The organism is Nocardia brevicatena NBRC 12119 (assembly GCF_000308495.1).
Lineage (GTDB): Bacteria > Actinomycetota > Actinomycetes > Mycobacteriales > Mycobacteriaceae > Nocardia > Nocardia brevicatena.
On the sequence record NZ_BAFU01000036.1, the window covers coordinates 1 to 45,104 of the forward strand.

Consider the following 45,104-nt stretch of genomic DNA (forward strand, 5'->3'; position numbering starts at 1 on the left):
TATCGGCCTCGGTGTCTCGGTGACGGCGGCGCAGATGCTCACGGTCGGCGCGGGCCTCGGCGCGCACGGCGGCGATGTCCTCGCGCAGCCGCGCCGGCTCACCGCCACGCGGGTGGGGAGGCCTATGCGCGGTTCTGAAGGACTTTGCCCAGTCGCAACGCGACGTCCTGACGCCTGTCCGGGTCGCTGATGTTTGCCTTGATACCGCAGAAATCGCCGCTGTGGCATGGGAACCACAGCTCGCCGTGGAGGTTTGCGTAAGTGGCCTCGGTGCCGAACCCGCTCACCGTTCCCCCGACCTCGGCTACGATTTCGTACTGTGCGGCGGGCAGTACCGTTGCGTGGATCGCCTCCACGAGGCCGTCCTTTTCGCCCGCGGTCGAGGACCAGACGCATCCGCCGAGCAGGTAGTCGTGCTGGCCGCCGTCATGCGGGCCGATCTCCTGGGCGACCTCGCTGTCGGTGAGGCGAGCACCAAGTGATCGAGCCGTGGACAAACCGAGGCGGGTGCCCTGACCGAACCACCGCCAAGATATGGCGGGCACCCTGCACATCACCGGGCTCCCCTGGCCGTCACCACCGCGGCGGGACCCGGTTGAAGACCTCGTGCGCACCGGCCATCTCTTGCCCTATATGGGTCGAAGGCCCGAAATCGTCGTACGGCGCGGCATCACGCTCGCGTACGGTCGAAGGTCAGGCGAGCGATGCGGCCGTCGACCTCGTAGGTCAGCGTGTGGTAGCGCGGGACCGCCTCGGCGGGTGCGGCGGCATGACGGTATGGCGAGTCTTGCCCGGTAGTGGCGTCACGACGCCACGGTGCTGCTCGATCCATGCGCAGGACGTTACACAAAATCCGCTCGAAGTCGTTGACCTCGGCATATCCGATCAGCGCCGGTCGACTGTTCGGAATCGGACCGGCCACCATCAGGTGACGTTTTCGTGCCGCCTCACAGAAGGGGTCCGGGCGCCGAAGGCCCCGCGATCGTTGTTCACTGTCGCGGCCTGGATGGTGATGTCCTCACCGTTCCGGTCGATCGCGGGGTTCGGTGCTGTTCCTGGGATGGTGTTCAGCGCAGCCGGATGGTCGCGATTGCCCGGCCGAAGACGCGTTTGCCCGCCGATTCGGCGGAGACGGCGACGGTCGCGGTGCGCCGAACCGGGTCGAGGGACCTGACCGTTGCGGCGATGTGGACCTCCGCCGGCGCGGTCGAGGGCACGAAGACCGGACTGGTGAATCGCACACTGTATTCCCGCAGTGCGCCGGGATCGCCCGCCCAGCGGGTCAAGGCCTCGGTACTGGCCCCCATCGTCAACATCCCGTGGGCGACCACGTCATCCAGTCCGGCCAACGCGGCGATATGGTCGCTCCAGTGCAGCGGGTTCGGATCGCCCGAGACTCCGGCATAGTTCACCAGGTCACCGCGAGCCACCCGGAGGCGCTGAGCGGGTAGCCGGTCGCCGACGGCCACACTGTCGAATGAGCGATCCGGGCGTGGGATGTATTCGGCCGTCGCGGCGGCCGAATAATCGGCCAGGGTACCCTCGGCCGGTTGTAGCTCGCTGCCCATCGAGGGAATCTCGCCGCTACCGGTCATTATGGCCTGCGCTGCCCGCCCGAGGTCGTCGTGCCTCGAGCTGTCGGACGCTGTCACCGCTGTGGTCCATCCTGTCTGTACGGGTGTGTTCGTCTGGTCGACGATCACGCTCGCGAAGATCAGCCGGTCCTGCCCGTGGCTGCGCCGGTAGCTCTCCAAGCCGATCAGGCAGGACAACCGGTCGCCGACGCGGACCGGACGGTGCGCCAGAATCCGCTGCTCGGTGTGCAGCATCTGCGCCGGTTTCTCATCATCGATGATCTCCTCGAGCAGGCGCCGCTGTGCGCGAGCACCGAGCACAGCGGTGAAGGTGAACGGTGCGACCAGCGCGGGGTGACCGAGTTCGGAGGCGGCTTTTTCCCGATAGTGTGCTGGATGGGTGGCCTGGACCGCACGTGCGAATTCGCGGACCTTCTCCCGTTCCACTTCGTAGCTGCCCGAAAGCCGATACATGTGTCCGGTCAGTGCTGCCGCGCCGGCGCTACCGGGGTCGCTGCTCACAGATATGCTTTGCATGGGCCCTTCCTCTACTTCTTGGCGAGGCTGAACTGCATGACGTCGAGGTAACCCTCGCGGAACAAGCGGACGCAGCCGCTGAGATATTTCAGGTAGGTGTCATAGGTTTGGCGTGAGGTCAGCGCGATCGCTTCGTCGCGATGTTCTGCCAGCGCATGTGCCCAATGCTCCAGAGTGGGGGCGTAATTCGGTCCGAGTTGATGGACGCGCTCGACCTCGAATCTCGCCGTGCGCGCGTGGTCGAGCACCCATTCCCGCTCCGGTAACTGGCCACCGGGAAAGATTTCGCAGGCGAGGAATCTGTAGAACTCGAGTATCTCGCGGTTGTACGGCAGCCCTTTGGCTCGGACCTCGTGCCGGTGGTAGTACACGATCGTATGCAACAGCATCCGTCCATCGGTGGGCAACAGGTCGTAACACTTGTCGAAAAACGCCTCATAACGCTCGCGCCGGAAGTGTTCGAACGCGCCGATGCTGACGATGCGGTCGACCGGCTCGTCGAAACCTTCCCAGCCCTGCAGTAGCACCCGGCCGCGCCGGGGACCCGAATGCGCCTCGAGCAGGCCGTTCACGTGGTTGTACTGGTTGCGGCTCAAGGTCAGCCCGATCACGTTCACGTCGTAACACTGCATGGCGCGCATGATCGTCGACCCCCAACCGCATCCTATGTCGAGCAATGTCATGCCGGGGCGCAGTTCGCATTTCCCCAGGGCCAGATCAATTTTGGCCAGCTGAGCTTCCTCGAGAGTCATCCCATCGCGTTCGAAGTACGCGCAACTATATGTCCGGGTCGGATCCAGAAAGAGCGCGAAGAAATCGTCGGATAGGTCGTAATGCGACTGAACATCCGAATAAAAAGGCGTCAAATCCTTCACGCTTGTTCCCTTCTTCGGGACAACATCGTCTTCGCCGGCCGGTCATCTGGTGAAAGGTGCGTGGAACAAGAGCATCGAAACGACCTCCCGCACGGAACCCGGGAGTCACCGTGAGTGTATACCCGCCGTTCGCAGGTTCTCCACGCCCCCGGGCGGTGTCATACCGATATCGCAGGCCATATCAGCGAGTGGTTCGTAACAGAGCCCGCCGGAAGCGCCGAAGCCCAGGTCCGGCCGGCGCGGTATCGACGCGTCGATCGGCCTGGTGTCCGCCGCGGGCCTCGAACCGCGCCAACAACTCCGCGTAGCGCGCGGCTTCGGCTCCATCGGACCGTCGGCGCCCAGTTCTGTCTCCGCATTGCGCGATCGGGCCTCCAGCTCCCGCATGTCGGCCAACGCCGGATCGATCGCATCGGCGACGGTCGCGGTGCCCGGCGGTTCGAATGTTTGTGCCGGATAGCCGATCCCGCCGGGGGTCGAGACGCTTACCTCACCGTTATCGGGCCGTTCTCGCGCAGCGAGCAGCTTCGGCAGGGTGGATTGGCCGACCCGTTGCCACCGGCGACGCCGACCGTTCCGCCCGGCCGGATCGAAAGCGATGCCCGGTCCGGAACGATGCGGTCGCCGTAGCGTTTGCCGGTTTCGGAGAGAGCGAGTTGAGCAGCGGTGAGCATGAACGTCCTCCTGTCTTCGGTATACGGCTGTGATCACGAGAACCCCCCGCCGGTGGTTCGGCGTCCGTTGGAAGACGTGGTGGAAGAGGAACGCGGAGGCAGGTTCGACAGATGAGCGGCGCTCGACGCGTCCGAGTGTGATTACAGGAAGAACAACAAAACACCCATGAAGTGCATTAAATTATCGGCGCAGCATTTCGACTGTCAACCCGTGTTTCCCCGTGCCCCGCACGGCAGTACGGCGTGACCGGTGGAGCAGTGCCGCGGGCTGCGTCCGGACATCGCCGCCATATGCGACACCCGTACCGAGGTGCGGCTGCTTTTCGATCGCTGACCGGAAAAGGGAGTTGCGCATGATGAGCAAGAAGATCCAGATCACTGTCGGAGTTGATGTCGATTCCTGTGCCGGATGGCTCGGTTCCTACGGCGGCCAGGATTCGCCCAACGACATGCAACGCGGGGTTTTCGCCGGCGAGGTCGGTGTCCCCCGTATGCTCCGGCTGCTCGAGCGCCGCGGAATCACGAGTACTTGGTTCTGGCCCGGGCATTCCATCGAGACCTTTCCTGCGCAGGCGCAGATGTGCGTCGACGCGGGACACGAGATCGGCGCCCACGGGTACAGCCACGAGAACCCACGTTCACTCACCCCGAGCAGGAACGCGATGTCATGTCGAAGAGTGTGGAACTCATCGACAGATTCTGTGGCCTACGCCCGCGCGGCTACGTCGCCCCGTGGTGGGAGATGAGCGAGCACACCGCTTCGATCCTCGCCGAATACGGGTTCTCCTACGACCATTCCCAGAACTACAACGACTTCGTCCCCTTCTACGCCCGGGTCGGCGATAAGTGGACGCCCATAGACACCGCCAGGCCGGCCGCGCACTGGATGAAGCCATTCGAACACGGAAAAGAAATCGATCTGGTCGAATTCTGTGGCAACTGGTACGTCGACGACCTGCCTCCCATGATGTTCATCAAGAGACACCCCAACTCGCACGGATTCGTCAACCCCCGTGATATCGAGCAGATGTGGAACGACCAGTTCGACTGGGTCTTCCGAGAGTTGGACTACGCTGTTATCCCGATGACCCTGCATCCGGATGTATCCGGACGGCCACAGGTACTTCTCATGCTCGAGCGCCTGCTGGACCGCTGGGCATCGTTCGACGGTGTCGAGTTCGTCCCAATGGCCGAGGCTGCCGAGGAATTCAGGAAACGCTACCCGTTCGACCGGCCGGACCGACCGGAATGTATCGGCCGTTGACGCATTGGAACCGGACCTGCACTCCCGACACCGGGGCCCGCGGTATTCGTCGACCACAGCGTGATCGACACCTCGGGTTCAAAACCCTCACCTCCGGGCAACCGGTGGCGTTCACTGTCGCAGACACCGGACGCGGGCCCGAGGCCACCCGGGTCGTCCCCTACACCCGCACCACCCGCCCATCCCGGAGGGCCGCTCCCGCGTTGGTAACCGGGTGCGCCGGCCTCGATGCCGCTACCACGCACCGTGACCCCGTCCGGCTCCCGGTAGCGGTATGGCAGCGTGCCGTGCCACTGCCGTGCGCGTCGCGCACGTGGAACTCGATCGCGATGCCACACCCTCACCGCTGATCCGCGCCAGGGTTCGACCACGCCACAACCCCACTCACCCGCCCACCGGCCCTGCCCACCGGCGCGGCGCACAACCACCGCAGACCTCCTCCCGCAGCAACTGGCCGAAAGGACCACTATGACAGCAACAACTCATGCCATCGGTCGTCCGAGCCGTACTCCCCACGCCGCGGCTCCGTATCGGACACGCACGGCCGCAACCGATTTCGACGACGCGCTGGTGGTGCACCGGCCCGAATCCAGCCCCTGCAATCCTGGTGGGACACCATCATGAACCCGCCCACCGATCTGCCGGCCGAGTCCCGTCCTACGTCCGCTGGTCAGCGCCGCGAGACGCCCGGCCATCCCAGTGGAAACTCGACGCGGCCGACATGAATATCGGCGACCAGGTCGGCGTAGCCTTCGCGGACCTGGCCGAGGTGGAACCACGCTGTACGACGTAGCCGCACGTCATCGGAGTGGCGCACGGTCCACCACGCGTCGACGAACCGCTCGGCGATATGGTCGATCACCTGCCCGAGCGAGTGGGTGTGGTTGCGCACCTCGGGGTGGCGTGGCAGATGTCGTACTCGCCATGCGTCGATGTGTTCGACCACCTTCGTGATCTGTCGGCGCAGATTCACTTCGTCGAAGCCGGGGCCGTCGCGGCGTGGACCCAGCTCAACGGCCAGCAGTGCGGCCCGCAGGACACCCAGTTCGCGGGCAAGACCGACCAATTCCGGCCCCCCTTCGGGGTCGAGGTGGCCGGATATCGCTGCCAGCAGCTGTTCGGGGGAAAGCAGCCCCGCGGGACCGCTTTCCCGAGGGCCGTGCGGTGACCCGAGGGTCGCTTGCCCCGAGCCCGGGTAATCCGCGCCGACATGTTCCGGTGCGTGCTTGGCAGGGTCCGCGGCGGCGCCTTGCCGCTGCGGGGCAACGCCCTGGTGGTCGGGGGATTCCATGCCGAATTCGCCGGTTGCTGTGGTTGTGGTGTCATCGGCCGATGCGGCCGGTGGCGCATAGGTCCACTCGGCCGCGGTCGGCGTCCACCCCCACGATCGCATAGCGAGAGCTCGGTCGTCGGTGGTCATGCCGCGACACCGGACGGGGGGCTTTGGTCGGGGGTCGCGGGTTCACGCTGCTGGAGCTGTCGCAGCCGATATGTCACCAATTCGTTCACCCGAGTGGTTTCGGCGACATGGTCCGCCTCGTCGTTCACGTAGGCCGTACCCGCCGCCAGGGCGATGAGCAGGCCGGTGGTCCAGGCCACCCACGCCGCGGCGTCGCCGGCGAACCCGCCCACCCACGGCGCCATGAACAGCATGAGTCCGATGACCGACAGGGCCCAGTGGTCCTTGGCAGGGTTTCGTGCGAGCAAGGACCACATTGCGTAGATGGCGGTCAACGCGCCCAATCCGAGTGTGAGACCGGCGCCGGCCGCGCTCGTGTCGACCCGTGCGGGGTCGAAGCGGCCACCAGTCCCAGGGTCAGTGTTCCCCAGCCGACGATTCGGTTCCTATCTATAGTCCGCATGCCACTCCTTCCAATCGAAACGCTACACGTAGCGTAGCGTAATTGATTGGCATAATGGTTCCGGTTGTGAGGAACGAAACACAAAGGCAAGGAGATCCGATGGCCGACGAGCCGGCACCTCGTGACGAACGGATCACCACCGCGACATTGGAACTGCTCCGCGCCAAAGGGCCCAGAGCCGTGACGATCGAGGCTGTGGCCGCGCTATCCGGGGTGGCGAAAACAACGATCTATCGCCGATACAGCAACCGCGGTGAAATGCTCACCGCCTCGTTGAGCTCTGTCGCCGAACCGGAGTCCCCCGCGGATACCGCGACACTGTCGAAGGTCGTGCAGTGGGTCGTCGAGCAATCCCTCCACGTTGTGGAGTCGAGTATCGGAGCCGGTGGGGTCGCCGCCCTCCTCACCGACGACGATCCGGAATTCACCACGCTGATCCGCTCACTGCTCGTACAACACCGCCGCCATCTGTCCGCCGCGCTGCGACAAGCGCTCGACGACGAGAGCCCACGGTCCGGCCTCGACGTCGAGACACTTCTGGATATGATCGTCGGCGCCTACCTTGCAGAGGTCGCACGCAGCGGCAGCGTCCGGCCCGGATGGAGCGAGCGGGTAGTTTCCATCCTCGGCCCGACAATCGCGGCCGGCGGTCCGAGCCGTTGATTCGGCATCGGTTGCCGACGGGTCCCGCGCCGGCAACCGTCACGGTCTCTCCCGGCGCGTTGCCGGGACACGCCGCCGCTCGTCTAGTAGGTAGCTACATCCCGGCAATGGGATGGCGTGCGGAGGTTCGGCTTGACCTGGAGCGCACTCCGACTCCTAGCCTGTGGTCATGCGATTCGCATTCAAGACCTCACCACAGGAAACCACCTGGGCCGACATGCTGGCCGTCTGGCGTGCCGCCGACGGCATCGAGATCTACGAATCCGGATGGACCTTCGACCACTTCTATCCGATCTTCTTCGACTCCACCGGGCCATGCCTGGAGGGCTGGACCACCCTGACCGCACTGGCCCAGGCCACCGAACGCTTGCGACTCGGCACGATGGTGACCGGTGTGCACTACCGACACCCCGCGGTGCTGGCCAACATGGCCGCCGCCCTCGACATCATCTCCGGTGGTCGTCTCGAGCTCGGCATCGGCGCCGGCTGGAACGAGGAGGAATCCGGTGCCTATGGCATCCCGCTCGGCAGCATCACCGAACGCCTCGACCGGTTCGAGGAGGCCTGCCAAGTGCTCATAAAACTGTTGAGCCAGGAGACAACGGATTTCGACGGCAAGTTCTACCAGCTAACCGGCGCGCGCAATGAACCCAAGGGCCCGCAGCGCCCACATCCCCCGATCTGTATCGGCGGTAACGGTGAGAAACGCACCCTCCGCATCACCGCCCGCTACGCCCAGCACTGGAACTTCGTCACCGGAACTGTCGAGGAATTCGCCCGCAAACGCGACGTGCTGGCAGCGCACTGCGCCGACATCGGCCGCGATCCGAAAGAGATCATGCTCTCGGCGCAGAAACGGCTGGACCACCGGCTCGACTACAGAGAGGTCATCGATTGGGCCGCCGCGCTGGGCGCCGAGGGCCTGGAACTCGCAATCATCTACCTGCCGACACCGCACGACCCGGCCGTGCTGGAGCCGCTGGCGGAGGCCATTCGGGATTCCGGGCTCGCCTCATGAACCGCGCCGGCGGGTCGGGCGCACCGCAGCCGTCGGGACCGAGTGCGAGTTCGGCGGAACGAAACCTTGCGGGCTTGTGTCCAAGGATGCCGGCGCCGACCACAGCGGTCACGGCGCACAAGGCGACGCCGTCGGCGGCTGCATGCCACACCGATCCGCGACTTCGCCGTCGGGTCGAAGGTTCGACGCGCGGATCACCTACCGGAGGTTGCTCGACGAGACACCGGCCCGGACCCAGGGCCAGGTCATCAACGCCCATACGGCGAGCAACAGGACTGTCACGGTGCCCAGGTACCAGGGCCATGGTCCGAGTACATCCAGTAGCGACGGGGTCGAGGGTTTTCGGTTGACGAAACCGTAGTCGGTGTCGGCGAGGGAATTGAAGGCGAAGGTGACCGCGACCCACGCTACGGTCGCCACCACGGCGAACCGGTAGTCGCGCCAGTCCGGGTGCATACCCACACCCCAGGTCAAGTAGATCGCCGCCCAGACGACCAGCAGGTGAATCGCCCAGAAGGCCAGAAACTCGTAATGCGGGAAGTCGGGGCTCTCCAACGCCGGTGACAGGAGTGCCTGTGTGCTCAAGGTAAGGCACCAGTAGTAGGTCAGCGCGTACGGCCGGCGCCGGTGTGACCACAGTGCGTAGCCGGCGACGAGGGTCGCGAGATCGGTCAGGCGCAGCGGAACCGAGCGGCCGATCGTCGGAGGGAAGAGCGTGGAGAGGTAGATCACCACGTACAGCATCAGTGTCACCGCGCCGAACGCCCGGCCGAAACGGCGCGCGGTGCGAGTGTTTCGCTGTTTTCGTCCGATCAGGACGACCGACAGAGCCCCCGCTGCGAATACGGCGAGCACGGCCCAGTGCGACGGTCCGTATGCGGAGAAGTCCCTCGCCGTTGGTGGCTGCACGCCTGGCTACTCTAGTGGTGCCGTACGGCCTCACCTGGCTCATCGGGAAACGACACCGGCGCAGGGTGACGGTCCGGCGCCGGTTCGCTCGAGAATGGGGGATATCACCTATGACCGGTCGATTCGGCGTCCAGGGGTTGTCGTCGGCGGCGGCCTGCCTGCATCCGCGGGAAGTGCCGAGTTGCCGGGCACCGGCCTTCACTATTGCTCATCGCGAGAAACGGCCCGAGAATCATCGAGCATGAGTAAACGAAGACTTCGAGAGGGGCAGAGCGTGAGCATCTTCGGAGAACGGCGAGGTGTCCGTGGCGCGTAGAACCTTTCGTCAGGATGTGCCCATCGCGGCTCCCGCGGAGGCGGTGCGCGACCGGCTGGTTCGGTTGATGAACGACATGCTCGCACTCGACCCGTTGGCGGTCTCGGCCACGAGCGTCCTGAGCGAGACGACGACCGACGGCGCCACTGTGGAACACTTTCTGGTACGCGACCGAATGATGTTCGGTCCGCTGCCGATCACCTTCACGTACCGGAGCCGGGTGTCGCTCGACGCCGAGGGAGTGATCGAATACCACACCCGTGTTCCGCCGGGCATCCGCCTGCACACCACGCTATGGTGCGAACCTGATGGTGACGGGGTCGTAGTTCGAGAGCGGATCGACGTCACCGCCGCCCGCGTGCTCATGAAAACGGTTCATACGGGTGTCGTCTCGGCTCAAACGGCGGTGTTGGCGAAACTCAAAGAGTCGATGGAACGGACTTCGTCCGCTACGTGAGTGGAGCGTAGCGGTGGTAATGCGGTCCGGCGGATGGCAGCCTCCGAGGCGCGACCGCCCGCTGATGGCGGCTGCTCCGGGTAGGGCGCCACCGTAGGCGATTTCGCCGCACTGGACCGGAAGGCCACCGCGGCGTGCGATATCACCGTCTACTGGCTGTTCGACCTCACCGGCGCAGACATCGAGTGGCAGGTGCTCGCCCGGCGCGCCCAAGAGGAGGTCACCGCGCGCTGCTTGAAGTGCGTCATCGGGAAGCGAGGGTGCGCGCCAGTTCGGCCTCGATGGCCACGACCCGGTCGGTGTCGATGCCCCACGGGCGCTCGACACCAACCCGTCGGTCCAGATCCCACAGCACGCATTCTTCGCCCGGAGCCGCCACGAACGACCACGCGACCACGGTGCGGCCGAGCTGTTCGGCCATGGTGCCGTGCGCGGGGCTCGGCGGTCCGGCACCTTCCGGAAAGTGGTGCAGGAAGCGGCCGTAGGCACTCGCGCAGAACTCGGCGTAGCGCATGGTGCACAGGATGAATCCGTGCCATGCCTCGTCCACCGCATGCGACGGCATGCCGATCACCTGGTCGTCGCGCATGGCGGCGCCGCAACAGAGCAGCCACTGCCGCAGGCCCTTGTCCACCAGTTCCCGTGGCTGCCAGGGGCAGGTTTTGTAGACGGCCTCGGGCAGTTCCAGCGCGTCGACGGTGGCGCGTACGGTCGCCAGGTCGATCTCGCGCGCCGGGGATAGACGGAATCTGAACCTCACCACAATTCACTGTACGTGCGTGTCGATGTGCCGCTACCGTTTTGACATGAGCGCACTCATCGTTCTGTTCGTCGTGCTGATGGTGCTGCTCCTCGTGGCGGTTCCGATTATCGTCGCAGTTGTCATCACTCGCTCGATCCGCTCGCTGTCCGATCGGTTCCTGCCGCCGTCACTCAATGGTGTGTGGCGCGGCGGATACCGAAACGGCGGATATTACGAAGGGACTTCCACCGATCCGTTCTGGGCGGCCGGCGGAGCCGGTCCGGTCGGCGGGTCCGACCAGCCGGGCGGCTGTGGCGGCGGGCATCATCACCACCACCACGACCATCATCACCACGGCGGCAGTTGTGGCGGAGGAAGTGGTTCCGGCTGTGGTGGCGGCAGCAGTTCCGGCTGTGGCGGAGGAAGTGGTTCCAGCTGTGGCGGCGGTGGTAGCAGCTGCGGCGGCGGTTCTTGACACAGGATTCGACCTGATCTCGACCTCAGGTTCACGCTGATCCTCGTTCGAGGACGGCAGGGAACAGCGAAGGGCACACATCCGGGTAAGGAGTCGACAGGCCGAGCGCGATATGACCGCAACCGGCCCGCGAGCGCTTCACCGATCGCGGTGCACGTGATGTCCTGCCGGTCGTAGGAGACCGGCAGGAAGACAGACCGCGTGATCGCGGCCGGACCCCCGCCGGTATCGGCGCGGGAGCGGTCCGGCCGGGCATTGTGCCGGACGACGTCGTCGAGACCGCCGCCCGGAATGTTCCATAGACCGGCGTGTTCGGCGATCACTCGCTGACCGCGCTGGTCCGGCGGTGTCAGCCGCTGGGAACGCGGCATGCGGTCCGGTTGCGGCATTATCGGCGGTCCTGTTCCGGGCGGCCGGGAAATACTGTTGCCAGGTGGAACGGATATGGCGTAGCTGCCGGTGAGGCCGCTATCGGCGTGCCGGTCGAACCGACGCCTCCCTATCTCGAGCAGCGGCAAGGCCGCTTTGGTCAACTTCACCAGGTCGATCGCTTTTCACCTGGTGGAGAATGGTATCCGTGCGAATGTGGTGGCCCCCGGCCCCACCTGGACCGTGCTCGACATCGCTGCCCGGAACATGCCGGAGGAAGGCCTTGCCCAACTCGGCAGCGAAGGCCCGATGGGACGCGGGCCGCAACGGAAGGAGATAGCACCGGTATATGTGTACCTGGCCTCCGACGCGGACCCCGGCCACACCGTGGGCGAGGTCATCTGACCACTACCCGCCGACCTCACCCGATGACACCGAACCAAACGGGTGGCGGCCGGGCCCTTCAGGGTTTCGGGAGCATCCCATCGCTCGCACCCATCCCCGGTGTCGGAGACTGTCATGGTGTGCGGAACCCCCGGAAGGTCACGTGCTTGCGGGTCCGGAAACCGAGCCGTTCATAGAGGGCGATCGCGGCGGTGTTCGCCTCGGCCACGTGCAGGAAGGGCCGTTCGCCGCGGGCCTCGATACGTGCGGCCAGTGCGTTGACCAGGCGGGTGGCGTGACCTTGTCCGCGTGCCTCGGGCGCGGTGCATACGGCGCTGATCTCGGTCCATCCCGGTGGCCGGAGTCGTTCGCCGGCCATCGCCACCAATGTGCCGTTGTCACGGACACCGAGGTAGGTGCCGAGTTCGTGGGTGCGCGGCCGGAACGGTCCCGGTCGGGTCCGCGCGATGAGGTCGAGCATCTCGGGCATGCTGCCCACGTCCAACTCGACCACGCCGGTGACGGTCCCGGCAGGTGGGTTGTCGGTGGGGCGGATCATCTGGCGGCCGTCGAGGACGAAGACCGGCTCCCAGTCCGACGGCGGGGTGGTCGTCCCGCTGAACATGTCGGCGAGCTCGCCCCGTCCGAGCAGCCGGGCCAGGTCGGCCCACTGTTCCGGATCGGGGTCGGCGGTCACCGCGGCGAAGGTCGCGACCTCCGGTAGGTAGGTGACAGCCCGACCCAGTCGGCGGGCGAGGTGTGCGTGGTGACCGCGTAGTGAGCCGCCCACCGGGTCGTCCAGTGCGGCGGCGTCACGGTCTACCGTCGTGCTGCACCCATCGTTATTCGTCACGTCGCGAGTATGCAGGGACTCGCTGCAATGCCGCGCATCGGCTCTCGACCTCGGTCACGCAGCGGATGTCGAGCAGGACCGCATCGATCCCGGGCGGTCACAGTTCGCAGGCCGGCGTCAGTCCGGTCGGGCCTGCGCCGGCAATGACCGCTCGGGGATGTTCCGCCTCGTCGCCTCGACGGATGGCTGTGTGGTCGGCCTCGCTTCGTTCAGAGGGAGATCCCATGCTCCGCTCCGTCTGGCGAGCATTGTTCGCCGGCCGGAAGTTGGATTTTTGTTCCGGCCCGTCAATAGATCGAGCAGTATTTACCGAGTGCATCGCCGGCGGGGTCGGGCGTAAGCCCGGAGAGGTCGAGTTCCAGATGCTTCACGGCATCCGCGACGACGAACAGCGTCCCTGGTCACCGACGGCCGTGGCCGGGGACGTCGAGCGAACCCGAGCAACCCGCGTCGGCGCATACCGAGTGCGGAGAAGTACTGTGGCGGAGCTGACCAACATCGGCATCCTGATGGCTTTTATCGTGGTCAGCGTCGCGGTGATCGTGCTGCGCTACCGACGACCCCGCGCGCCACGCTGGTTCCCGCTGCCGCTGATGCCGGCGGTGCCGATCGTGGGTATCTGCTTCTCGGTACATCCGATCTGGTCACTGCCGTGGCAGACCTGGGTGCGCTTCGCCACCTGGCTGGTGCTCGGCCCGGCCATCTACTTCGTGTACTCACGCACGCACTCCACGCCGGCGCACACCGAATCGGGAGGTGAAACCGCGGTCGTCGCCGGACCTGTCCGAGCGCCGGGGTCGGTGCGGGCGTGATCACCTTCGCGGACCGCCGGCCCGTTGCGCAAACCTACTGATGGAAAACGCCGGAAACACCGTTGGCGAGATAGGCGCTTGTCAGCGCCTCCGATGTAGGCCGGAGGGTTTCGCGTGTCGGACGACAGGGTGGTCTCTGTCGTGCGATGTCGTCGGATCGCCGGTACGCTCCGCCTGGAATACCATCCGAGTTACCGGTCGGAAGAGAGAGCCGTGAACGACTGTCGGAAGATCCACTTCGTCGGCAGCCTGCCACCAGATCTGGACAGTCCCGTCAAAGCAATGGAGTTCGTGAAGTCGACTGCAGGAGAGTTCTTCGATGGGCTGATGCCCGGCGGGGAAGCATATCCGGAACGTGCGACATGGTATGTCCGGCCGATCACCGACCGATTCGCCGAACATTCGGCAGTGGAGTTGGTTCGCCGCGGCGACTGGTCCGGTGTGGCCGCACGCAACGTGTATAGAGTGCGTGCGGGACATTCGCTGCGAGAAGCCGATCTGGAGGAGAAGCTCGGGTATCTGGCCGAGACTCTCGCTGCACTGCCGGCGTTCGAGTCGATCAAAACCACCATGCCCGGCATCCGTTTCAAGGTCGCCGTGCCCTCTCCGTTCGTTCTGTCGTTCATTGCCTTCGATCGTCGTGCACTGCTGTTCTACAGCCGTTCCGCACCACGGGGCGAACGGGTCTTTCCCTGGTATAAGCCGCTCGTCGAAGCATCCGTCCGGCAGATAACCAGAATTCACGACAGAATGGGTGGCGACGTCGTGTTCCAACTGGAGCTTCCCGGCGAAACCGCGCTCTGTGCGATGCTGCCGGCGCCGATGCGCCGACTGGTCGCTCATCGCGCGGGCCGTGCTGTCTCGTCGATCGTGGCACAGGCACCGCATCGGGCTCGTATCGGGATCCATTTGTGCTACGGCAGTCTCAATAATACGCCTGCGACCGTACCCCGCTCGACGGCAGGTGTCGTCGCGCTTGCGAATGCCATCGCGCGGTACTGGCCCACCGGTCGCCACCTCGATTTCGTCCACCTTCCCATGGCCGATGGACCACGCCCTCCCCTCGAACCGGACTACTACACACACCTCGGGCGGCTTTCGCTACCGGCCGAGACCCGTGTCGTCGCCGGGATATCCCACGCCCATCAATCTCTGGATGTTCAGCGGCAAGCGCTGGACCTGGCCGAGGACGCCATCGGACACACACTCGACATCGCGGCCCCATGCGGTCTGGGCCGGTACCCGGATGCCGACACGGCCCGGGCGGTGGTGAAGCACTCGGTCACCCTGGCGCAGAAGTCATCCACCGTCTGAAGGGTACGGGCGAGTACCAAACCTATTTCGCCAACAGTGTTTCCGGCGGTTCCCATCGGCCGGTTCGGGTGGTGGGCCGGTGGTCGGCGAAGGTGGCCGGAGCGGACCCGCGACCGGGTCACACTCCACACGAGGAGCGCCGCGGCCGTAGGCCGATGACTTCTGAGCGAGCCGGACGCGCACGACCGACCACACGGCCCGTCCCTCGAACGGCTCGAGCCACCGATGGCGCGCCTCGACACCGCCGACGAGAACCCGTGCGAAGGGAAGATCGTCTCCAGCGCCGCGGTCCTCGAGCGGGTCGGCCGCACTGTAGGAGCGCCGAGCTCATGGGAGGTCCGATGATTCCGACACAAACTTCTTCACGCTCGAATCATCCGACGAACAGATTCGAGCGAAATTCGGTAGAAGGATACCGCTCCGGAAGGGATTCCGCCATTCGGCTCGGCTGTAACACTGCTCCAAGATTTTGACAATTCGTGGCGTCCCGCGCCTCTGTAGGGTTTCCCCTACTTGCCTATGTGGTGGCGGTCGACAAAAATACCGGAGTAAACGAGTGGCCACTGCTCCGGGAGCTTATATGCATACAGCTATGTCAAGGGGACGCGCATTCCATTGTGATGGCGGTCGACCGGAGCGGTGGCCAACGGTGCATCCGGACTCCGCATATCGGTATTTTCGAAAAAGAAACTTTTCGAAGCGACATTCACGACCGTGGTCGGGCGCAATGAGTGGGTAACATAACAGCACGGAACGGATTTATTCTCCATCCTTTGGCAACAGCCGTCCCTGGTTTCATCGGTGGGAAGTTTTTTGCCGACCTGGTTGGCCTTCCCCTGACGGTTCGAATTCGCTCCAGGAGTTCATAATGAGTGTCTCTACAATTCCCGGTACCTCTTCGAGGCGGAGCCTGCCGCTCCTAGGTCACGGCCTGCAATTGCAGCGCAGGCCGCTGGAATTCCTGGCCGAATTGCATCGGCTCCCCGATCCGATCGTTCGAATCAAGCTGGGCCGGGACGACGCCTATGTGGTGACCACGCCGGAGCTGCTCGACCCGTTACTGCGTGGGAAAATCGCGCACAGCGTGGAAAAGGGCGCGTTCTTCGATGCCATGCGGGTGGTCCTGGGCGATGGAATCGTCGTCTCGACCGAACCGAAACACATGCGTCATCGCCGGTTGATGGCTCCAGGCTTCCATCGTGAGCGGGTCGCAGGCTATGTCGACATCATGGCCGACAGCGCGGCGAGGATGGTCGACTCGTGGCGGGCCGGGCAACGGATCGAACTGGATCGTGAGCTCGGTGCGTTGGCCATGCGGATCGTGGCGCGGGCGCTGTTCTCCAGCGATATTGCCGACGAGTTGGTGAGCGAGTCGCTGCGGGCATTCCCGGCTATCGTCGCCGAGGTGCCGAAACGGGCCATGATGCCCTGGTTGGCGCGGTTGCCGCTGCGCAATCGAGCCTTCGATGCCGCGGTTCGGCGGTTATTCGGCGTCGTCGATCGCATCATCGCCGAGTACCGGGCCCGAGGGGAAGACCATTGCGATATCGTCTCGATGCTCATCGCGGCCCGTTTCGACGACGGTACCGGGCTCAGCGACCAGGAGATCCGGGACGAAGTCATGACGATGTATGCGGCGGGCTACGAAACGGTCTCGAACACATTGGCTTTCGCTTTTCACGAGCTCGGGCGGCGTCCGGACATCCGGGACCGGCTCGAGCGCGAAGCGGCGGATGTCCTCGGCGATGGACCGGTCTCTGCGGAGAATATCCACGACCTCGTCTATACGGAGAAAGTTTTCACCGAGACCCTGCGCCGCTATTGCCCGGTCTGGCTCGGCATGCGTGAGACTACGGCCGATATCGAACTCGGGGGGGTGGCCATCCCCTCGGGCACAGCGATCATCTACTCGCCGTACGTGTTGCACAATGACCCGAAGTACTATGCGGACCCGGAGAGCTTCGATCCGGACCGGTGGAACCCGGAGTACCGCAAGGCGGTGACCCGCAGCGGGGCCTTCCAGCCTTTCGGTATCGGCAATCGCAACTGTATCGGAGAACCCTTCGCCTGGCTGGAGGCGAAGACCATCCTGGCAACGGTGGCCGCGCGGGTCCGGTTGGAGCCGGTGGCAGGCGTGGTCGTACGAGAGATCGCGGCGGCCACTGTGCAATTCGACCGGCTTCCGATGATCGTGCGCCCCCATGTGCAGGCCGACAACCCCGTACGCGAGTGAACGGGCTCGCGCATGGTTGGTGTCGGAAAGCCGAGCCGGATCATTCCTCGAGGGTGAGCTGAAATCGTAGCCGCTCTGGATGGGCCCGGTAGGGCGATGGTGGGCTTCGCGTTCGGCCGGAGCCGCTGGGTCGGTGAGCAGGTAGTACGACAGCAAGGTCGAGTAGGACGGACCAGGCGGCGTGAGGTGCGGACCTTTCGTCTGTGAGTGCGGTCAGTTCGGGCCTGTCCTGGAGCGTATGGGGCCGAGAACATCGCGGACTCGGTCCGAGTCGGCGTTCGGATGCGGAAAGACAATGGCGCTGCGGGCTCGTGGGCGGCGTAGCGCGAGCACCGGTAGATGTCGGTCGCCGTGGACGTCGAGGAAGGCGTAGTCGGCGCCGCCGAGCATGTCGCCCGGACAGTGCCGGCACTACGGGAATCTCCCGTATCGCCGAAGCCACCCTGGCCGCGATCCACGCCGATCCGGCCCTGGCCCAATGGCTTTGCCACCGTCGATCCGGTGATGCCGATGAGTACCTTATGTTCTCAACGGAACCGGATCGCATCGCCATGACAGATATCGCGCCTCACGACGAAGCGGCGCAGTGGACTGTGCGGGTCGTGCTGTCACTGCTCCTCTGGTCGCCCGCCGACCGCGCCGGCGAACGGCGGAATGACTCGTCGACCCGCTCTTCACCGGGACAAACCACCGCTGACGGAATCGAGCCCACCGGCTGCCATGGGTCGGGCGAGGCAATCCGGCTCGAATCGGTCTGCCGGATTCCATTGGCTCGCTTACCCGAATACGGTATACCTGCGGGGTACCGATCTCGATGACGCAAGGAGAACCTGCCGTGTCCGACGGTTCCATCGATCTGCGTACCGACGTACCGCACCCGGCCCGAATGTACGACTACTTCCTCGGCGGCAAAGACTCCTACGATACCGACCGGGCCGCCGCCGAACAGGCGCTGCGGGATTTCCCAGCGGTCCGGCTGACCGCGCGCACCAACCGCGAGTTCATGCGCAAGGCCACTCGCTATCTCGCCGAACAGGGTATTCGCCAGTTTCTCGACATCGGAACCGGTATCCCGACCGAGCCCAATCTGCACCAGGTCGCTCAGGGCCTGGCACCGGAATCCCGGGTGGTGTATGTCGACAACGACCCGATCGTGCTCGCACACGCGAGGGCGCTTCTGGTGAGTACGGACGAGGGCCGCACCGCCTACATCCAGGCCGATGCCGCGGAACCGGAGGCCATCCTCGCCGCGCCGCAACTGCGGGAGACGCTGGACCTGACGCAGCCGGTGGCGGTGTCGCTCATGGCCTTGCTGCACTTCGTGCCCGGCGACGTCTACGACATCGTGAACACGTTGATGGCGCCGTTGGTGCCGGGCTCCTATCTGGCGATGTCGCATGTCACAACGGACTTCGACAACGGTCTCGACGATCCCGACGGGATGGCGCGGCTGTTGCAGGTATACGCAGATCGCGGGATTCCTGTGCGGCCGCGCACCCGCGCGGAGGTCGCACGGTTCTTCGAGCAACTGGAACTGGTGGATCCTGGCGTCGAGGTGATCCACCGATGGCGTACCGCAGGTATCGAGCCTCCGCCGAGCCATGACAAGAAAGTGTCACTCTACGGTGCCGTAGGGCGGAAAGTCTGAGAGCACGAGACCCGCCGGCTGGAGTGGCGCGCGGTTCCCTGGTTGTCGTACACCGGCTTTGAAGCCGCCACTCCTGGGGTCGGTCGATCTCGAGGGCCACAACACTGGGGCCCGGCGATATCGTCACCTGCCGCCGTCGGCGCGAGATGTCGCCGACGCGCACGTAGAGGATGCCCTGCGGATGTGTGAGACGGCCGGGGGAAATGTACGGGGCTGCAACTCGACGCCGGCAGTCGCCCATATCATCTAACGGCACCGTGCATCCAGCCCGGTCGGTGTCCAGTTCGCGAGAAATCTCGCTTGGCCACCTCCAATACCAGGTCTCGGGTGGCATGCATGGCAGGGTTGTCGTCGCTTTCTCGCCAGGCGGTGACCAGTTCGACCGGTTCGCCTTCTATCCCCTCCACCGGGCGCAGGACGACGCCGTCCAGTCCGATCGCCTCGGCTGCTCGGGGGACGAGTGCGAGTCCTAGCCCGGCTCGCACCAAGGCCAGGATGGTGTGCACCTGGCTGAGATGCTGCACATAGCGCGGCGCGATTCCGGCGCTGCGGAAGACCCCGACAAGTACCTCGTAGAAGTAGCGAGCCTCCGCGGGCGAGTACATGATGAACGGTTCGCCGTCGAGATCGTGTACGTGCGGTATCCGGTTGGGCGCGGCCAGCGGATGCTCGGCCGGAATCGCGGCCAGCAAGGACTCCCGGTACAGCGGGCGGTGCGCCAGCCCGGTGCCGCCCACCGGAGGACGGACCAAGGCCAGGTCCAGTTCGCCGGAGCGCAGCTCCTCGAGTTGCGTGCCGGACACCCGCTCCCGCAGCACCAGGTCAACGTCCGGCAGCCGGGTGCGAGCGACCGCGACGAAGGCATTCAGGACCGAGTGCGCCGATGACGCCGTAAAGCCCATCGCGACTGTGCCTACCTCGCCTTCAGGGACACGCCGCACGGTCAGTGTTGCCTGTTCGGACAGCCCGAGGATGCGTCTGGCGTCACCGAGGAATGTCTGTCCTGCGGTGGTGAGGCGGACTGCGCGTCCGGTCCGGTCGAACAACTCGACGCCCAACTCGCGCTCCAAGAGTTGGATTCGCCGTGACAACGGCGGCTGGCTGATCGAGAGCCGTTCCGCTGCGCGCCCGTAGTGCAGGGTCTCGGCGACGGCGACAAAGCTCTCCAACTGACTCAACGTAAACACCGATCCATAATAGGTATTGATGCATGCACAAAGAGTGTTGGACATGCATCACTTCGGTTTCTTACTGTGGTCCCATTCACTAGCGAAATGGTTGCTACCCCGCAGGAGGAAACGCTGATGCCCGCCTTCACACCGGCCGAACTCGCCGCGCAGCTCGGTTCCGGTTTGTTGTCGTTCCCGGTCACCCATTTCACCGAGGACCTGGCGTTCGACGGGCCCGCCTACCGGGAGAACATCGTTCGCCTCGGTAAGTACGACGTGGCCGGCCTGTTTGCCGCCGGCGGGACCGGGGAGTTCTTCTCCCTGACGCCGAAAGAGGTTGCTCGTGTCGTCCGGGCGGCCACCGACAGCGCTCCCGAGGACACCCCGATCCTCGCTCCGGCCGGCTACGGCACCGCCCAAGCGATCGAGATGGCCCGCGACGCCGAGGCGGCCGGTGCCGACGGCCTGCTACTGTTTCCCCCTTACCTCACCGAGTCGTCCGCCAACGGCCTCATGAACCATGTCCGCGCCGTCTGCGAATCCACATCGTTGAGCATCGTGCTCTACAGCCGGGCGAACGCTGTATATACGCCGGAAACACTGGTTGAGTTGGCCGACGCCTACCCGCACCTCATCGGATTCAAAGACGGTATCGGTGACCTGGAGGCGATCACCCGCATCCATTCCCGTCTCGGCGATCGCTTCGTCTATATCGGCGGGCTGCCCACCGCAGAGGCGTTCGCGCTGCCATACCTGGAGTTGGGGGTGACAACGTACAGCTCGGCGATCTTCAATTTTCTGCCCGAATTCGCCCTGACCTTCTACAACGCGGTGCGAGCGGGGGAAAGACGACCGTGCACCGACTGCTCGACGAGGTCGTGCTGCCCTATACCGCGATCCGTGATCGGCAAGCGGGATATGCGGTCAGCGTCGTCAAGGCAGGGATGAAGCTTGTCGGCCATGATGCGGGTCCGGTGCGTCCGCCCCTGACCGATCTGGACGATGCCGAGATGGCACTGTTGATGGACGTCATCGAGAAGTCGCGTTCCACCATCGTCTGAGCACAGCTCGGTCTTTCGCCACCGATAGCGATGAAGTCGAAGGAGACACCCGTGTCCGATTGCCCGCAGACCGGCCCGACCGGCGCCATGGTCATCGGAATCGAACCTGTGCTGGGCAAAGGCGAAGAAGTGCGGTCGACCGATCCACGCACCGGCATGGCGCTCGATCCCGTCTACCGGGCAGCCTCGGTCGAGCAGATCGACCGGGCCTGCGACGTGGCCGCCCAGGCATTCCCGGAGCTCAGGGCGATGACTGCCGAGCGGCGCGCCCGGTTCCTCGAACGCATCGCCGACCTGCTCGACGAGCGTCGGGACGTACTCGTCGAACGCGCTCATACCGAAACCGCATTACCCCACCCGCGGCTCAGCGGCGAAGTCGGTCGCACCAGCGGTCAGCTGCGTCTGTTCGCCGCTGAGCTGCGAGCAGGAACGTGGCAGGGAGCCCGGATCGATCCGGGCCGCTCCGGCAGCAGCGCACGGCCCGATGTCCGGCAGCGCCGGATCGCGGTCGGTCCGGTCGCGGTCTTCGGCGCGAGCAACTTTCCCTTGGCTTTCTCCACCGCGGGAGGCGATACCGCGTCGGCGCTGGCCGCGGGCTGTCCGGTTGTCGTCAAAGCGCATCAAGCCCATCTGGGGACCGCGGAGTTGGTGGCCCGAGCGATCGCCGACGCGGCAGCCGACACGGGAATGCCCGAAGGGACGTTCTCCCAGCTCCTCGGTAGCGGAAACGAGATCGGGGCCCGTTTGGTCGGCGATCCGCGGATTCGTGCCGTGGGCTTTACCGCATCCCGCCGTGGCGGGCTCGCGATCGCGGCAGCGGCCGCGGCGCGGCCCGTACCGATCCCTGTATACGCGGAGATGAGCAGTGTCAACCCGGTACTACTGTTGCCCGCGGCTCTCACCGCCCGTGGCGCCGCTCTCGGCACCGCGTTCGTCGAATCGCTGACGCTCGGCGCCGGCCAGTTCTGCACCAACCCCGGGCTGGTGTTCGCTGTCGAAGGACCGGGCCTCGACGCGTTCACCGCAGCGGTGGCCGAGGCCATCACCACGAATACCGGAGCTGTCATGCTCACCGGCGGTATCGCGCACAACTATGTTGTCGCGGGCGCGGCGCTCGCCGCGCGAGACGGTGTCGCCGAGGTTGCTCATGGCCGCCGTCCCGACGGCGTGGCATCCGGTTGCGCCCGGTTGCTGACCGTGGAAGGCTCCCGGTTCGTCGTCGATCCGGAGCTGCAGGCCGAGGTTTTCGGCGCGACGTCACTACTGGTCCGCTGCGCGGACACCGACGAGCTGACCGAAGCCGTGCGGGTGCTGGAAGGACAGCTCACCGCAACCGTGCATGCCGACCATGCCGATCATCCGCTCGCCGCGGCACTGCTGCCACTTCTGGAGGAGCGGGTGGGACGCATTCTGTTCGACGGTTGGCCCACGGGAGTCGAAGTCGGACACGCGATGGTGCACGGCGGCCCGTTCCCGGCCACGACCGACTCGCGAACCACCTCGGTCGGAACGCTCGCGATCGAGCGCTTTCTGCGTCCGGTCGCCTATCAAGACGTGCCGGCGGCCCTGCTACCGGCCGAGCTGTGCGACGACAACCCGCTCGGCGTATGGCGCCGGCTCGACGGCGCACCCAGTCGAGACCCACTGTCCACTGTCTGACCGCCGGCGGTCGGCCGGGGTCTTTTCCATACTTCGGCCTACTCCTGTCCACACCCCCTTCCAATGTTGTAAGGATACAAATGACTGTTCGATCGTCTTCGCCGTCCATGGCGTATCACCGTGGCCCGGCCATATCGCCGCTGCCCGCCCAGGTATCCCGCTGGGCGTCACACCCGCATCCCGTTGCCGTCGATGTTTGCCTCGCGGCGGTATCGGCGCAGCGCGCATCTGCTGATGGGAGCTATCACGATGGCCATTTCTGAGTTCGGTTCGGATACCTCGCGTTCGTACCCGGCCGGGCCGGAACTCCGCAGACCGGCGGTGTCCCGGCCGAGAATTCCTGGACGGGATTCGATTGTGCCCGGCGTGAAGGCAATCGCGGGCATCGTCGGGATCTTCGCCGTATGGCAGCTACTGGTGGTAATTTTCGATCCGCCGGAATTCCTGCTCGTCGGACCGGTTTCTGCGCTCGCAGAGCTGATCGAGCGGCCCGAATACTTCGCGACCAACACATTCGTCACGCTGCAGGAAGCTCTTGCCGGCTTCGCGCTCGGGACTACGCTGGGCGTCCTGTGCGGTGCGGCATTGCATTATTCTTCAACGATACGCAGTTTCCTCTACCCTGCACTCGTCGCGATCGACACCATTCCCAAGGTCGCACTTGCACCGCTGTTCATCGTATGGTTCGGATTCGGCTTCGAATCGAAGGCGTTCGTTGCGATGGCCATCGCATTCTTCCCTCTGGTGATCAATACCTAAGACGGCCTGGGATCGGTACCGAACGAACTGCAGGAGCTCGCGCGGATCAACAAGGAATCGCAGTGGAAGAAGATGACGAAGATCGAATTGATCTATGCGCTTCCATCGATCTTCTCCGGTGCAAAGATTTCCATTTCACTTGCCGTGGGTGGAGCGGTTGTCGGTGAATTCATCGCGGGCTCGAAAGGGCTGGGCTATGTCATTCTTCTCGCCAACAGTCAGGTCGACCTGCCGTCGATGTTCGCGGCGTTCATCGTGCTCGCAGCCATAGCGTTGGCGTTGTTCTTCATCGTCGACTTCGCGGGGCGAAAACTCGTCCCGTGGAAAAACCACACGAAGTGATCTCGGGATCGGAGACTCGAATGTGGAACTCGAGGCGAAAGATCGCCACGATCATCGGGGCGATTCTGCTCGCGGCGCTGCCCGCCTGCGCGGGCGGCCAGGGGGAAAACTCGATGACTCTCATGGTCGACGTGGGATACCTGCCGAAGCATGCGCCGTTCTTCGCGGCGGTCGAGCGCGGATTCTTCGCGGCAGAGGGGATCGACCTCACCATCATGCCGGGGTCGGGTTCGACCAACACGGTCACCTCCGTCGAGACCGGTAAGGTCGACGCCGGTTTCGCCGACTTCGCCACCACGATCATCAGCCAGGGCAGAGGAGCGGGAGTCAAACAGGTCAATCTCCTGCAGGCAAAGTCCGCCTACGCCGTCGTGGCTCTCGCGGGAACCGGGATAAACGGATGGGATGACCTGCGGGGCAAAACGCTGGCCACCGAGGGCGCGGGCGCGATGACCGCAATGTGGCCCTTCGCACTGAGCAAACTGGGCCTGGTGGAAGGCGACGTCGACGTCGTCCACGCCTCGAGCGGTTCGAAGATCCCCGGTCTGTTGGCCGGGCAGTGGGACGCCAACCTCGCCCTGTCGGTATCCGACGAACCGGCCATCGACGCGCTGGGTCGGGAAGCCGTGGTACTCGAGTGGTCCGATATCGGCATAGAACTCTACGGAAACGGGATCGTCGTCTCCGACGACAAACTCGACAGCGATCCCGACCAGGTGCGCAGATTCAATCGGGCAATGCAAAAGGGTTTTTTGTGGGCGTGCGCCCACCCGGACGAGGCCGCGCAGGACTTCCAGAAGCAGGTCACCGGTTACGAGACCGCGACCATCACCCTGGCGATCCGCGAACAGTGCTCCCTGAACTGGGGCATCGGCGAATCCGCGAACCGATTCGGCGTCATGGACGACGCGGGCGTCCAGAGGACGCTCGATATCGCCCGGCGATTCCTCGGTCTGCCGGCGAACAGCGATCTCACCCCTCGAGACATATACACCAACGATTTTCTCGCGCCCTTGCACCGCGACGAAATCATCCATGCCCCGTAACAGTAGGACAGAGGGCCATAATGAACAAAGAATATGCCATCTCGGTCAACAACATCGGAATGACCTACCGTTCCCGTGACGGGCACGACAATACCGTTCTCGAGGGGCTGGACTTCCATGTACACCCGGGACAGTTCGTCTCGATCGTCGGTCAGTCGGGCAGCGGGAAGACGACGCTGCTCAAGACGATCTCCGGACTGCAGCAGCCCACCGAAGGCGAAATCCTGATCAAGGGACGGCCCATCAGCGATGGCCTCGAGGATATCGCGATGGTGTTCCAGAGTCCCGTACTCCTGCCCTGGCGCAACAACATCGACAATGTGCTGCTGCCGCTGGAGTTCCGCGGCGCCCGCACCGACGAGTCGCGTCGCTACGCTCAGGAACTACTCGAGATGGTCGGGCTGGGCGACCGAGCCAAACGGTACTCCTACGAGCTCAGTGGTGGGATGCAACAACGGGTCGCCATCTGCCGAGCGCTGGTGTCCCGCCCCGAGCTGCTGCTGATGGACGAGCCGTTCGGCGCACTCGACGCCATGACCCGCGACTCGATGAACTTCGAGATCCAGCGCATCTGGCAGGCCGCCGGATGCAGCGTCCTATTCGTGACCCACAGCATCTCCGAGGCGGTATGGCTCGGCGACCGTGTGGTCGTCGTCGGAGGCCGCCCGGGTCGGATCGTCGCCGATATCGCGATCGACCTGCCCCGACCCCGGGGAAAGGAACACCGGTTCTCCACGGTCTTCTCCGACTACGTGACCGAGATCGAATCCCATATCGGGGTCACCACCGGTATCAGCTGACCGGCCCACCCCGAACCCTGAACCGATTCCCACACCGAATCTCGATATCAGAGGGAAGAAATGCTGAGTATCACCGCAAATACCGAACAGGTAGCGCAAGCCTACGGGCTGGATGCGCGCAAGAGCTTTCTCTTCTCCGCGATCCGCCTCGACTCCTACCCGCTCGTGGCACCGCTGATCGCCCGCACCGACAAAGAACAATATCTGCTCGTGCGCCAGCAGGAGCAAGGCAATGTCCTCTCGGCGGGGGTCCCTGAGGAACAGATCAAATTCTATGCGCCATGGGTGACGATCGACCCTCGAGTCATTGCCGATACTCCCGCCTCGGCGTCCCTCACCGGCCTGGTTCAGGAGCTCGCGGACGGATCGACCGTGTGCCTCGCGGCCGATGTCGTCTACAGCCATTACCTTGCGCTGTCCGGCTCGGTGGAACTGGTCGTCTCGGACCGGGCCGCCACGCCGGTCACCGTCTACGAGCTCGAACTCGAAGAGATCCTCGCGCGATTCGAGGCATGGCGAAAAACGGGGGTCGACACCGCGCGCCGGCTGATCAAGGACATCGAGCATCTCGCGGGTCTGGAAGCGGAGTTCACCGCAACCGAGGACAGCAGGTTCTCGGCTCTGCGGTCCTTGGTAGCCGAACGCTCCCTCGATGCACTGCTGCTCGCAGCGCCGCCCAACTTCACCGAAGTCACCGGGTTCGCTCGGCCGGACGGAGCGTTCGCCCTGTGGCTCGCCGGTTCCGAGAAACTACTTGTTCTGACTCCCGAGGACGCAGCATCGGTCCCCGGTGTGCCGCTCGGTCGATTTCCGTCCGTGGGCGCTGCCGTGCGCGAACTCGCCCGTGGCCCGCGGACCGGAGTCGAGGACGAGTGGATCAGCGTCGGCCTGGCCCGCGAGCTGGAGCGCGAGCGCGCGGAACTGGTGCCGGTATCACGCGATCTCGGACATTGGCGGGATATCCGCGACCACGAGGATCTCGCGTTCCAGGTCGTTGCCGCACGGGCGAGCGTGTTCGCTATCGAGGAGGCGCTGGCCTGGGCGGAAGCGGAACTCGACACCGGCCACTCGTTCTCCGAACTCGATATCAACGCGGTGTACCTCGATAAGATCGTCGAGTTCCGCACGGTGAACGAGATCCCGTTCGGAGTCGAGCCCTACTTCACCAATCTGCACTCGTCCAACCGGATGCTCTTCCCGGGGCCGCCCGTCGACTATCCGATCAACGGAGAGACGACGTGTATCCAACTCGATGCCGGGGTCCGTATCGTCGTCGACGGGGTCACCGTCGCCACCTCCGATATGGCACGGTCGCTGCCCCGCACTCCCGCAGCGAAAGAGGCCTACGCCCTCTTCTTCGACGTGGTGCGGGAAGGCATCATCGGTCAACTCGCGCCGGGTGTGGTGTGTGAGGAGGTACACGAGGCAACGCTGCGCTACCTGGCGCCCCATCTCGACCGGATGGTCGAGATCGGCATGCTGGGAACGGACATCGACTTCAACACCGAATACCGCAAACGCAATGTCGGTCACCTCATGGGCAAGCAGGAGTCGTTCGCGAACGAGCTCCGGCCCGGCTACAAGCACGTCCTCGACGTCGGCTCGTACGGCGCCGCCGAAATCCCATGGCGCTACAACAATGCGGCAATCGGCACCGAAGACCTGTGGTACATCGGACGCGGCCGAACCTACATCGTCAGCAAGCGATGAAAATGCCGGCGAAACCTCTTCTGGTGCCGCTTGTTCCGGGTGACCGCAGTCGTATGGCTCACACCCGGGTCGCGCACTCGGCTATCGAAACGGAATGACCATGACCAATGTACAAGAACGCCTCGGGGAACTGGCCATCGAACTACCCGTACTCGGAGCACCCCGGTACGCCTATGAGGCAAGTGCGCGATGGGACGATACGCTCTGGGTTTCCGGCCAGATCTCCCGGACGGCATCGGGTGAGATCCTGCGGGGCCGTCTCGGGGATACCACCGCCGTCGCGGAAGGCATCATTGCCGCCGAGACCTGTGCGCTCAACCTCCTGGCGCGGATCAACGAGGCAGTAGGCCTGGAAAACGTAGAGCAGGTGCTGAAGGTCAATATCTGGATCGCGAGCTCCCCGGACTTCGTGGACCAGCCCACGGTGGCAGACGGAGCATCTCTTCTGTTGCGTGCGGTTCTGGGCGACGCGGGTGGGCACGCGCGTACGGCGCTGCCCGCCCACGTGCTACCACAGGGCGCGCTCGTGGAACTCGACGCCACGATAGCCATCCGCGGCGACGGTGTGCGTCGAAACAATCGAGGTCTTCGGTAGCCGGCTGCGCCACCAAGGCCCAACTGTACGAAACGACCGAGGCCGCAACGCCACGGCGTTCCCGCTGAATGGTCCTTCTGCTGCTCTGTTTTCAGAATCCCCGCCGAATCACTACCGGTAGGAGTTTTCATGCCTATCTCGCGAACCGGAGACGGTGTCTATGCCATCGCACCGACTTCCTGCGTCCCCGGTGGTTCGATCGGCTACACCTCGATCGACCGAATGGTCGACTTCGATACGTGGGCCGGTATCAGCGGATCGACCGTAAGAAAGTACGTTTTTCGGCGGCGTGGCGTTCTCGAACACGAAGCCCAGCGGGCACGGGCCGGGCAGCTCTCCGCGTCGGCTCGGATGTAAATCGACTACCACGTGGAGCGCCTTGTGCGACACGGCACCCGCGCATCGCTCGGTCGATATCCGCGGTGAGACCTTCGGAATTCGAATCGGTCGAGCACGGTCGAACCCCTGCGGCGGGGCTCGGGAAGCTTGCGGTGGTGGCGTTACTGCGCCCGGAAAAAGATCAGATCGCCGGTGTCATCCACCGTATATCCCCTCGGTATGGGGTCCAGCAGTATCGGAAAACAACAAGGAATCGACAATGACGAGAGTATTTACCATTCGTCTGGTGAGCGTTGCGGCGCCTTTTGCGGTCGTGGCGGTGGCCATGGGCTTGTTGTCCGCTGGTGCCGCCGCCGCGGACACTTTTGTTTCGTTGCCCGACGGCGAGAAGGCGAGTCCGGGTGTCGTGATCAAGCGTGTCGGTGAGCATGCTGTGGTTTCGCCGTCGATGGCGGCCAATGGGGCGGGTCGTGTGGTGTGGGTGTCGGGTACCGCGATTGCGGAGGTGACCGCGACTCCGGAGGGCGAGAAGGGGCCGAACAACGGTCCGACCGGCGCCGATGGAACGAACAATTCGTCGACGCACGGAATGTCGCAGCTGAACACCGGCTACATCGTCGGCTGCCAGGTGAGTATCGGCGATGATGCGATCGGTCTGGGCCTGTCGGCCGGTGTCGACCTCTCGGCCGGCGGCCTCGGCGGTTCGGTGGGCCTGGACCTGGGTCCGGGCGAGGTCGAGTTCGTCCAGATCGAGTTCAAAGACATCCCGAAGGCGGGTACCTACTCGGTCGAGTATCAGGACGCCGAGATCGAGATCCAGGGCTGTGCGGGGTATGCGCAGGCGCGGGCCTACACGGTGGTGGAGATCATCGGTGACCATTACTCCAAGACGACTTTGTACGGCCAGCCGTTCAGTATCGGCTGAGAGCCGGTATCGGTCGAATTCACTTCTCACACGTTTTCGTTGTAGCGATTCCAACCCCGAAGGGGCATATAAACATGTTCAACCATAAGTATTTCGCGCGCGTGGCCGGTGTCGGTGCTGCCGCCACCGTCACGGTGGGTTTGTTGGCCACTGGTGCCGCCGATGCCGACGTCTTTGTTCCGTTGCCCGGTGGTGAGATTGTCAAGACTTTGTCCGACGGCACGGTGGTGACCGTGCGGATGGTGGGGGAGTCCGCGTTGATCAGTCCGTCCATGGGGGCGACGCCGGTGCACCGCAACGCCTGGGTGTCCGGTAGCGCCCAGATCGAGGTGGCCGGTGACGGTGTCGAGGGCGGCAAGATCTATCCGGGGTATGTGGTGGGTTGTCAGGTCAATATCGACGGTGGTGGGGTGGAGGGCGGCGTCGATGGTGCGGTCAAGTGGGAAAGCGGTGAGGGGACGGTCGGTGCCGGGGGCGGTGGTGAGTTGTCGTTGGGTCCTGGCCAGGCCAGGTCTTTTTATGTTCTCGATATCGAGAAGCCGGACGACTACGGCGACGAGAATCACTTGACCAACAACTCGTTCCGTGGTGCCGGTGGTAGCGTGACCTGGTCCGACGAGACCATCGGCCTGTCCGGGTGCGCAGGTTATGCGCAGGCGCGTTCGTTCGTGCGGGTCAAGGTCGAGACCGACGCCGTGATGTCCGTGGTGACCCTGTGGGGCCAACCCTTCGGCCTGGGCTGACCAATGCAGCCGGGCGATACCGTTCCGGCGCGGGCATTTTCTCCACGAACGCTCGTTTTCTCCACGAACGCTACGGTGGCGACCAGAGCGATGAGCATCAGAACGGCCACACCGAAGAACGAGCCGCGCCGGCTGACGTTGCCGAGCAACCCGCCGAGCAGGGGACCGGAGGGATGCCGACGCCGAGCGCGGTCTCGTAGAGGGCGATCGCACCTTCGAATCCGCCGCGCGCGGCGCCGACGATCACCGCCGGCGAGGTTGCGGTGAACAGCGCGTTGTCCAGGCCCCAGCCCGCGCGGAAGCCGACGATTCCCGCGATGGAGTCGCCGGCGGTCGCGGCGAGTACCACGATCAGGATCAGTCCGGCGATCAGGGTGCGTTTGGCGCCGAGCAGGCTCGACACCCGGCCGGTGATCGGCGTGGCCACCGCGGTCACCACCAGATAGCTGGTGAACAGCAGTGCGACCTGCGACGGAGTCGCGTCGAGCTGCGACGACAGCGACGGAAGGATCGGGTCCACCAGGCGGATGCGCACGAACGAGAGGACGCAGGCGAAGGCCACGGCCCAAAAGGCCTTGGGCTGCCGGAAGGCGGGCGAGGGGGAGAAGACCTGGCTACATAGTTAATCTATATATATTCTTCTATGCAATTCGAAGGGTCGAATAGACTCGGCAGGGTGGACGGTGACAGCTCGACTTCGGTGGCAACGGCACTCCCCACGGAACGGGAACCGGTGAGCGACGATGCCGACGCGCACGAACTCGCCGAGGTATTGTACTCGCTGCTCGTGCTGCTGCTGCGCAAGCAACCGCGGGAGATGAGCATGACCGCGACGGCGACGATGTCCACGCTGCGACGCGAGGGTCCGCGGCGCATCACCGCCCTCGCCGAACTGCAGGGCGTGACGCAGCCATCGATGACGAATCTGGTGAGCATGCTGGAAAGGGACGGCATGGTCAGCCGCAAGCAGGACCCCGCCGACGGCCGGGCGACGCTGATCGAACTCACCGACAAGGGGCGGGATTTCATGAGCGAACGCCAGCGACGGATGACCACGTCGATCACCGAACACCTCGCCGGCCTGTCCGCGGAGGAGCTGCGAAATCTCCTCGCCGCAGTGCCGGCATTGAAGACGTTGGGCGCCGTCGTCGCGAGCACATGACCACTCCAGGACGGTGGTGCCGAATTACGAACATGCGCCGACCCGGGCCGACCCTGCCGGCCGCACGGCAGTGCGCGGCCCGCCTTCCCGCCGGTGCCGGATCGGTTGTGGTCGCCGAAGGGCAGGGTGAAGTCCATGGCGGCGGTGTCGAGGCCGATGGCCGCCGATTTGCCGCCGAGTATGCGGGAGATCTCGACGACGCGTTCGCCGGCCAGGGACATGATGCGCCGCCCGGCCACGGTGCTACCGGTGAAGGGGATGGGTTGGTCACCAGAGTTGGAGCCCCCACGGTCGGCGCACAGGATGCCGATCACGTCCTCGGGGGATGCGGTCCCCGGTGACGAGTTCGGCGACGATGTCGGCGCCTCATCCATGCCGCCACCTCGTCGTGGGAATCACCGGCGGGGGCGTAGTTGCCCCGTGATGGCCGAGATCGGTCGCTGGAATGAGCGCCCTGACGGCGTCGACGAGGAAACCGAACCCTATTCGCTGATGCCGTGCAGATCTATGCTCCAAAGGTGGCCGTGGTCGGCGTCGTCAAGCGACTGCTGGTAGGGCCCGCGTTGCGCACCGAACGCGAGCGTGGGCAGCTGCTGCCCAAGTGGCTCGCCTTGCCGGTGTTCTGCTCGGACCCGATCTCCTCGGTCGCCTACGCAACAGAGCAGATCTTGCTGATCGTAGGTCTCGGCGGTGCCGCCTATCTCGAGCTGGCCGCCCCGGTGGCTGCGGCTGTCGCGGTATTGCTGATCGTGGTCGTGCTCTCATACCGGCAGACGTGCCATGCCTATCCCGGTGGTGGCGGAGCGTTCGTGGTCAGCAAGGACAATCTCGGGGAAAGGCCTGCGCTGATCGCAGCTGCTGCCTTGCTGGTGGATTATGTGATGACCGTGACGGTGTCCGTGGTGGCGGGGGTTCTCGCCATCACCTCACGCTTTCCGGATCTGCAGCCGTACGCCGTTGAGCTCGCTGCCGGCGGTGTGATCATCCTGGCCGTGGGCAACCTCCGTGGGTTGAAGGAAAGCGGTAAGGCGTTCGCGGGGCCCACCTACATGTTCATCGCCTTGGTCTTCCTCCTGCTCGCCACCGCCGCCTGCCGGGATGTTTTCGGCGGTGGAATCCCACTCGCATCGGGAGCGAGCGAGCAGTTGATCGCGCGCGAACCGACCGGGGGCTATCTGACCGTGCTGTTGGCGCTGCGGGCATTCGCCTCGGGTTGCACCGCCTTGACCGGCGTCGAAGCGATCAGCAACGGCATTCCTTCTTTCCGCCCACCCAAGTCCCGCAACGCAGCCACCACCTTGACCATCATGGGTGTGCTGGCGATCGCCATGTTCACCGGTCTCACCGTATTGGCATTGAAAATGCAGGCCCGGGCCTATCCCGACGGCTTCCCCTCGGTGATCAGCCAGCTCGGCGCCGGAATCTGGGGGTCGAGCTCGGTTGCCTTCCTGCTCTTCCAACTGTCGACCGCGGCGATTCTGATCCTGGCAGCCAACACCGCGTTCAACGGATTTCCTGTGCTGGCCTCGATCCTCGCCCGGAACCGATACCTGCCCAGGCAGCTGTATCATCGCGGTGACCGGCTGGTCTTCTCCAACGGTGTGCTGCTGCTCGCGGGCTTCTCGGTCGTCTTGATCGTCGGTTTCGACGCCAATATCGACAAGTTGATCCAGCTCTACATCGTCGGGGTGTTCACCGCGTTCACTCTGAGCCAAGCCGGTATGGTCCGCCGGTGGCAACGGATCCTCACGCAGACCCCCGAGCCGGAAACTCGCCGGCGGGTGCGCCGGTCGCAACTGATCAACTTTATCGGAGCTGCGATCACCGGAGTTGTCCTGATCATCGTCATTCGCTATAAATTCGCCGGCGGTGCCTACCTTGCGATCATCGCGATGGTGGTGCTGTACGCAGTGATGAAAGCGATCAACGTCCACTATCGCCGGGTCGGTGAGACGATGTCGGTGCCGGACGACGCCGAACTGATCCAGCCCAGCCGCAACCATGCCATCGTGCTGGTCTCCCAGGTCAACCAGCCCACCGTGTTCGCCCTCGGCTACGCGAAGGTCACCCATCCCGACCAGCTCACCGCGCTGTCCGTCGCCATCGACGAACCCGAAGCCCATCGACTTCGGGACGAATGGGAGGGCCACCACTTCGACATCCCGCTGACGATCGTCGAGTCTCCCTACCGGGAGATCACCCGACCGATCCTGGGCTATATTCGTCGGCTGCACCGCCGGTATCCCCGCGACGCCGTGACCATCGTGATTCCCGAACATGTTGTCGGCCACTGGTGGGAGCAATTGCTGCACAACCAAAGCGCGCTCCGACTGAAGACCCGGCTGCATTTCGAACCCGGGGTCGTGGTCGCCAGCGTGCCCTACCAACTGCGCCCGTTCCTCGGCCCGGGTCCTCCGCCCGGCACCGAACCCGGACAGCACCGCGGCCACGATCGGAGGCCCGGGTACATGGACCGGGCGCAGTACGAGACGGAAGATCGGGGAAGGTCCACGGGTGGCGCAGCGCATCGAGGACCACGCCATGATCGGTGAGCTGCGCACCGCCGCGCCGGTGGACCGGGACGGCTCGGGCCTCATCCCCGCCGGCAGCTCGGCAACATTCCTCGGCCATCCGGTCACGTGGCGCTGGTCAACACTGTCCGTCACCTCGCCGATACCCATCCCCCCGCATCACGGTGACAGTCGTGTTGCCGGCGCTGTGCGACCACCTCGGTCAACTCATACGGTGACCGTCGAGTTCGATTCGTGCGCACATGAAGACCACGGTGTTGCACACCGATCAACCGGCCCGCCGGCAATGACTCATGAGGTGCGGTGATGAGCACTCCCGATGGCGAGCCACACCCGTACCGGCGGTCGGGGTCCGCACCCGAATTCGGTACCGGAGCCGATCCGATCGGCGACGCGGAACGCACCGCGGCGGCGCTGAGCACCGGTTCGCACCCGCGCGGCGAACTCGGTCCTCGATTCGACCGCAGCTCTCCCTTCTTCGTCGGAATGTCGGCAGCTGCCGGGGTTTTTACCACGGTGGCAGCGGTCCTGGCGCTGCGGGCGGTAGGGTCTGTTCTGATTCTGATCGGAGTGGCATTCTTCCTTGCCCTCGGCCTCGAACCGCTGGTGCGGTGGGCGACGGTACGGCATGTTCCGCGCTGGGCCGCGGTCACCACCGTATTCGTCCTCGGTGGTGTGGTGGTGACGGCATTGGTGGCGGCCGCGGTTCCGCCGTTGACCCAACAAGCTTCACAATTGATCGCCACGGCGCCGCACTATCTCGACCAGCTCACCGATCCCTCGTCCTGGACCGGTCGTCTCAATGACCGGTTCGATCTACAGAACCGACTGACGCAGATGTGGAACGGCGCCGGTTCGTCGGTGGTCGGGGAGATCGCCACGGCCGGGGAGGCGGTATTCACGGCCGTGACGGACACTGTCATCGTCACGGTCCTGACCGTGTACTTCCTGGCCGGCCTGCCTCGTTTGCGGACCGCACTGTACCGGTTCGTACCCCATTCCCGCAGACCTCGTGCGATTCTGCTCGGCGACGAGATCTTTGCCAAGGTCGGCGCCTACGTCGCGGGCAACGTGCTCATCTCGGTGATCGCGGGAGCGGCGACGTTCCTGTGGTTGGCCGCGTTCTCGGTGCCGTACGCGCTGTTGTTGGCTCTGTTCGTTGCCGTGCTCGATCTGGTGCCGGTGGTCGGGTCGACCATCGCGGGAATCGCGGTGGCGGCTGTGGCGCTGACGGTGTCGGTTCCGATCTGCGTGGCCACGGTCGTGTTCTTCGTCGCCTTCCGCCTCGGTGAGGATTATCTGCTCGTACCCAAGATCATCGGAAGGTCGGTGAAGGTGCCTGCTCTGAGCACCCTTATCGCTGTCCTGGTCGGAGGGGCACTGCTCGGGCTGGTGGGGGCTCTGGTGGCGATCCCCGTTGCCGCCGCCCTGCACTTGATCGCCCAAGAGGTGCTTTTTCCACGTCTCGACGAGGCATAGGAGGAACGTGGGGTAGATATCGGGACAGGGGCGGCCCGGGACGGGGAGCCCTGCCGACCGGAAATCGGCCGACACCGATGAGGAAGGTGGATGAGGGCCGATACATGGCGCGGGCGGAGGCCCGTGCTCGCGTCAGTATTCTCGGCGGTGCGGGATGAATTCCAAGGTGAGCAGCGCTGCAGCGGCTATGACCATTTCGCGCCGGCGGATCAGGACATAGCGCCGGTCGGATAGCGCATGGAACTTGAGCAGGAAACGATAGAGCGATTCCAGTCGTATCAGCGGATCGCCCAGGTGTACCAGTGCGCAGACCAGTCTGGCGGTGCGTGACTTCTCTCTCGCGTCGAACATCTCCGGAAACGGCGCGAACGCCAGGGAGATCCGGCGGATATCGTGTGTCTTCGCATAACCGACCAGATCTACGATCATGCGTTCGTTGAGGCCGTTGTGCGCGTCCTTGCGCCGCCACGGGACATCGAGACTCAGTTCCTGCCCCCGGCCGGATATACCGTAGCGTTGGAAGCCCATCGGGCTGCCGTCCCGGTCGTTGGCGATGACGACCAGCATGTTCGGGTGCCGGCCGTCGAGCAGGTGGTCGAGGATCATCGAGAAGCCGCGGCTCTGTCTGCCTTTGCCCCATTGATCGACGATGGCCAGCAGCTCGCTCCGCTGTGTCCCGGTCAGCGCCGATTCGTACACCACCTCGGTGCCGACACCGGCGTTCTCGGTGCGGCTCACCGCTTGGCGAAGGTTGCGGAACCTTCGACCGATGAGGTCGAAACCGTCGACGTCGAGTACCACGTCGTGGCCGATCGGCACCGGATACAGTCCGTGGTGCTCAACGGCGCGCAGTTGCCACAGTTCGGCCAGGTCGGGGCTCGCGCCCAGCACCGCGATTCGCCAGCCGCGGCCTGCGGCGAACTCGGAGAACGCCAGGATCAGTTCGGGGAACGCACCGCGGTCGCCGATTGGATCACCGCCGACGACAGCGATGCCGAAACGGGTCCGGTAGCCGATCGCCGCGGTGGATTGCGTGTTGAAGAAGTACGCCTTGGACGAGTGCATGGTGAACGGTGCCAGAGGGTCGTCTTCGGTGCGGCCGACGAGTTCGGCCACCCTGTCGATTCGGTCGGGCTGTGGCCCGGTGTTCTGCGGCAGGACCAGGACGAAGCCGGTCGCGGCGAGCAGGACGAAGCCCGCACCAGGATGGTGTGCATGGTAGGTGGTGTTCGCGATGGCCAGTATCAGCACCGAGGCCGTGACATGCGGTAACGTGATCGGGCGGCGTAGGTGCAGTCCGCGGGCCACGAACAGTCCGGACAGTGCGAGAGCGACGAACCACGAATGGCCGACGACGGTGTGGGGGGTGATGTCGGCTTCGTAGACCAGGACCACGTCGGTCAGCAGGATCGCGGTGATCACCACCGTGCGCGCTGCGGGTGCGGCGGTGAATGTGGCTTCACGGTAGCCGGTGAGTGCGCTACCTCGAGGCGCTCCCAAGGAATCCTCCCGGTAGCGGCGTTCCCCTTGTCTCGGCCGTCCTGTCATGGTGGTTCTCCCGAAGTTCTCCCCCGGCACCGTGCGGGATTCGCTCCGAGCGGTAGCCGAGGAGGCCGACTATCTCGAGGGCGTATCGGGACCGATACGTTGTCGCCGCAAAGACGCAGGCTATAAGACCGAAGCGACCGGTATCGATACGGCGCGCGGCTTCCTCACGAGAACAGGCACATCCGCGCCGGTGGCTCCGCAGCCGACACCTGGATGGACAATCGAAGTATAACGCTCGGCGGTGCCCCGTTTCGGCGTTTGCGGCCGTCACCACGATGGCGGCGAACGGTTGAGCACCGGTTCGTGCCTTTCAGAGCCCAATGTACGGGCGGGAACTCCCGCCGGAGCAGGCGATGGTTTCGCGACGATTGTCGGAATCGCATCCTGAACCCGGAGGCGGCGCGGCCCACGCGCAGCCCGAACCCTGTTGCCTGGTACGCGTTATGTCGGTTGCCGGGGGTGAGCACGGTGTACGTGGCGCACCGATGGTCAGGCTGTGGATTCCCGGTCGGGGCGCGACGAGTCGTTGCGGCGTGGTGCGTCTCTACCGTCCCCGGAGACAGATAGCCGTTCATGTAGGCCTACAATCGAGTAGTGGGGAATGGATGACCACCGAGGCCCTTCTCCACACTCCCTGGATGGGCACGCCCCGGTCGTCGACGTGGGCGAACGGCAGTCCGGCGGTGGTGAGCACCAGCAGGGCTGCGTCGCGGCGGCCGAATCGCCCGAACTCCATGGCGCCCAGGGCGTAGGGACCGACCCGGATGCCGGTGCGGCCGAGCGAGCGAGTGTGTATGGGGTGTCTCCTGCGTGGTCTTCGCGACCGGCGGTCCGCCGGTATGACGAGCCCGGGGTGCGACCGGGTCCGATCGCACCCCGGAGAAGTGGTGCAGGCAGGTCTCAGGCCTGGGCGTAGTCGGTGGCGACGTCGAGGATCCAGGTGATACCGAAGCGATCGGTCAGCATCCCGAAGGCGGGCGCCCACTGAGCCGGACCGAATTCTTCGATGACCGTGGCGCCGTCCGCAAGGTGTTCCCACAGGGCGCCGACCTCCTCGACGGTCTCGCCGCGGACAGACAGGAAGAACGGCTCCTCGGTAATGGTGGTGCCGTTCTCGCGGCGGGTGGTGGGCACGTCCTGTGTGACCGGAGTGTCCTCGCCGGGGACGTCGTAGGCCATGACCCGGAAGCCGTTGTAGGCGACGACCTGGCCGAACACCACCTTGGAGGCGTCGGGCAACTCGGCGGGCATCCCGAAATCCCCGTAGGTGGCGACAGTGGTCTGCCCACCGAACACCGACTGGTAGAACTCCAGGGCTGCACGAGCCTGGCCGTGGAAGTTCAGGTGGGCAACAGCGTTTACCGGCATGGTGATCCGTCCTTCACGAGTGGTTTCTCGCCGGAGATTTCCGGCGACGAAAGCCACCCTGGCACCAGTACCGGCCAGGGAACGTCCGCTACTCATGGCAGGCTGGCCACTATGCCGACCGCCTCGTCGACGGCGACCTCCCGCCGCCTCCTCTCGCTGCTGTCCTTGCTGCAGGCTCGCTGTGACTGGCCGGGCGGTCTGCTCGCCCAGCGGCTGGGTGTCAGTGAACGCACGGTGCGTCGCGACGTCGATCGCCTGCGCGAGCTCGGTTACCCCGTCCGGGCGGTCAAGGGACCCGAGGGTGGTTACCGACTCGGAGCAGGCAGCGAACTGCCACCGCTGCTGTTCGACGACGAGCAGGCGGTCGCGCTCGCCGTGGCGTTGCGGAACGCGGTCGGAACGGGCGCGGGTATCGAAGAGGCCGCCGCACGAGCCCTGGCGACCGTACGCCAGGTTCTGCCTTCCCGCGCGCGGCAGCGCGTCGACGCCTTCGAGATCACCGCGGTCGGATCGGCCGGGCGCGGGGCCGATCCGCGAGTCGACACCCACGTCCTGCTCGCACTGAGCGCTGCCATCCGATCCCGAGAGGAAGTACGGTTCGACTACCGGTCGCCGACACAGCCGGACGAGACCGGTCCGCGGCCACCTCGCCGGGTACAGCCCCACCACCTCGTGGTCCGGAGTGGACGCTGGTACCTCATCGGCTGGTGCCCGGAACGTGGGGACTGGCGGGTCTACCGCGCCGACCGAATGACGCTTCGAGTGCCCAACGGGCCGCGCTTCACACCCCGGCAGGTGCCAGGTGGCGATATCGCCGATTTCCTCTCCGCCCGATTCAAAGGCTCCGACAGCGCGAATACCTGGCCGTGCCGCGGCGAGGTGATCCTCCACCTCCCCCTCACACAGGTGGTCCCATTCGTCGGCGACGGTGTCGCCGAGGAACTCGGCCCTGCCCGAACCGGTCTTCTGATCGGTTCCTGGTCCTGGGCTGCACTCGCGGCGACACTGGCACGCTTCGACACCGAGATAGAGGTCATTCGCCCGCCTCAACTGCGGGACGCCTTCGCCGATCTGTCCCGTCGTGCAGGGCGCGCCGCAGGTCTCGCCTGACCCCGTTCCCCACTTCGATGTGCCCGCTGGGGGCACATCGGCGTTCTACAAGCCGAGGCGGCGCCACACGAAGACCGAGCCGCTCTGCCCCGTAAGTACGAACGGGCTCACGCCGCTACCAAACCGGTGGCGTGACCATCACATCCGGCCCATCCGGAAATCGGGGCACTCTCGCGCTCCTGGAACCGTGCCCGCACCTGGCGGCATCGTGGCGTGAGTGGGGACCCTGTTCCAACAGTTGAAGACGAATTCTGGGGTGCGAAGGGCCGGCCTGCTGCCGCCGACAGTGTGGTCGCGTCCGAAACGTAGGGCGCCACCGAGGCTACGGTACCGACTTCGGCCGGGTACCAGATCTGTGCCATCGGCTCGCGGTGCGCCGTGGATCTGGGGTCGAAGATTTCCCGCCGATCGGCATCGCGTCAGCGGTAAGTGACAGTGCCGACTATGTACGGTCCCTCAGGATCCGGGAATCGGAAGAGGAACGGCAACCGGCGCTGCCGCCGAGGCCACGACCAGGAGGATGCCGATACCCATTCCGATCGCCTGCTCTGTGGCAAACGATTGCCTGCTTCCTGGCCCCGGCCTCGTTCTCGGCCCTCGGCCGTGCCGAACCTGGCCTCGAAGACCATGCTTTCGATTTGTTCCGATGCAGCGGCACCAACGCCGCTCGCGACGAGCCGGCAGCGACCGCGCATAACAACAGATACATGGACAAGGGGCCGGTGCGCTTGGGGTGTGCTCGGGGATTGGGTGCCGAAAGGGCGGTCAATGGCAGCACGTTCGTCGAGACATCGGCGCGGCCGCGCCGTCGTCAGTGGTGGTGATCCGAACCGACAGTGTGCATACCGCCGAAAGGTGTGCCGACACCGTTGTAACGCAGTTGCAGCATCATCCCCTGGTGGGCGTGTGGCAGGTTGTGGCAATGGTTCATCCAAATGCCCGGGTTTGTGGCCCGGAACGCGACTTCCCACACCTGGCCTGGACGAACGTCGAAGGTGTCGACCCACAACGGGCTGCCCGACGATGGCATTCCATCCCGGGAAAGGATCAGCACCGGATGGCCGTGTAGATGCCAGGGGTGGGTCTCCAGACTCTGGTTGACCACGGTGAACCGCACGATGTCGCCTTCCACGACAAGCTGATCAGGGATCGAGGGGTGCCCGCGCCCGTTGACGGTGTGCGCGTAGGCCGGTGCTCCGTCCACCATGGCCAATCCTCGGTCGAGCACCAGGGTGAAGTGCCGGTCCGGGGCGGTGGTGCGCAGCGTGACGGGGACCGGGGTTCCATACGTCAGCAGGTCGAGCTCGGGCCATTGTGCGGTGTCCTGTGTGGGCGGCTCACCGTCGGGAGCGCCGACCTCGGGACGCAACCGCACGGCGGGGTCGTGGTGGTCATCGAGAGTCAACATCACGGATGTGTTCGGCATGACGAACACGAGGTCATAGCGCCCGGCCGCGGGCAGACGCAGCCCGGTCCGATCGACCTCGTCGGGCTGCTCGAGGTCGCGACCGTCGACGGCCACCACCTGGAACGAGGTGCCCACCAGAGCGAACCGGTGCGGATCTGAATCGGTGTTGACCAATCGAAGCCGTACCGTGGTGCCCGCGGATGCGACGTGTTCGGCGCCACCCGCGATCGTGGCGGTGCCGTCGAAGGTGTGTACGAGCAGAGTCAGATCCAGCTGTTCTGCGTGGGATTGCTCGCGCGGTTTCACGACAAGGGCGCCGTAGAGTCCCCGGCGTACGCCGATGTGCGATGCGTGATGGGTGTGATACCAGTAGGTTCCCACCTGATCTGCACGGAACCGGTATACGAACTCGCCGCCGGGCCTCACGATGTCCTGGGTCACGCCCGCCGCGCCGTCCTCCCCACACGGCACGTCGTAGCCGTCCCAGTGCAGGGTCACTCCGTCGCCGATATCGTGGTTGACCAGTTTGACCTCGACGAGATCCCCCTGAGTTACCGCGATCGGAGGACCGGGCACCGTGCCGTCGAAGGTCCATGCCTCGATATCTCGTCCAGATTCCAAGCGCACGGTGGCTTTCCGCGCGATCAATATGCGTTCGCGCCGGATGCTGCCGGGCGCCGGGGTGTCGGCGCCCCGTAGATCGGTCACCGATACGGTCGCGTGCGACGCCGAGTCGGGACCACCTCCGCCGGTCACCGACGCGGCGGGCCGCGCCGACAGGCCGATGCCGGAACCGGCTGCACCGACCACAAGGACACCACCGGCAATGCCGAGGAAGCGACGGCGCGAAACCTCCCGCAGGTCCGGGCCGGTGTCCTGTTTCCGGGTTGTGTTCGCCTTCGGTGTCGCGAGCACTCGCCCGGTCAGCAGCGCACCCGTGAACACCAGCGCGATCGTGATCAGCGCAGTGCCAAGGGTCAGGGGGTAGCCGACGAGAAAGGTCACCATAAAACCCGCCAATGCGGCGTACGCGGCAGTGAGCAGTGCAATCGCGCCTACCACATCGATGTTCTGCGGTTGTCGGGCACCGATGGCCTGCGTGAGCAGTCGTGGTCCGGCGATCACCGCGGCGGCCGGTACGGCCACCGCGAGCATCGGCAGCCCGAGCAGTACTTTCTCCTGGACGAACCACCAGCCCCGCCCGGCCAGCACTGTCACCGACGCAATCCTTGTCAACGTCAACAGCAACGCGATGGTTAGAAGGGCAAGAGCGCTCCTGGCACGCCGCAGCAACATGGTGATGCCTGTCGCGAACCACGCTATGACGCTCAACAACGCAATGGCATGGTCCAGGATGATCCAACCGACCGTTGTCATGATGCCGTGCGGGCGGGTCGGTCCGGTTGTCGCAGCATCCGCCGCGATTGCCGCACGACCATCCCGAGGACGCCGATTATGACCAGCCCGTTTACCGCGTGTAAACCGAATACGAAATGTCCGGCGCTCGAGCCGTCATCGGCCAATCCGGCGACTTCTCGGATCACCGACTGAAGAACCACCAACCCGGCGACGAGGCCCGTCGACCCGACGAGCCGTCCTGGCATCCAGGCAATGGCGGCCGTGATCGTGAGCACGACCGAGAAGAGGAGAATCGCGTTTCCGAGCGCGCGATGCAGATGGAAGGATTCCTCGTTGGGCGCGGTGTCGAACGCGCCACTGGCGGCCAGATAGAACTGTGTGACGACGGCGAGCAGCAACAGAGTTGCCAGACCGGCGAAGACTCTTTTCATGCCATGAATCGTGGCGTCGATCAGGCCTGGTCCGCTTCCGACAACAGGTGATGGTGTCTACGCCGAAGTGCGCAGCGATATCGCGGTCGGCTACGTCGATCGCCGTAGTCGACCGCGCGCCCTGCGGGAGCGCAAGCCCCCGCGGATGCCGTACTGTCACGGCATGGTTCTGAGGGCGGTGTCACGCCGGCTGTCTGCCCGGTTTTCGCGACGGCCTGCCTGGTTCTCGGACGTCCTGCTGGCGCTGTTCGTCACCGTGATCCAGGTTCAGAGTGCCGCGATCCCGATGCCGCTCGAGCCGGTCTCGAAACCGGTGTCAGGCTTCGGATATGTTCTGTTGATCGTGAGTGGCACGGTCACTGTCGCCCGCCGCCGGTGGCCTGTTCCGGTGTTCACGGTCACCGCGTCGGCGAGTCTGGTCTATTTCGGTTTCGACTTCCCCGATCGGCTTTCCTACCTCGGGCTCTTTGTCGCTCTGTACACTCTGGCCGCCTATGGCGACGGTCGCCGATCGCTGGCGATCGCCGGTGTGGAACTACCGTCCTTGCTCTCGGCTGGCTGATCGCCGCGGCAGACATCGAGCCGCGCGTGGCCATCGGCTGGGTGTTCTTCCGGATCGGCGCGTCGGTGATCAGCACGGCGCTGGGCGAGTCCGTCCGATCTCGCCGGGTCATCGCCGCCGATGCGCAGGAGCGGGCAGAACTGGCGGAACGGTCCCGTGAGGAGGAAGCCAAGGCGCGGGTCGACGCCGAACGACTGCGGATCGCCCGCGAAGTCCATGACACCGTCGCCCATGCGATCGCCATCATCAATGTGCAGGCCGGTGTCACCGCACATGTGCTCGACAAGCGACCGGAACAGGCCCGCGAAGCGCTGCGCGCTATCGAGCAGACCAGTTCGCAGGCACTGAGCGAGATGCGCGCCATCCTCGGTGTCCTGCGCGAGGGCGACGAACGTGAACCCCACCCTGGACTCGATCAGATTCGCGAGCTCACCGGCAAGGCCCGTGACGCCGGCCTCGACATCGCTATCGAGCAGTCCGCGCCGGTACCCTCGCTACCGAGCACGGTAGGCAGCGCCGCGTACCGTATCGTGCAGGAATCGATCACCAACGTGATCCGCCATGTCGGCCCGACCCGGGTGACGGTGACGCTCGAACCCGGCATTGATGTCTTGCACGTACGGGTGACCGATGAAGGTCGCCGCGACTCCACCCGCGCCCCGGCTCCGACGGGCAGCTCGCCCACCACAGGCCGCGGCATCATCGGAATGCGTGAACGTTGCCAGTTGCTCGGCGGTGAACTCGACGCAGAGCCGCGTCCCGATGGCGGGTTCGAGGTCGCGGCTCGCCTGCCACTCGCTCCGATCGGGTCGCGCTTGTGAACATCACGCCGCCGATCAGGGTGCTGCTCGCCGACGACGAACGTCTGGTCCGTTCCGGCTTCAAAGTTTTGCTCGACCTGGAAGACGACATCACGGTGGTCGGTGAGGCCACCACTGGCGCGGAAGCTGTCGAACTCGCGCGCGCCACGCGCCCCGATATCGTCCTCATGGATATCCGCATGCCACGGCTGGATGGAATACGCGCTACCGCTCAGATCGCAGAGTCCCGCGGGTTGCAGCAGGTCAAGGTTCTCATCCTCACCACCTACGACACCGATGAGAATGTTTTCGAGGCCTTGCAGGCAGGCGCGAGCGGATTCCTGCTCGAGGACGCAGGACCTGCCGAACTCTTGCACGCCATCCGCGTGATCGCCGCGGGCGACGCCCTGCTGGCCCCCCGGATCACCCGCCGCCTCATCAGCCAGTTCACCACGCAGCGCAGGGCCGCCAAGTCTGCTGAGGACCGGCTCGCGGTGTTGACCGACCGCGAGCGTGAAGTGCTGGCACTGGTGGGTCAAGGGATGAGTAACGAGGAGATCGGTGCCGCGCTGTTCCTGAGCCCGGCCACCGCACGCACACATGTCAGCCGCGCGATGGTGAAATTGGGCGCGCGCGACCGCGCGCAGCTGGTCGTAATCGCTTACCAGACCGGGCTGAGCCATTTCACTCCGTAGTGCCGGGCAGCTCATCTTCCCAGCGAAATCCACAACCTCGAGCACGAGGAGCTCGGCGCACACAAAAGCACACGTATCCCTGAGATAGGGCGTGGTGCCCGGAGTGAAACTTTCGAAACGCAGATGAGGACTTGCGCCCCGTCGTTCAGCGCGCTACAGATTTCACTGCCTCGGTAGCTGCTCGTCTTTGACGATCATCTCATCGAGGATCTTCTGACAGGTTCCATCGGCAGTCCACATCCGAAGCCGCTCGTGCGCGGTCTTCCACGGCCCGTACCGTTCGGGCAGGTCACACACGGAGCGCCGGTGCGGAGTTTCCACAAAATCACGTTGATCACTTGCCGGTGAGCACGCCACCGCCGGCTATGACCGGACACCGGCGGCATGGGCTCGATCCGAGCCCATGCCCGGTCTGTCAACTCACCATGACCAACCACGACCTACAGCTGATACCAACCATCACAATGAATTACAGGACAGGTCCTGGCCGATTCGGCTCGAAAGCCACTGCGGTTTCCTCCTTC

Annotated in this window: 41 protein-coding genes and 4 pseudogenes; 28 read left to right on the forward strand and 17 right to left on the reverse strand. The window is 64.9% G+C overall.

Annotated elements, in window-relative coordinates; translation table 11 throughout:
* Nucleotides 1-122: 122 nt before the first annotated feature.
* The 4 genes from ON20_RS07740 to ON20_RS07755 all read right to left on the reverse strand — a co-directional run bounded on the left by ON20_RS07740 (nucleotide 123) and on the right by ON20_RS07755 (nucleotide 2,986).
* Complete coding sequence (locus ON20_RS07740) at nucleotides 123-554, reverse strand: hypothetical protein (RefSeq protein ID WP_157228745.1); 432 nt, start codon at nucleotides 552-554, stop codon at nucleotides 123-125.
* 116 nt (nucleotides 555-670) lie between these two features.
* A complete protein-coding gene (locus ON20_RS37845) occupies nucleotides 671-832 on the reverse strand; it encodes a hypothetical protein (RefSeq protein WP_218002466.1) in 162 nt (53 codons plus the stop codon).
* 235 nt (nucleotides 833-1,067) lie between these two features.
* The gene (locus ON20_RS07750) at nucleotides 1,068-2,111 is read right to left on the reverse strand and encodes a fused (3R)-hydroxyacyl-ACP dehydratase subunits HadA/HadB (RefSeq protein ID WP_040834291.1); all 1,044 of its coding nucleotides are present in this window, start codon (nucleotides 2,109-2,111) and stop codon (nucleotides 1,068-1,070) included.
* An 11-nt stretch (nucleotides 2,112-2,122) separates the two neighbouring features.
* Nucleotides 2,123-2,986 carry a cyclopropane mycolic acid synthase family methyltransferase gene (locus ON20_RS07755; RefSeq protein WP_040834292.1) on the reverse strand — a complete coding sequence of 288 codons (864 nt, stop codon included), beginning with the start codon at nucleotides 2,984-2,986 and terminating at the stop codon, nucleotides 2,123-2,125.
* Between the two features lie 1,030 nt (nucleotides 2,987-4,016).
* Between ON20_RS07755 and ON20_RS07765 the strand changes: the two are divergent.
* Nucleotides 4,017-4,924: pseudogene (locus tag ON20_RS07765) on the forward strand (polysaccharide deacetylase family protein).
* Between the two features lie 670 nt (nucleotides 4,925-5,594).
* Here ON20_RS07765 and ON20_RS07770 read toward each other — a convergent pair.
* Together ON20_RS07770 and ON20_RS07775 are read right to left on the reverse strand one after the other, a co-directional pair.
* Nucleotides 5,595-6,344 (reverse strand): hypothetical protein, encoded by a 750-nt coding sequence (locus ON20_RS07770; protein ID WP_040834294.1) that lies wholly within the window; start codon nucleotides 6,342-6,344, stop codon nucleotides 5,595-5,597.
* Nucleotides 6,341-6,658 (reverse strand): SPW repeat protein, encoded by a 318-nt coding sequence (locus ON20_RS07775; RefSeq protein ID WP_245547099.1) that lies wholly within the window; start codon nucleotides 6,656-6,658, stop codon nucleotides 6,341-6,343. Before ON20_RS07775 ends, ON20_RS07770 begins: the two co-directional genes overlap by 4 nt.
* A gap of 227 nt (nucleotides 6,659-6,885) precedes the next feature.
* On the opposite strand from ON20_RS07775, the gene ON20_RS07780 reads away from it, so the two are divergent.
* Both ON20_RS07780 and ON20_RS07785 read left to right on the forward strand, forming a co-directional pair.
* Complete coding sequence (locus tag ON20_RS07780; protein WP_040834295.1) at nucleotides 6,886-7,449, forward strand: TetR/AcrR family transcriptional regulator; 564 nt, start codon at nucleotides 6,886-6,888, stop codon at nucleotides 7,447-7,449.
* Between the two features lie 169 nt (nucleotides 7,450-7,618).
* Complete coding sequence (locus ON20_RS07785; RefSeq protein ID WP_040834296.1) at nucleotides 7,619-8,467, forward strand: LLM class F420-dependent oxidoreductase; 849 nt, start codon at nucleotides 7,619-7,621, stop codon at nucleotides 8,465-8,467.
* A gap of 198 nt (nucleotides 8,468-8,665) precedes the next feature.
* Here ON20_RS07785 and ON20_RS07790 read toward each other — a convergent pair whose 3' ends face one another.
* On the reverse strand, nucleotides 8,666-9,376 hold the full coding sequence (locus tag ON20_RS07790; RefSeq protein WP_040834297.1) for a YwaF family protein: 711 nt from the start codon (nucleotides 9,374-9,376) through the stop codon (nucleotides 8,666-8,668).
* A 305-nt stretch (nucleotides 9,377-9,681) separates the two neighbouring features.
* Here ON20_RS07790 and ON20_RS07795 point away from each other — a divergent pair, with 305 nt between their 5' ends.
* On the forward strand, nucleotides 9,682-10,149 hold the full coding sequence (locus tag ON20_RS07795) for an SRPBCC family protein (RefSeq protein WP_157228746.1): 468 nt from the start codon (nucleotides 9,682-9,684) through the stop codon (nucleotides 10,147-10,149).
* Between the two features lie 244 nt (nucleotides 10,150-10,393).
* Here ON20_RS07795 and ON20_RS07800 read toward each other — a convergent pair whose 3' ends face one another.
* Nucleotides 10,394-10,909, reverse strand: a complete 516-nt coding sequence (locus ON20_RS07800) for a UCP032817 domain-containing protein (RefSeq protein WP_438803389.1) — start codon at nucleotides 10,907-10,909, stop codon at nucleotides 10,394-10,396.
* A 19-nt stretch (nucleotides 10,910-10,928) separates the two neighbouring features.
* Between ON20_RS07800 and ON20_RS37725 the strand changes: the two genes are divergently transcribed.
* Together ON20_RS37725 and ON20_RS07810 are read left to right on the forward strand one after the other, a co-directional pair.
* Nucleotides 10,929-11,366, forward strand: coding sequence for a hypothetical protein (locus tag ON20_RS37725; protein ID WP_218002467.1), 438 nt, complete (start codon nucleotides 10,929-10,931; stop codon nucleotides 11,364-11,366).
* A 459-nt stretch (nucleotides 11,367-11,825) separates the two neighbouring features.
* Nucleotides 11,826-12,140: an SDR family oxidoreductase gene (locus tag ON20_RS07810; RefSeq protein ID WP_281032853.1), complete on the forward strand. Its 315-nt coding sequence runs from the start codon at nucleotides 11,826-11,828 to the stop codon at nucleotides 12,138-12,140.
* Nucleotides 12,141-12,252: 112 nt separating this feature from the next.
* Here ON20_RS07810 and ON20_RS07815 read toward each other — a convergent pair whose 3' ends face one another.
* Nucleotides 12,253-12,972 (reverse strand): GNAT family N-acetyltransferase, encoded by a 720-nt coding sequence (locus ON20_RS07815; protein ID WP_040834301.1) that lies wholly within the window; start codon nucleotides 12,970-12,972, stop codon nucleotides 12,253-12,255.
* 479 nt (nucleotides 12,973-13,451) lie between these two features.
* Between ON20_RS07815 and ON20_RS38615 the strand changes: the two genes are divergently transcribed.
* From ON20_RS38615 to ON20_RS07840, 4 genes are all read left to right on the forward strand, one after another.
* Nucleotides 13,452-13,784, forward strand: a complete 333-nt coding sequence (locus ON20_RS38615) for an amino acid permease C-terminal domain-containing protein (RefSeq protein ID WP_245547101.1) — start codon at nucleotides 13,452-13,454, stop codon at nucleotides 13,782-13,784.
* A 213-nt stretch (nucleotides 13,785-13,997) separates the two neighbouring features.
* Nucleotides 13,998-15,098 carry a hypothetical protein gene (locus ON20_RS07825; RefSeq protein ID WP_157228747.1) on the forward strand — a complete coding sequence of 367 codons (1,101 nt, stop codon included), beginning with the start codon at nucleotides 13,998-14,000 and terminating at the stop codon, nucleotides 15,096-15,098.
* An 868-nt stretch (nucleotides 15,099-15,966) separates the two neighbouring features.
* Nucleotides 15,967-17,331, forward strand: a complete 1,365-nt coding sequence (locus ON20_RS07830) for a cytochrome P450 (RefSeq protein ID WP_040834304.1) — start codon at nucleotides 15,967-15,969, stop codon at nucleotides 17,329-17,331.
* Nucleotides 17,332-18,166: 835 nt separating this feature from the next.
* On the forward strand, nucleotides 18,167-18,979 hold the full coding sequence (locus ON20_RS07840) for an SAM-dependent methyltransferase (protein WP_245547102.1): 813 nt from the start codon (nucleotides 18,167-18,169) through the stop codon (nucleotides 18,977-18,979).
* A 242-nt stretch (nucleotides 18,980-19,221) separates the two neighbouring features.
* Here ON20_RS07840 and ON20_RS07845 read toward each other — a convergent pair whose 3' ends face one another.
* The gene (locus tag ON20_RS07845) at nucleotides 19,222-20,166 is read right to left on the reverse strand and encodes a LysR family transcriptional regulator (protein WP_051161923.1); all 945 of its coding nucleotides are present in this window, start codon (nucleotides 20,164-20,166) and stop codon (nucleotides 19,222-19,224) included.
* Nucleotides 20,167-20,283: 117 nt separating this feature from the next.
* Here ON20_RS07845 and kdgD point away from each other — a divergent pair.
* From kdgD to ON20_RS07895, 11 genes and pseudogenes are all read left to right on the forward strand, one after another.
* Nucleotides 20,284-21,209 (forward strand): annotated as a pseudogene (gene kdgD, locus ON20_RS07850) (5-dehydro-4-deoxyglucarate dehydratase).
* A 30-nt stretch (nucleotides 21,210-21,239) separates the two neighbouring features.
* The gene (locus tag ON20_RS07855; RefSeq protein WP_051161913.1) at nucleotides 21,240-22,868 is read left to right on the forward strand and encodes an aldehyde dehydrogenase (NADP(+)); all 1,629 of its coding nucleotides are present in this window, start codon (nucleotides 21,240-21,242) and stop codon (nucleotides 22,866-22,868) included.
* A gap of 249 nt (nucleotides 22,869-23,117) precedes the next feature.
* Nucleotides 23,118-23,627, forward strand: a complete 510-nt coding sequence (locus ON20_RS38620; RefSeq protein WP_245547103.1) for an ABC transporter permease — start codon at nucleotides 23,118-23,120, stop codon at nucleotides 23,625-23,627.
* A gap of 6 nt (nucleotides 23,628-23,633) precedes the next feature.
* Nucleotides 23,634-23,969 carry an ABC transporter permease gene (locus ON20_RS38625; RefSeq protein ID WP_281032854.1) on the forward strand — a complete coding sequence of 112 codons (336 nt, stop codon included), beginning with the start codon at nucleotides 23,634-23,636 and terminating at the stop codon, nucleotides 23,967-23,969.
* A gap of 20 nt (nucleotides 23,970-23,989) precedes the next feature.
* A complete protein-coding gene (locus ON20_RS07865) occupies nucleotides 23,990-25,015 on the forward strand; it encodes an ABC transporter substrate-binding protein (RefSeq protein WP_040834306.1) in 1,026 nt (341 codons plus the stop codon).
* A 20-nt stretch (nucleotides 25,016-25,035) separates the two neighbouring features.
* Complete coding sequence (locus ON20_RS07870; RefSeq protein WP_040834307.1) at nucleotides 25,036-25,815, forward strand: ABC transporter ATP-binding protein; 780 nt, start codon at nucleotides 25,036-25,038, stop codon at nucleotides 25,813-25,815.
* 60 nt (nucleotides 25,816-25,875) lie between these two features.
* Complete coding sequence (locus ON20_RS07875; RefSeq protein WP_040834308.1) at nucleotides 25,876-27,525, forward strand: aminopeptidase P family N-terminal domain-containing protein; 1,650 nt, start codon at nucleotides 25,876-25,878, stop codon at nucleotides 27,523-27,525.
* Nucleotides 27,526-27,625: 100 nt separating this feature from the next.
* Entirely contained in the window at nucleotides 27,626-28,120 is a 495-nt protein-coding gene (locus tag ON20_RS07880; RefSeq protein WP_083864741.1) for a RidA family protein, read from the forward strand.
* A gap of 129 nt (nucleotides 28,121-28,249) precedes the next feature.
* Complete coding sequence (locus tag ON20_RS07885; RefSeq protein WP_040834309.1) at nucleotides 28,250-28,477, forward strand: hypothetical protein; 228 nt, start codon at nucleotides 28,250-28,252, stop codon at nucleotides 28,475-28,477.
* 241 nt (nucleotides 28,478-28,718) lie between these two features.
* Nucleotides 28,719-29,384: an MspA family porin gene (locus ON20_RS07890; protein ID WP_051161917.1), complete on the forward strand. Its 666-nt coding sequence runs from the start codon at nucleotides 28,719-28,721 to the stop codon at nucleotides 29,382-29,384.
* Between the two features lie 74 nt (nucleotides 29,385-29,458).
* A complete protein-coding gene (locus tag ON20_RS07895) occupies nucleotides 29,459-30,127 on the forward strand; it encodes an MspA family porin (protein ID WP_040834310.1) in 669 nt (222 codons plus the stop codon).
* A 62-nt stretch (nucleotides 30,128-30,189) separates the two neighbouring features.
* Here the strand turns inward: ON20_RS07895 and ON20_RS07900 are convergent.
* Nucleotides 30,190-30,689, reverse strand: a pseudogene (locus tag ON20_RS07900) (MFS transporter); the annotation flags it as partial.
* A gap of 114 nt (nucleotides 30,690-30,803) precedes the next feature.
* Here ON20_RS07900 and ON20_RS07905 point away from each other — a divergent pair.
* The 3 genes from ON20_RS07905 to ON20_RS07920 all read left to right on the forward strand — a co-directional run bounded on the left by ON20_RS07905 (nucleotide 30,804) and on the right by ON20_RS07920 (nucleotide 35,299).
* The gene (locus ON20_RS07905) at nucleotides 30,804-31,289 is read left to right on the forward strand and encodes a MarR family winged helix-turn-helix transcriptional regulator (protein WP_245547104.1); all 486 of its coding nucleotides are present in this window, start codon (nucleotides 30,804-30,806) and stop codon (nucleotides 31,287-31,289) included.
* 518 nt (nucleotides 31,290-31,807) lie between these two features.
* Nucleotides 31,808-33,841, forward strand: coding sequence for an APC family permease (locus ON20_RS07915; RefSeq protein WP_083864742.1), 2,034 nt, complete (start codon nucleotides 31,808-31,810; stop codon nucleotides 33,839-33,841).
* Nucleotides 33,842-34,126: 285 nt separating this feature from the next.
* A complete protein-coding gene (locus ON20_RS07920; RefSeq protein WP_040834326.1) occupies nucleotides 34,127-35,299 on the forward strand; it encodes an AI-2E family transporter in 1,173 nt (390 codons plus the stop codon).
* A 132-nt stretch (nucleotides 35,300-35,431) separates the two neighbouring features.
* Here ON20_RS07920 and ON20_RS07925 read toward each other — a convergent pair whose 3' ends face one another.
* From ON20_RS07925 to ON20_RS07935, 3 genes are all read right to left on the reverse strand, one after another.
* On the reverse strand, nucleotides 35,432-36,847 hold the full coding sequence (locus ON20_RS07925; protein ID WP_083864738.1) for a bifunctional lysylphosphatidylglycerol flippase/synthetase MprF: 1,416 nt from the start codon (nucleotides 36,845-36,847) through the stop codon (nucleotides 35,432-35,434).
* Nucleotides 36,848-37,418: 571 nt separating this feature from the next.
* Nucleotides 37,419-37,583: a hypothetical protein gene (locus tag ON20_RS37305; protein ID WP_169332324.1), complete on the reverse strand. Its 165-nt coding sequence runs from the start codon at nucleotides 37,581-37,583 to the stop codon at nucleotides 37,419-37,421.
* A 164-nt stretch (nucleotides 37,584-37,747) separates the two neighbouring features.
* Entirely contained in the window at nucleotides 37,748-38,215 is a 468-nt protein-coding gene (locus tag ON20_RS07935) for a VOC family protein (RefSeq protein WP_040834327.1), read from the reverse strand.
* Between the two features lie 111 nt (nucleotides 38,216-38,326).
* Between ON20_RS07935 and ON20_RS07940 the strand changes: the two genes are divergently transcribed.
* Nucleotides 38,327-39,325, forward strand: coding sequence for a helix-turn-helix transcriptional regulator (locus ON20_RS07940; protein WP_040834314.1), 999 nt, complete (start codon nucleotides 38,327-38,329; stop codon nucleotides 39,323-39,325).
* An 811-nt stretch (nucleotides 39,326-40,136) separates the two neighbouring features.
* Here the strand turns inward: ON20_RS07940 and ON20_RS07945 are convergent.
* Both ON20_RS07945 and ON20_RS07950 read right to left on the reverse strand, forming a co-directional pair.
* The gene (locus ON20_RS07945; protein ID WP_040834315.1) at nucleotides 40,137-42,110 is read right to left on the reverse strand and encodes a multicopper oxidase family protein; all 1,974 of its coding nucleotides are present in this window, start codon (nucleotides 42,108-42,110) and stop codon (nucleotides 40,137-40,139) included.
* Nucleotides 42,107-42,523 carry a DUF6220 domain-containing protein gene (locus tag ON20_RS07950; protein WP_040834316.1) on the reverse strand — a complete coding sequence of 139 codons (417 nt, stop codon included), beginning with the start codon at nucleotides 42,521-42,523 and terminating at the stop codon, nucleotides 42,107-42,109. The genes ON20_RS07945 and ON20_RS07950 overlap by 4 nt, the downstream gene beginning before the upstream one ends.
* Nucleotides 42,524-42,686: 163 nt before the next feature.
* On the opposite strand from ON20_RS07950, the gene ON20_RS38630 reads away from it, so the two are divergent.
* Genes ON20_RS38630 through ON20_RS07960 form a run of 3 tightly spaced genes read left to right on the forward strand, consistent with a single transcriptional unit; the run spans nucleotide 42,687 to nucleotide 44,580 of the window.
* Complete coding sequence (locus tag ON20_RS38630) at nucleotides 42,687-43,085, forward strand: DUF7134 domain-containing protein (protein ID WP_245547105.1); 399 nt, start codon at nucleotides 42,687-42,689, stop codon at nucleotides 43,083-43,085.
* A 26-nt stretch (nucleotides 43,086-43,111) separates the two neighbouring features.
* Nucleotides 43,112-43,906 carry a sensor histidine kinase gene (locus ON20_RS07955; protein WP_245547106.1) on the forward strand — a complete coding sequence of 265 codons (795 nt, stop codon included), beginning with the start codon at nucleotides 43,112-43,114 and terminating at the stop codon, nucleotides 43,904-43,906.
* Nucleotides 43,903-44,580 (forward strand): response regulator, encoded by a 678-nt coding sequence (locus ON20_RS07960; protein WP_051161919.1) that lies wholly within the window; start codon nucleotides 43,903-43,905, stop codon nucleotides 44,578-44,580. Before ON20_RS07955 ends, ON20_RS07960 begins: the two co-directional genes overlap by 4 nt.
* Nucleotides 44,581-44,784: 204 nt before the next feature.
* On the opposite strand, the pseudogene ON20_RS40940 reads toward ON20_RS07960, so the two are convergent.
* Nucleotides 44,785-45,017 (reverse strand): annotated as a pseudogene (locus tag ON20_RS40940) (transposase); the annotation flags it as partial.
* Nucleotides 45,018-45,104: the final 87 nt, after the last annotated feature.

Coding starts and splice junctions, on each gene's coding strand:
- ON20_RS07740 (WP_157228745.1), bottom strand. CDS start 554: ATGTGCAGGGTGCCCGCCATATCTTGGCGGTGGTTCGGTCAGGGCACC.
- ON20_RS37845 (WP_218002466.1), bottom strand. CDS start 832: ATGGATCGAGCAGCACCGTGGCGTCGTGACGCCACTACCGGGCAAGAC.
- ON20_RS07750 (WP_040834291.1), bottom strand. CDS start 2,111: ATGCAAAGCATATCTGTGAGCAGCGACCCCGGTAGCGCCGGCGCGGCA.
- ON20_RS07770 (WP_040834294.1), bottom strand. CDS start 6,344: ATGACCACCGACGACCGAGCTCTCGCTATGCGATCGTGGGGGTGGACG.
- ON20_RS07780 (WP_040834295.1), top strand. CDS start 6,886: ATGGCCGACGAGCCGGCACCTCGTGACGAACGGATCACCACCGCGACA.
- ON20_RS07785 (WP_040834296.1), top strand. CDS start 7,619: ATGCGATTCGCATTCAAGACCTCACCACAGGAAACCACCTGGGCCGAC.
- ON20_RS07830 (WP_040834304.1), top strand. CDS start 15,967: ATGAGTGTCTCTACAATTCCCGGTACCTCTTCGAGGCGGAGCCTGCCG.
- ON20_RS07855 (WP_051161913.1), top strand. CDS start 21,240: ATGAAGTCGAAGGAGACACCCGTGTCCGATTGCCCGCAGACCGGCCCG.
- ON20_RS38620 (WP_245547103.1), top strand. CDS start 23,118: ATGGCCATTTCTGAGTTCGGTTCGGATACCTCGCGTTCGTACCCGGCC.
- ON20_RS07865 (WP_040834306.1), top strand. CDS start 23,990: ATGTGGAACTCGAGGCGAAAGATCGCCACGATCATCGGGGCGATTCTG.
- ON20_RS07870 (WP_040834307.1), top strand. CDS start 25,036: ATGAACAAAGAATATGCCATCTCGGTCAACAACATCGGAATGACCTAC.
- ON20_RS07875 (WP_040834308.1), top strand. CDS start 25,876: ATGCTGAGTATCACCGCAAATACCGAACAGGTAGCGCAAGCCTACGGG.
- ON20_RS07880 (WP_083864741.1), top strand. CDS start 27,626: ATGACCAATGTACAAGAACGCCTCGGGGAACTGGCCATCGAACTACCC.
- ON20_RS07885 (WP_040834309.1), top strand. CDS start 28,250: ATGCCTATCTCGCGAACCGGAGACGGTGTCTATGCCATCGCACCGACT.
- ON20_RS07890 (WP_051161917.1), top strand. CDS start 28,719: ATGACGAGAGTATTTACCATTCGTCTGGTGAGCGTTGCGGCGCCTTTT.
- ON20_RS07895 (WP_040834310.1), top strand. CDS start 29,459: ATGTTCAACCATAAGTATTTCGCGCGCGTGGCCGGTGTCGGTGCTGCC.
- ON20_RS07920 (WP_040834326.1), top strand. CDS start 34,127: ATGAGCACTCCCGATGGCGAGCCACACCCGTACCGGCGGTCGGGGTCC.
- ON20_RS07925 (WP_083864738.1), bottom strand. CDS start 36,847: ATGACAGGACGGCCGAGACAAGGGGAACGCCGCTACCGGGAGGATTCC.
- ON20_RS37305 (WP_169332324.1), bottom strand. CDS start 37,583: ATGGAGTTCGGGCGATTCGGCCGCCGCGACGCAGCCCTGCTGGTGCTC.
- ON20_RS07935 (WP_040834327.1), bottom strand. CDS start 38,215: ATGCCGGTAAACGCTGTTGCCCACCTGAACTTCCACGGCCAGGCTCGT.
- ON20_RS07940 (WP_040834314.1), top strand. CDS start 38,327: ATGCCGACCGCCTCGTCGACGGCGACCTCCCGCCGCCTCCTCTCGCTG.
- ON20_RS07945 (WP_040834315.1), bottom strand. CDS start 42,110: ATGACAACGGTCGGTTGGATCATCCTGGACCATGCCATTGCGTTGTTG.
- ON20_RS07950 (WP_040834316.1), bottom strand. CDS start 42,523: ATGAAAAGAGTCTTCGCCGGTCTGGCAACTCTGTTGCTGCTCGCCGTC.
- ON20_RS38630 (WP_245547105.1), top strand. CDS start 42,687: ATGGTTCTGAGGGCGGTGTCACGCCGGCTGTCTGCCCGGTTTTCGCGA.